Source organism: Acinetobacter chinensis, from assembly GCF_002165375.2.
Lineage (GTDB): Bacteria > Pseudomonadota > Gammaproteobacteria > Pseudomonadales > Moraxellaceae > Acinetobacter > Acinetobacter chinensis.
Genome location: NZ_CP032134.1, coordinates 2073825 through 2131495, shown reverse-complemented (window position 1 = coordinate 2131495; position 57671 = coordinate 2073825). Strand labels below are relative to the sequence as shown.

The 57671-nt window shown below is 41.0% G+C and carries 55 protein-coding genes (2 of these 55 cut by a window edge); 35 read left to right on the top strand and 20 right to left on the bottom strand.

Annotated features, from left to right (window positions below; all coding sequences use genetic code 11):
- Together CDG60_RS11130 and CDG60_RS11125 are read right to left on the bottom strand one after the other, a co-directional pair.
- On the bottom strand, window positions 1-605 hold the 5' portion of the coding sequence (locus tag CDG60_RS11130) for an AraC family transcriptional regulator (RefSeq protein WP_087513856.1). The gene continues 436 nt to the left of window position 1, outside the view; only the first 605 of its 1041 coding nucleotides appear in the window; the start codon lies at window positions 603-605; its stop codon lies off the left edge, out of view.
- A 369-nt stretch (window positions 606-974) separates the two neighbouring features.
- On the bottom strand, window positions 975-1973 hold the full coding sequence (locus tag CDG60_RS11125) for an oxygenase MpaB family protein (RefSeq protein ID WP_087513857.1): 999 nt from the start codon (window positions 1971-1973) through the stop codon (window positions 975-977).
- A 254-nt stretch (window positions 1974-2227) separates the two neighbouring features.
- Between CDG60_RS11125 and CDG60_RS11120 the strand changes: the two genes are divergently transcribed.
- Window positions 2228-2647, top strand: coding sequence for a DUF4259 domain-containing protein (locus CDG60_RS11120; protein WP_087513858.1), 420 nt, complete (start codon window positions 2228-2230; stop codon window positions 2645-2647).
- A gap of 8 nt (window positions 2648-2655) precedes the next feature.
- A complete protein-coding gene (locus CDG60_RS11115; RefSeq protein WP_319922617.1) occupies window positions 2656-3306 on the top strand; it encodes a hypothetical protein in 651 nt (216 codons plus the stop codon).
- A 67-nt stretch (window positions 3307-3373) separates the two neighbouring features.
- Here CDG60_RS11115 and dnaB read toward each other — a convergent pair whose 3' ends face one another.
- The 4 genes from dnaB to rpsF all read right to left on the bottom strand — a co-directional run bounded on the left by dnaB (window position 3374) and on the right by rpsF (window position 6104).
- The gene (gene dnaB / locus CDG60_RS11110) at window positions 3374-4819 is read right to left on the bottom strand and encodes a replicative DNA helicase (RefSeq protein WP_087513860.1); all 1446 of its coding nucleotides are present in this window, start codon (window positions 4817-4819) and stop codon (window positions 3374-3376) included.
- Between the two features lie 203 nt (window positions 4820-5022).
- Window positions 5023-5469, bottom strand: coding sequence for a 50S ribosomal protein L9 (rplI, locus tag CDG60_RS11105; RefSeq protein WP_087513861.1), 447 nt, complete (start codon window positions 5467-5469; stop codon window positions 5023-5025).
- 9 nt (window positions 5470-5478) lie between these two features.
- Window positions 5479-5706, bottom strand: a complete 228-nt coding sequence (gene rpsR, locus CDG60_RS11100; RefSeq protein ID WP_087513862.1) for a 30S ribosomal protein S18 — start codon at window positions 5704-5706, stop codon at window positions 5479-5481.
- An 11-nt stretch (window positions 5707-5717) separates the two neighbouring features.
- Complete coding sequence (rpsF, locus tag CDG60_RS11095) at window positions 5718-6104, bottom strand: 30S ribosomal protein S6 (protein ID WP_087513863.1); 387 nt, start codon at window positions 6102-6104, stop codon at window positions 5718-5720.
- A gap of 1038 nt (window positions 6105-7142) precedes the next feature.
- Here rpsF and CDG60_RS11090 point away from each other — a divergent pair.
- From CDG60_RS11090 to CDG60_RS11075, 4 genes are all read left to right on the top strand, one after another.
- Entirely contained in the window at window positions 7143-7376 is a 234-nt protein-coding gene (locus CDG60_RS11090) for a hypothetical protein (protein ID WP_087513864.1), read from the top strand.
- Between the two features lie 343 nt (window positions 7377-7719).
- On the top strand, window positions 7720-9042 hold the full coding sequence (locus CDG60_RS11085; RefSeq protein WP_087513865.1) for an NCS2 family permease: 1323 nt from the start codon (window positions 7720-7722) through the stop codon (window positions 9040-9042).
- 92 nt (window positions 9043-9134) lie between these two features.
- A complete protein-coding gene (locus tag CDG60_RS11080; protein ID WP_087513866.1) occupies window positions 9135-10136 on the top strand; it encodes an adenosine deaminase in 1002 nt (333 codons plus the stop codon).
- A 73-nt stretch (window positions 10137-10209) separates the two neighbouring features.
- Window positions 10210-10563 (top strand): hypothetical protein, encoded by a 354-nt coding sequence (locus CDG60_RS11075; RefSeq protein ID WP_087513867.1) that lies wholly within the window; start codon window positions 10210-10212, stop codon window positions 10561-10563.
- A gap of 122 nt (window positions 10564-10685) precedes the next feature.
- Here CDG60_RS11075 and CDG60_RS11070 read toward each other — a convergent pair whose 3' ends face one another.
- Window positions 10686-11240: a cytochrome b gene (locus CDG60_RS11070; RefSeq protein WP_087513868.1), complete on the bottom strand. Its 555-nt coding sequence runs from the start codon at window positions 11238-11240 to the stop codon at window positions 10686-10688.
- A 242-nt stretch (window positions 11241-11482) separates the two neighbouring features.
- On the opposite strand from CDG60_RS11070, the gene CDG60_RS11065 reads away from it, so the two are divergent.
- Window positions 11483-11827: a hypothetical protein gene (locus CDG60_RS11065; protein WP_087513893.1), complete on the top strand. Its 345-nt coding sequence runs from the start codon at window positions 11483-11485 to the stop codon at window positions 11825-11827.
- Between the two features lie 62 nt (window positions 11828-11889).
- Window positions 11890-12459 carry a ribonuclease HII gene (rnhB, locus tag CDG60_RS11060; protein WP_087513869.1) on the top strand — a complete coding sequence of 190 codons (570 nt, stop codon included), beginning with the start codon at window positions 11890-11892 and terminating at the stop codon, window positions 12457-12459.
- A 57-nt stretch (window positions 12460-12516) separates the two neighbouring features.
- Here rnhB and csrA read toward each other — a convergent pair whose 3' ends face one another.
- From csrA to alaS, 3 genes are all read right to left on the bottom strand, one after another.
- Complete coding sequence (gene csrA / locus CDG60_RS11055; protein WP_004989721.1) at window positions 12517-12771, bottom strand: carbon storage regulator CsrA; 255 nt, start codon at window positions 12769-12771, stop codon at window positions 12517-12519.
- Between the two features lie 251 nt (window positions 12772-13022).
- The gene (locus tag CDG60_RS11050) at window positions 13023-14303 is read right to left on the bottom strand and encodes an aspartate kinase (RefSeq protein WP_087513870.1); all 1281 of its coding nucleotides are present in this window, start codon (window positions 14301-14303) and stop codon (window positions 13023-13025) included.
- 64 nt (window positions 14304-14367) lie between these two features.
- Window positions 14368-17061 carry an alanine--tRNA ligase gene (gene alaS, locus CDG60_RS11045; RefSeq protein WP_171405452.1) on the bottom strand — a complete coding sequence of 898 codons (2694 nt, stop codon included), beginning with the start codon at window positions 17059-17061 and terminating at the stop codon, window positions 14368-14370.
- Window positions 17062-17504: 443 nt separating this feature from the next.
- On the opposite strand from alaS, the gene fadI reads away from it, so the two are divergent.
- Window positions 17505-18809 carry an acetyl-CoA C-acyltransferase FadI gene (fadI, locus tag CDG60_RS11040; protein WP_087513872.1) on the top strand — a complete coding sequence of 435 codons (1305 nt, stop codon included), beginning with the start codon at window positions 17505-17507 and terminating at the stop codon, window positions 18807-18809.
- Window positions 18810-19163: 354 nt separating this feature from the next.
- Here the strand turns inward: fadI and CDG60_RS11035 are convergent, their stop codons facing one another.
- Window positions 19164-19970 carry a hypothetical protein gene (locus tag CDG60_RS11035; RefSeq protein ID WP_087513873.1) on the bottom strand — a complete coding sequence of 269 codons (807 nt, stop codon included), beginning with the start codon at window positions 19968-19970 and terminating at the stop codon, window positions 19164-19166.
- A gap of 146 nt (window positions 19971-20116) precedes the next feature.
- Here CDG60_RS11035 and gap point away from each other — a divergent pair, with 146 nt between their 5' ends.
- From gap to CDG60_RS11005, 6 genes are all read left to right on the top strand, one after another.
- Window positions 20117-21139 (top strand): type I glyceraldehyde-3-phosphate dehydrogenase, encoded by a 1023-nt coding sequence (gap, locus tag CDG60_RS11030; protein WP_087513874.1) that lies wholly within the window; start codon window positions 20117-20119, stop codon window positions 21137-21139.
- A 134-nt stretch (window positions 21140-21273) separates the two neighbouring features.
- Window positions 21274-21573, top strand: coding sequence for a hypothetical protein (locus CDG60_RS11025; RefSeq protein WP_087513875.1), 300 nt, complete (start codon window positions 21274-21276; stop codon window positions 21571-21573).
- 335 nt (window positions 21574-21908) lie between these two features.
- Window positions 21909-22544 (top strand): paraquat-inducible protein A, encoded by a 636-nt coding sequence (locus tag CDG60_RS11020; RefSeq protein ID WP_087513876.1) that lies wholly within the window; start codon window positions 21909-21911, stop codon window positions 22542-22544.
- On the top strand, window positions 22541-23353 hold the full coding sequence (locus tag CDG60_RS11015) for a paraquat-inducible protein A (protein WP_087513877.1): 813 nt from the start codon (window positions 22541-22543) through the stop codon (window positions 23351-23353). The genes CDG60_RS11020 and CDG60_RS11015 overlap by 4 nt, the downstream gene beginning before the upstream one ends.
- A 2-nt stretch (window positions 23354-23355) precedes the next feature.
- A complete protein-coding gene (locus tag CDG60_RS11010; RefSeq protein WP_087513878.1) occupies window positions 23356-25020 on the top strand; it encodes a PqiB family protein in 1665 nt (554 codons plus the stop codon).
- The gene (locus tag CDG60_RS11005) at window positions 25010-25750 is read left to right on the top strand and encodes a PqiC family protein (protein WP_087513879.1); all 741 of its coding nucleotides are present in this window, start codon (window positions 25010-25012) and stop codon (window positions 25748-25750) included. Before CDG60_RS11010 ends, CDG60_RS11005 begins: the two co-directional genes overlap by 11 nt.
- 134 nt (window positions 25751-25884) lie before the next feature.
- Here CDG60_RS11005 and CDG60_RS11000 read toward each other — a convergent pair whose 3' ends face one another.
- Together CDG60_RS11000 and CDG60_RS10995 are read right to left on the bottom strand one after the other, a co-directional pair.
- A complete protein-coding gene (locus CDG60_RS11000; RefSeq protein WP_087513880.1) occupies window positions 25885-26184 on the bottom strand; it encodes a branched-chain amino acid transport AzlD family protein in 300 nt (99 codons plus the stop codon).
- Complete coding sequence (locus CDG60_RS10995; protein ID WP_087513881.1) at window positions 26181-26924, bottom strand: AzlC family ABC transporter permease; 744 nt, start codon at window positions 26922-26924, stop codon at window positions 26181-26183. The genes CDG60_RS11000 and CDG60_RS10995 overlap by 4 nt, the downstream gene beginning before the upstream one ends.
- A 159-nt stretch (window positions 26925-27083) precedes the next feature.
- Between CDG60_RS10995 and CDG60_RS10990 the strand changes: the two genes are divergently transcribed.
- The 6 genes from CDG60_RS10990 to CDG60_RS10965 all read left to right on the top strand — a co-directional run bounded on the left by CDG60_RS10990 (window position 27084) and on the right by CDG60_RS10965 (window position 32678).
- On the top strand, window positions 27084-27539 hold the full coding sequence (locus CDG60_RS10990) for an Lrp/AsnC family transcriptional regulator (protein ID WP_087513882.1): 456 nt from the start codon (window positions 27084-27086) through the stop codon (window positions 27537-27539).
- Window positions 27540-27760: 221 nt separating this feature from the next.
- Complete coding sequence (locus CDG60_RS10985) at window positions 27761-28927, top strand: ATP phosphoribosyltransferase regulatory subunit (protein WP_087513883.1); 1167 nt, start codon at window positions 27761-27763, stop codon at window positions 28925-28927.
- Between the two features lie 71 nt (window positions 28928-28998).
- The gene (locus CDG60_RS10980) at window positions 28999-30318 is read left to right on the top strand and encodes an adenylosuccinate synthase (RefSeq protein ID WP_087513884.1); all 1320 of its coding nucleotides are present in this window, start codon (window positions 28999-29001) and stop codon (window positions 30316-30318) included.
- Window positions 30319-30479: 161 nt separating this feature from the next.
- A complete protein-coding gene (locus CDG60_RS10975; RefSeq protein WP_087513885.1) occupies window positions 30480-31322 on the top strand; it encodes a M48 family metallopeptidase in 843 nt (280 codons plus the stop codon).
- A gap of 158 nt (window positions 31323-31480) precedes the next feature.
- On the top strand, window positions 31481-31786 hold the full coding sequence (locus CDG60_RS10970; protein ID WP_087513886.1) for a hypothetical protein: 306 nt from the start codon (window positions 31481-31483) through the stop codon (window positions 31784-31786).
- Between the two features lie 112 nt (window positions 31787-31898).
- Window positions 31899-32678: a M48 family metallopeptidase gene (locus CDG60_RS10965; RefSeq protein WP_087513887.1), complete on the top strand. Its 780-nt coding sequence runs from the start codon at window positions 31899-31901 to the stop codon at window positions 32676-32678.
- Between the two features lie 107 nt (window positions 32679-32785).
- Here the strand turns inward: CDG60_RS10965 and CDG60_RS10960 are convergent, their stop codons facing one another.
- From CDG60_RS10960 to CDG60_RS10950, 3 genes are all read right to left on the bottom strand, one after another.
- Window positions 32786-33835, bottom strand: a complete 1050-nt coding sequence (locus CDG60_RS10960) for an NADP(H)-dependent aldo-keto reductase (protein WP_087513888.1) — start codon at window positions 33833-33835, stop codon at window positions 32786-32788.
- A gap of 161 nt (window positions 33836-33996) precedes the next feature.
- Complete coding sequence (crp, locus tag CDG60_RS10955) at window positions 33997-34704, bottom strand: cAMP-activated global transcriptional regulator CRP (protein ID WP_087513889.1); 708 nt, start codon at window positions 34702-34704, stop codon at window positions 33997-33999.
- Window positions 34705-34910: 206 nt separating this feature from the next.
- A protein-coding gene (locus tag CDG60_RS10950) for an IS3-like element ISAba14 family transposase (RefSeq protein ID WP_223155595.1) occupies window positions 34911-36043 on the bottom strand; the annotation gives its coding sequence in 2 pieces (ribosomal slippage) (window positions 34911-35791 and window positions 35791-36043; 1134 coding nt in all).
- 94 nt (window positions 36044-36137) lie between these two features.
- Here CDG60_RS10950 and CDG60_RS10945 point away from each other — a divergent pair.
- Entirely contained in the window at window positions 36138-36557 is a 420-nt protein-coding gene (locus CDG60_RS10945) for an OsmC family protein (RefSeq protein ID WP_087512401.1), read from the top strand.
- A 148-nt stretch (window positions 36558-36705) separates the two neighbouring features.
- Here the strand turns inward: CDG60_RS10945 and CDG60_RS10940 are convergent, their stop codons facing one another.
- From CDG60_RS10940 to CDG60_RS10930, 3 genes are all read right to left on the bottom strand, one after another.
- The gene (locus CDG60_RS10940) at window positions 36706-38652 is read right to left on the bottom strand and encodes a family 2A encapsulin nanocompartment cargo protein cysteine desulfurase (protein ID WP_087512400.1); all 1947 of its coding nucleotides are present in this window, start codon (window positions 38650-38652) and stop codon (window positions 36706-36708) included.
- Window positions 38627-39559 carry a family 2A encapsulin nanocompartment shell protein gene (locus CDG60_RS10935; protein WP_068974224.1) on the bottom strand — a complete coding sequence of 311 codons (933 nt, stop codon included), beginning with the start codon at window positions 39557-39559 and terminating at the stop codon, window positions 38627-38629. Before CDG60_RS10935 ends, CDG60_RS10940 begins: the two co-directional genes overlap by 26 nt.
- Window positions 39560-39737: 178 nt before the next feature.
- Window positions 39738-40226, bottom strand: a complete 489-nt coding sequence (locus CDG60_RS10930; RefSeq protein WP_087512399.1) for a rhodanese-like domain-containing protein — start codon at window positions 40224-40226, stop codon at window positions 39738-39740.
- A 371-nt stretch (window positions 40227-40597) separates the two neighbouring features.
- Between CDG60_RS10930 and epsC the strand changes: the two genes are divergently transcribed.
- The 4 genes from epsC to CDG60_RS10910 all read left to right on the top strand — a co-directional run bounded on the left by epsC (window position 40598) and on the right by CDG60_RS10910 (window position 46589).
- Window positions 40598-41506, top strand: a complete 909-nt coding sequence (gene epsC, locus CDG60_RS10925) for a serine O-acetyltransferase EpsC (protein WP_087512398.1) — start codon at window positions 40598-40600, stop codon at window positions 41504-41506.
- Between the two features lie 355 nt (window positions 41507-41861).
- The gene (gene clpB / locus CDG60_RS10920; RefSeq protein WP_087512397.1) at window positions 41862-44441 is read left to right on the top strand and encodes an ATP-dependent chaperone ClpB; all 2580 of its coding nucleotides are present in this window, start codon (window positions 41862-41864) and stop codon (window positions 44439-44441) included.
- A 205-nt stretch (window positions 44442-44646) separates the two neighbouring features.
- On the top strand, window positions 44647-45936 hold the full coding sequence (locus CDG60_RS10915; protein ID WP_087512396.1) for a DUF945 family protein: 1290 nt from the start codon (window positions 44647-44649) through the stop codon (window positions 45934-45936).
- Window positions 45937-46100: 164 nt separating this feature from the next.
- Window positions 46101-46589, top strand: a complete 489-nt coding sequence (locus tag CDG60_RS10910; RefSeq protein ID WP_147387785.1) for a hypothetical protein — start codon at window positions 46101-46103, stop codon at window positions 46587-46589.
- Between the two features lie 20 nt (window positions 46590-46609).
- On the opposite strand, the gene rlmKL is transcribed toward CDG60_RS10910, so the two are convergent.
- Entirely contained in the window at window positions 46610-48814 is a 2205-nt protein-coding gene (gene rlmKL, locus CDG60_RS10905; RefSeq protein WP_087512394.1) for a bifunctional 23S rRNA (guanine(2069)-N(7))-methyltransferase RlmK/23S rRNA (guanine(2445)-N(2))-methyltransferase RlmL, read from the bottom strand.
- 188 nt (window positions 48815-49002) lie between these two features.
- Between rlmKL and CDG60_RS10900 the strand changes: the two genes are divergently transcribed.
- The 9 genes from CDG60_RS10900 to CDG60_RS10860 form a co-directional block, all read left to right on the top strand.
- A complete protein-coding gene (locus CDG60_RS10900) occupies window positions 49003-49650 on the top strand; it encodes a LysE family translocator (RefSeq protein WP_087512393.1) in 648 nt (215 codons plus the stop codon).
- A 243-nt stretch (window positions 49651-49893) separates the two neighbouring features.
- Window positions 49894-50256 (top strand): hypothetical protein, encoded by a 363-nt coding sequence (locus CDG60_RS10895; protein ID WP_227542868.1) that lies wholly within the window; start codon window positions 49894-49896, stop codon window positions 50254-50256.
- A gap of 220 nt (window positions 50257-50476) precedes the next feature.
- On the top strand, window positions 50477-51493 hold the full coding sequence (locus CDG60_RS10890) for an aspartate carbamoyltransferase catalytic subunit (protein ID WP_087512391.1): 1017 nt from the start codon (window positions 50477-50479) through the stop codon (window positions 51491-51493).
- Window positions 51494-51508: 15 nt separating this feature from the next.
- Complete coding sequence (locus CDG60_RS10885; RefSeq protein WP_087512390.1) at window positions 51509-52753, top strand: dihydroorotase; 1245 nt, start codon at window positions 51509-51511, stop codon at window positions 52751-52753.
- Between the two features lie 164 nt (window positions 52754-52917).
- Window positions 52918-54402 (top strand): OmpA family protein, encoded by a 1485-nt coding sequence (locus CDG60_RS10880; protein WP_087512389.1) that lies wholly within the window; start codon window positions 52918-52920, stop codon window positions 54400-54402.
- A 123-nt stretch (window positions 54403-54525) separates the two neighbouring features.
- A complete protein-coding gene (locus CDG60_RS10875; RefSeq protein WP_171405501.1) occupies window positions 54526-55560 on the top strand; it encodes a DUF1311 domain-containing protein in 1035 nt (344 codons plus the stop codon).
- A gap of 96 nt (window positions 55561-55656) precedes the next feature.
- A complete protein-coding gene (locus CDG60_RS10870) occupies window positions 55657-56436 on the top strand; it encodes a Rossmann-like and DUF2520 domain-containing protein (RefSeq protein WP_087512418.1) in 780 nt (259 codons plus the stop codon).
- A gap of 167 nt (window positions 56437-56603) precedes the next feature.
- Window positions 56604-57026: a chlorhexidine efflux PACE transporter AceI gene (aceI, locus tag CDG60_RS10865; protein WP_087512387.1), complete on the top strand. Its 423-nt coding sequence runs from the start codon at window positions 56604-56606 to the stop codon at window positions 57024-57026.
- Between the two features lie 522 nt (window positions 57027-57548).
- Window positions 57549-57671 carry the beginning of an OmpW/AlkL family protein gene (locus tag CDG60_RS10860; protein WP_227542867.1) on the top strand. Its footprint extends 981 nt past the window's final position, so the window shows 123 of its 1104 coding nt (coding positions 1-123); its start codon is at window positions 57549-57551; its stop codon lies beyond the right edge, outside the window.

Here is a 57671-nt window from a genome sequence, read left to right as displayed (position 1 = left end):
AAAATGATTGCGCCGACTTTGCATTGAAAATGGATGTCGCAGTTAAAGAATGATTCATAAATCGCTACATTTTTAGGCAACGCACCAGGTAATTCAATATATTGTGGTTTTAGCGTTTTATCATCAGGGTTCAGTTGCCACAGCATTTGCATAAAACAACTGATGCCTAACTCATATCCGATGCGGATGGTATTCATCATATCTTCATTATTCACAAATGCTTCTAGCTGAGGCACATTCCACTGAACTTTAAGTGTTTGATCATCTTCAATAATATCAACTGCGAAACCATCCCACATCAGGGCATAATATTTTTTAAACTGTAAAATGGCTTGTTCAAGATCACGACTATGTAAAATTAAATAGCCCAACACGCCTGAATACGAGGGTTGAAAATGTTGCGCGATTTTTAAACCCAAAGCATCGCTCGGATGCAGTTGGGAAATATAGTGCAGAATAAAACCCAATTCAGTGAGTTGAACGCGATGATCAGGTTGCCATGATTGCATGTGGCGAAGTAATTCTGCATTTTGAATATTTTGTTCCGTTAAAAAATCACGGAACATACCTGCAATAGCGCCATTCACTGTTGCTTTTTGATTCATATCATTTGCTAAGTTTTATTTTAAATATAACGAAATCATAGCAAACGACGCTCTGAATTGAATCCTGTTGTTGTAATAAATTTGGAAATAATACCATTCTATTAAAGTTTGATAATATAAATTAAAGGTTTGCACAGACTCGACTTACATTGACAAGTTTAAATTACTTTGCGTAGTCGATGCCTCACTTTTGAAGGATGAGGAATGTATTCCGCAAGGTGACAAAAATCCTTTGTTAGACTGAGGGTAAGTCCCTTTACCCCAGTCTAACGGGCGACATCCATGTCGCCAAGCGCGATAGCACCACTGAATGTGAAATCTTTAAAGCTTTAGCTTTTATATTAAGTTAATTTCAAAGATTGGTATAAATTAAGCAATTTTCTGCAATTTTTCAGTATGGCGCATCTTTTTAGGATGATTCATCGCTTGATGCATCAGTTGATAACCTTGCGCACCAATTTCCTCATGAAATATTTTCAGAACAGCAGGCGTTTGCATCGCTTTGACCAATGCCTTGCCTGATTGAATTGCTACTCGATCTTTCATTGCAGAACGTGGCAGTCCCGCAAGTTTGCAAATTTCTTTTGGCGTTAATGCAACCACGATGGTTTTCAGCACGGGATAAAATTTCAAAATCATTTGCATCATCTGATCATCAGTTTCAACGCCTGATGGATCAAGTAAGGTATTGATAATATCCCGTGTTTGTTGTGTGATCGCCGCCTTGCTATTGGTCAGTTGAATATAAGTACGAAATTCTTCTCGAGTTTGTGGAAGATCAGTCAAATCATTGATTCTTTCCATTGGATAGCCATGTTTACGGGCACTTTCCTTAACGGTTTCAATACTTAAATCAGGATAAACTTCCTGTAAAGAAATCAGATACTGCACACTTTCTTTAAAAAATTGTGCTTCTTCTTCAGCAGGTAACTTTCCAACAAGCTTTTCATAGGCATAATAAACCGAATGCCATGTGATCAAATGCGTACCGACGACCAATAGCGGATCAAGGGCACTGTATTGTTGTCCTGTCAGTGGAATATTGCCTTTGATGTGTGAATGTAGCTTAAACAAACGCTGATTGGCTTTACTCGCAGTTTCTGTATCAGCAAAAATCACAGTCAGGAAATAGGTCATGGTGCGACTTAAACGCCCAATCGGGTCTGATTTATAGGTTGCACGATCCGACAGTGCCGCAGCTGCATCGATACTTGCCAAAACTTCGATATAAAATGATCGTGTCAGCCCGATAAATGCAGCAGGGTGTGACCATACTTTCCAACTGATCGAATCAGGGCCAAATAATCCATGATCTTTGAAATTGTTATTGGCAGTATCTAAATGAAAATGTATTGAAGATTCAGTCATGGCATTCCCTGATGTTGTTATTTTACGGATTGAAAAATATAAATATCAGGATGATGCTAAATAAGAAAACTCTGAAAATATTGATTATAAATTTGCAAATTTGATTTTAAATACAATTTTATTCATTTAAGCATAGTAGACAGTGAAAATGATAAAAGGAGTCATTCATATCTGTTTACAGATTTAATGATTTTAAGGCTATTGTATCCTCTAAAATGATTTTTCAAATAATAGTAAATCATGAGGAATAAAAAATGGGTGCATGGTCACACGAACCATTTGGCAATGATACCGCTTGTGATTGGGCGGCTGAATTAGAAGAAAGCACGGGCTTTGTGGTGATAGAGCAGGCTTTAGATCAGGTCATTGCAGATAAAAATGAAGATTTTATTGATGCGGACGATGGCAGTATTGCCCATGCTGCCGCGGAAGTACTGGCTCAAATCACAGGTCAGGGTACACAGGATCTGGACTTTCTGGATGGTGTGAGTCAGTGGGTCGATCAACTGGATGCACGACCTTCTACTGCGTTGATTCAAAAAGCCATCATCGTTATTGATATTTTGACACAGGAAAATTCTGAACTGGATGAATTGTGGCAAGACTCTGATGACTATGATGCTTGGGCGCAAAATTTAAATGAACTGAAAGAAATTTTGAAAAATGCATCTTAAGTTTGAATATGATCAATAAATTGACGATACGAGTTTTTCATCCTATCGGACTATGTACATTATTTTTTACGCAGTCAGTTTTGGCATGTATGCCACACTCAGCGGAAGATGTCTTTATTGCACGTTTTCAAAGTTCGAAAGAAATGAAAAGTGATAGCGCAAATTTTGAAATTAAGCTCAGTTCAGATCAATTTATTCTCCGTTCATTGCTGGATGGATTTAAATATGCAAAACCGATGCAATGGAACAGTACATTTTCAAGCCAAAATATTGCGAAAGACAGTTTAATTATTGGTTTAGCCTATGCACCTGATGGCGGAAAACCTGAGCAATATCAGATTGCTTCATTTGCAGAACTGAGTTGTGAGAATAATCAGTTGAGTATTTCTAAACCAATAGCACCATTTTTAGCCTGGAATAAACAAACTTCGAATTGTGCTTTTGGGGATCGGAAAGACACAGGAATTCTGGATGGTTTTTTAGAACATGATCAAGCTTATTATCTGGCAAAACTGCAACAGGAATATCCGACCTGTCAGCGGTTAAATAAGGCATTTCCACCACTTGAAATGAATGATAATTCTACACATTCACAAGCAACGGCGAGTTGGAAATTGTGGTGGGGAAGGCTGATAAAATTTATTAAATCATGGTTTTGAGCATATCAGCCTGAACATAAAACGATAAACTAAAGAACACCTAAGAAATAAAAGAGCAAGAAATCCCTTACTCTTCATCTTCATATTGAGCATAGTATTCAGGGGATAAATTACTGAAACGGGTATATTGACCTTCAAAGGCTAAACGCACCGTACCAATTGGACCGTTACGCTGTTTACCAATAATAATTTCTGCTGTACCTGCTTCTTTCGATTCTTTGTTATAAACCTCATCACGGTAAATAAACATAATCAAATCGGCATCCTGCTCGATCGCACCAGATTCACGTAAGTCTGACATAACAGGACGTTTATTTGGACGGTTCTCCAAAGAACGGTTGAGCTGAGACAGTGCAATGACAGGGCACTGCATTTCTTTAGCCAGCGCCTTTAAGCTTCGTGAAATTTCACCAATCTCACCGACACGGTTATCACCCATGCCAGGAACTTTCATGAGCTGTAAGTAATCGACCATGATACAGCCCAACTTACCGCCATGCTGTTTGGCAACACGCCGTGCACGTGCACGTAATTCAGTTGGTGGCAGGGCAGATGAGTCATCAATATAAAGATGCTTTTCCTGTAACTGCAGAATCGTACCCGTCACTTTGGACCATTCATCACCATCGAGTTTACCCGAACGTAAATGACCCTGATGGACTTTACCGTAGGCTGAAATCAAACGCATGGCGATTGAGTCAGCAGGCATTTCCATAGAGAAAACGAGTGCTGGCAGGTTACAGTTGAACAGGACACTTTCCACCAGGTTCATGGCAAATGTGGTTTTACCCATGGATGGACGGGCTGCAACGATGATCATATCACCGGCTTGCATGCCTGATGTTTTATTGTCCAGTTCGGTGAAACCAGTGGTCAGACCGGTAATGTTGCCATCGAGCTGAGAAAGTTCATTCAACTTATCAAAAACATCAGCCACAACGGTATTGATCGCTTTTGGGCCAGCATCTTTTTTATTGTTGTTGTGCTGTTCCGCAATCTGGAAAATATTGGTTTCTGCCAGGTCTAGAATTTCACTGACAGAACGACCTTTCGTGTCATAGGCATTCTGGAGAATTTCTGTGCTGACCTTAATCATATTTCTTAAGGTTGAAAATTCTTTAATTTTAGAAGCATAGGTTTCAAGGTTATAAAAACTGGATGGAGAATCTGCCATCAGTTGCATCAGGTATTCTTCACCACCTACAGCCTCAAGCTGATTCTGTTTGATCAGCCAGTCATTGACCAGTACGGCATCATAAGGTGAGTTTTCTTTTGCCAGTTTATCTATGGCACGGAAAATATATTTATGACGGGTCGCATAGAAATCATTTTCCTGGAGTATGTCGCTGACCTGCTCATAGGATTCAGCAACCGTCATCAGTGCAGCCAGTACTGCCTGTTCTATAGCCAGATTATGTGGAGGCGTACGAAATTCCTTCAACTGAGCATTATCAGATGGCTTTGCATCATTTTTAAATGTATTTGCTGTAGCTGTGGCAGTAGCCTGAGACATATAAGACCTTGATTTTTAAATAAAACAGAAAAGTAAGTCTGTGGAGACCTATCATAATCCAAAAATGAACTTCTTGCACGGGGTGAAAGTTGAATAAGCTGATTTAAGCAAAACAGGGTAAATTAACAATCTGAAAAGATTAAAAATAAAAACTGGAAATAAAAAAAGAGCATGCGAAAGCATGCTCTTTTTTTTGCAGAAAATTACTCAGATACGATAGTAACGAGAACTTCAGCAGCAACATCATGGTGCAATTGAATTGCGATGTTGAATTCGCCAGTGTGACGAAGTGCACCGTTCGGTAAACGAACTTCAGCACGGTCAACAACAAGACCAGCATTTGTTAATGCTTCAGCGATATCGCGAGTACCGATAGAACCGAACAGTTTACCTTCGTCACCAGCTTTAGCAGTGATTACGATGTTAACTTCGTTCAGTTGGTCAGCACGTGCCTGAGCAGTAGCTAAAACTTCAGCTTCAGCTTTCTCGAGTTCAGCACGGCGAGCTTCAAAAGCTGCAGTGTTAGACTCAGTAGCAGCAACTGCTTTACCTTGAGGGATAAGGAAGTTACGGCCGTAACCAGCTTTAACTGAAACTTTATCGCCTAATTTACCAAGGTTTTTAATGCGTTGTAATAAGATAATATCCACGGCTCAACCTCACTTATGATTGTCAGTGTAAGGAATCAGCGCAAGGAAGCGAGCTTGTTTGATAGCAAGTGCTAACTGACGCTGGTAACGAGCTTTAGTACCTGTAATACGGCTAGGAACAATCTTGCCGTTTTCAGTGATGTACTGTTTTAAAGTGTCGATATCTTTGTAGTCGATGTACGTAACGTTCTCAGCTGTAAAGCGGCAGAACTTGCGACGACGGTAAAAACGTGCCATTGATGTTCTCCTTATGCTTCAACAGAATCTTGAGCTTGTTGTGCTTCTTCACGCTGAGCTTTACGCGCGCGTTTTTCTTCAGCACTCTTAGCCAGTAAAGACTCTTCAGTGATTGCGTGTTCACGACGGATGATAACATTACGAAGAATCGCGTCGTTATAACGGAACAGTTCTTCAAGTTCATCAAGCGTAGTCTGACCACATTCGATGTTCATCAGAATGTAGTGAGCTTTGTGAATTTTGTTGATTGGGTAAGCCAGTTGGCGACGACCCCAGTCTTCAAGACGGTGAATTTGACCTTCAGCATCTTTGATGTGAGAAATGTAGCGTTCTACCATTCCCACAACTTGATCGCTTTGGTCTGGGTGTACCAGAATTACGATTTCGTAGTGACGCATTGTCAGCTCCTTACGGTTTATACAGCCCCATTCAAAAATGAACGAAGCAAGGAGTCACAATCTGAAGTCAGCTGTAAAACAGCCAACAGATTGAGCCGCAAAAATTGCGAGGGCTCATTATAGGCAAATACTGCTCTAAAAACAAATAAATATTTTCGTAGCTTCAGGTCGGAGGTCTGGTTTTCAATTCTTCATTGATAAAATCTTAACCGGTTGTTTATAAGCGTGAACTGAACCTGAAAACTGTCAGATGTGAGAAAAACTGAATCGGGCGCAGCGAGAATACAACCCACAGCTTGGAATAGCCTCTTTTCTCATACTGTTTCTTTATACAGGAAAGAATGAAATCTCGTACCGGCTATGTCAGAAGGTTTCAGGAACATTTCGATCTTTGTATCAAAACTGATTTTCTGATGTGATTCAGGCTGATGATATACAGGATAATTTGAAAGAATTGGGTGCAATTTAAAGGTACTGAAAAAATAAATAATACTGTTTTTCTATTTATTGATTTTGAACGAAGTAAGATTTTTTGAGGTATTTATAATTAAAAATTCAGTTTTTAAGACTTAAAAGCTATCAGTTGAAGATAAATTAAATCACAAATACTTGCAATAATGCGACTTGTGTCACATTATTGGTTCATGAAGAGTAAAAACTCTTTTGAGCACTGCGGTTATTCCCCAATAACCGTCTTAATAATCCTATAATTTTCCCCAAAATTATAGGATTTTTTTTATTCTTTGTATTTTAAATTGTGGTTAATTCATGCATCGCAGTTTAACTATTTATGTTTTATCCTGACTTGATAAATTACCAATACTCACATTTGTGAGAATCATGATACTGACCGGTATAGATTCAATATATTCAATAGGCGGATTGCGAAATTCAGTTGAGTGATTCATTACAGATTGATGACTGATTTAAATTAGCAATAAAAGGAACAGATGTATTGATAAAATAAATGTGACTTACATCGCATAAATGGTTGGATTTTTGTTATATTGCATTTAATTTATTCATAAGCTGTCAACCATGAGCAAGGCCTTAACGATAAGTTTTATTGCTGCTGTTGGTCTGGTCGGGTATATCGCCTATCAACAGTCAGTCATTAAACAGCAAAAAGAAATGAATCAGGTCATCAGTGATGCAAAACAGTCATTGCAGAAGATTGAATCCAATCCTAATCGTAAAATTATTCAGATTGACTCAACTCAGCAAAGTAACGTAACGAATGGAACATTGATGGGTGAGGCTAAAAAACTCTGAGTTTCCTTCTGTCTGTTTGCGGTCAGTCCGATGATTAATTTCTGAAAATAAAAAAAACAGTATGATATAATTTGCCAATCAAATAATAGGTCGGCCTCTGGTCTGGAGATCCTGATTTATTTTATGGACTGAAGCTGCATAAAAGGTTATGCAGCTTTTTTGTTTATATCTGAATATACACGACTGTTTATATGCTCTTGATCACTCAGGATTTTAAACAGGGTTTTATGATGCTGTGGCAAATTTTTTTGCCTTCACATTGCCTATCTATTTGTGAATTACTGGAATGCATTTTGTATTTTTCAGTATTTTCAACAGGAAATTCATTAACAGGGGCTAGGTCATGACGACTCCTAATCCAACATCCACTGGTTTGCTTGAACGTTTATTCAAGCTAAGTGAAAACAAGACCACGTTCAGAACTGAAGTTCTTGCAGGTTTAACAACCTTTCTGACGATGTGCTACATCATCATTGTAAACCCCTTGATTCTTTCTGAAACAGGAATGGATCATGGCGCAGTTTTTGTAGCAACCTGTCTTGCTGCTGCGATCGGATGTTTCGTCATGGGTATTGTGGCAAATTATCCGATTGCACTTGCACCCGGTATGGGGCTGAATGCTTATTTTACCTATTCTGTGTGTATGGGAATGGGCGTGGAATGGCAGGTTGCACTGGCAGCAGTTTTTGTTTCAGGACTGGTATTTATTGCCATCAGTATGTTTAAGATCCGTGAAGCAATTGTCAATGCCATCCCGATGTCACTTAAATTTGCTATTGGCGGTGGGATTGGTCTATTTCTGGCACTGGTTGCGCTGAAAAATGCAGGAATTATTGTAGATAATCCTGCAACACTGGTCGGACTGGGTGATCTGAAAGATCCTAAGGTGATCCTGGCTTTACTTGGATTCTTTATGGTCGTGGTAATGCATCACTACAAAATCCGTGGTGCCATTATTATCAGTATTCTGGCCATTACAGCGGTTTCAACATTGCTTGGAATCAATGAGTTCAAAGGCGTGGTTGGGGAAATTCCTTCAATTGCACCAACTTTTATGCAGATGGATTTCACAGGACTGTTTGAGGCAAGTCTGATCGGTGTGATCTTTGTATTTTTCCTGGTGGATCTGTTTGACTCTACAGGGACACTGGTTGGTGTTTCGCATCGTGCGGGTTTACTGAAAGATGGTAAATTGCCACGTCTGAAAAAGGCATTGTTTGCAGATTCATCTGCAATTGTTGCAGGTGCGGCTTTAGGTACATCTTCAACAACACCTTATATTGAATCTTCTGCAGGTGTTGCAGCAGGTGGTCGTACAGGTTTAACTGCTGTTGTTGTCGGTATTCTGTTTATTGCCTGTCTGTTTCTGGCACCACTTGCTCAGTCTGTACCGGGTTTTGCAACTGCACCCGCACTTTTATTTGTGGGTGTGCTGATGCTGCAAGGGATCACCAATATTGAGTGGGATGATATCACTGAAGCAGTCCCAGCATTTATGACGATTGTATTCATGCCATTTACTTACTCTATTGCAGATGGTATTGCGATGGGCTTTATCAGCTATGCACTGGTTAAACTCTTAACAGGTAAGGCTGCAACTGTGCCATATATGGTCTGGATTATTGCGGTACTCTGGGTGATTAAGTTTGCTGCTTTTGGTGGCTGATTATCTGTATCTGGAAAAGGGTGTAAACTCAGTTTACGCCCTTTTTTATTTTAAAATATTTGAAAACTGAAGTGAAATTTGAGGATAGAAACATGAATAGATCAGAGCTTATCCGTGCCTTGCCTAAGGCTGAACTGCATGTACATATTGAAGGCACGTTTGAGCCGGAACTCATGTTTGCCATTGCTCAACGCAATCAGATCGATATTCCATACAAGTCTGTGGAAGAAGTAAAACAGGCCTATAATTTTCATAATTTACAGTCTTTTCTGGATATTTATTATGCAGGGGCGGCTGTACTCATTCATGAACAGGATTTTTATGATCTGGCCTGGGCATATTTTGAAAAATGTGCAGAAGATAAGGTCGTTCATACTGAAATGTTCTTCGATCCTCAGACACATACTGACCGTGGTGTGACATTTGCAACGGTAATCAATGGTTTGCAGCGTGCCTGTGATGATGCTCTGGCTAAATTAGGTATCAGTTCACATCTGATTATGTGCTTCCTGCGCCATTTGAGTGAAGAGGCTGCTTTTGCAACCTTAGAACAAGCTTTGCCTTATAAAGACCAGATTATTGCTGTGGGGTTGGACTCAAGTGAAGTGGGACATCCACCGTCTAAATTTGAACGTGTATTTACCAAAGCGCGTGAAGAAGGTTTCCTGATTGTGGCGCATGCAGGCGAAGAAGGTCCTGCTGAATATGTGTGGGAAGCTTTGGATTTACTGAAAGTGAACCGTATTGATCATGGTGTGCGTTCTGAAGAAGATCCAGCGTTGATGGAGCGCCTAATTGCTGAAAAAATGCCTTTAACGGTGTGTCCACTCAGTAATTTAAAGTTATGTGTTGTGAATGATATGGCACAACATAATATTCAGCGCTTATTGCAGAAAGGCGTGCATGTGACGGTAAATTCTGATGATCCATCGTATTTTGGCGGTTATATGAATGATAACTTCATTGCGATTGCAGAAGCTTTGGATCTTACACACGATGACTTAAAGAAGCTGGCGAAGAATTCATTTGATGCTTCATTTATTGCTGATACAGAAAAGCAAAAATGGAACAATCAGATTGATGCTCTGGCTTAAATCAATCCAGATTTACCCTGAACAGTTTTAAAAAAGCAGTGTTTTCAGCACTGCTTTTTTTGAGGAAAGATGTGTGAAATTTTTAACAGCTTTGACTTTACTGACAATCGTTCCAATCACCGTGGCGTGTGCAGAAACAGATTCTCACACAATACGCCAGAAAATGTTGAAACCATTGATCGAACAACAATGTCAAAGTGAGTTGAAATCTTCGAAAATATGGAAAGCAGCATCTATATTCTGGAATGATTCTGAGCAGAAGCATGCACAGCAAAAAATCTGTGGCTGTGTTGGTGAAAATGCATTGAAAGATGTGTCAAATAAAGACCTGGTCATGGCTTCAGTGAATGAAGAAACTAAAAATAAAGTCATTCGTCAGGCGGTGGTAAGCAGTTTAAAAGGATGTGCGCAGGAAGTTTTAAAATAGTTTTTGTTCAGGATTAACAATTAGCCGTTTATAAAATATTGGTTTTTGAAATTTAAGCCAATAAAAAGCACATCATTTGATGTGCTTAAAATCATGGTTTAATGGATGGTATCAAACAAAACTTAGTCTTTCTGGCGCATCATGCTTCTTAAAACATTGTCTTTATCAATAAAGTGATGTTTCAATGCCGCACCGATATGACCGATTAACAGTAAACCTGCTGCCCATGCGATATATGCATGTAATGGTTTTACTATTGCTGTTAAATCAGGATTGTCCTGTACCAGTTTTGGTATTTCAAATAAGTATAGAACAGGTACTGGATGCCCAGCACTCCAGCTGAATAAACAACCTGTGATCGGCAATGCAAGCAAGACCAGATATAAAGCTAAATGCCCAAAATGTGCCAGTTTTTTCATGGTTGGAGACATGGTTTCAGGCAGCTCAGGAGCAGGGTGGGTATAACGCCAGAAAATTCGGATCACAACCAGGAAAATTAAAACTGATGCGATATTTTTATGTAATGTAATGACATTACCTTTAAAACTGCCATCGGATTCATAACTTAAAAAGTTACCGCTATAAAAACCAATCACATAGGCAACAATGAAAATAATTGCCATTAACCAGTGAAGCCATTGTGCTGTTCTTGTGTAGTACTTGGATGTATTGTTCATAATAAATGAAATGATAGCAGAATTGGGTTCATATTAAGGGTTAGACTGGCAGCTTAAAATGGTGTGAATAGAACAATATGTTGAATATTTGCAACGCTGAGAAATGTTGTTTTTTGTTCATATAGCTGATATTGGTCAATTTCATATTTCTAAATTTTACTTCTTTGGGCAGAATACGCCTACATGTTTATAAAAAGGAAGAAACAGTGAATAAATTAGCTCTATTACTTGTACCAGCTGCAATGTTCTTGACTGCGTGTGCATCAACAGGTACTACTGGTACAGATGCAGCAGCTACTCCGACTCAGCAGCTGGGAACAGTTGCTTTGAAAATTGCGATTAATGCCAAGTGTACAACTGAGCTGAACAATTTACCTGCATGGAAAACGGCAACAAAGTTGATGACAGAGACTCAGAAAACTGATGTACAGTCGGAAATCTGTGGCTGTGTCAGCGATAAAGCACCTCAAAGTGTGACTGCTGTAGATCTGGCAACTGCGGCACTTGATCCTCAGGCTCGTGCGACTATTGTCAGTCATGCCGTGACTAAAACGATCAATGCATGTGTTGCTGAAGCTGTTCAGTAATTCTGTATTATAAAAATTTTAGACAGACTGACAGTTTCAGTCTGTTTTTTTTGGGAAATGAAATGAAAATTGGTGGTGTCGATGAGGCAGGGCGTGGTCCATTGGTCGGTTCAGTTGTTGCAGCTGCAGTGATACTTGATCCGAATAATCCAATTGAAGGATTAAACGATTCAAAGAAGCTGACCGAAAAAAAACGTGAAAAGTTATTTATTGAAATTCAGGAAAAAGCACTGGCCTGGGCAATTGCAGAAGCAACCCATACAGAAATTGATGAAATCAATATTTTACAGGCATCTCTGCTTGCGATGCGTCGTGCGGTTGAGGCACTGAAAATTCAGCCTGATCATGTACTTGTCGATGGAAATAAAGTCCCACAGGGCTTACAGATGAGCTGTGATGCTGTGGTTGGTGGTGATGCAATTCATGCAGAAATTTCAGCAGCAAGTATTCTTGCAAAAGTGACCCGTGACCGTGAAATGGTTGCGCTGGATCAGAAATACCCACAGTTTGGGTTTGCAAAGCACAAAGGTTATCCGACTAAAGTACACTTTGAAGCTATAGCAGAGCATGGTGTTATTGATGAACACCGACGCAGTTATGCGCCTGTGAAAAAAATTCTGGGATTGATCTGATTGCGGAAAAATTTAAAGCGGCCTTAGGGCCGCTTTAATATGAAGAACAGTTAATGTTTAACGATTAAAGTTATTCTGTGAGAAATTATCATCTTCAAAGGAAGGCTGATAATCCTGATCGAGGTGTTGTAAATGTTCGTGCATAGCGCGTTCATGTTGAATTCGTTGGTAGATTTCTTCACGATGAACTGATACTTCTTTAGGAGCATTGACACCAATACGAACCTGATTACCTTTGACACCAAGCACAGTAACACTGACTTGATCCCCTATCATTAATGTTTCTCCGACACGTCGGGTCAGAATCAGCATGTTTATCTCCTTGCAAAATGCTAAACGTGCAGTTGATCTAAATTAAAAAACACACACAACCTTTGGCATCAAAGAAATTCTAGCATAAAGTGTGATAAATATCACATAAATATCGATGCTATAAATTTCAAAAAACCTCAGAAGCTAATATAGCAGAGCCACTATAGAAAAAACTATAGTGGCTCTGTATTTTTGTAGTCTTTTGCAAAAATTGTCTGACAATGATAATTTTTGTCTATTTGCAACAAAAATTATGCACGAACGCTTGATTCACCATGTTCACGGTCTAAACCGAAAGCAGTGTGAAGTGTACGAACTGCAAGTTCTAAGTAGTTTTCTTCAATAATCACTGAGATTTTGATTTCAGAAGTTGAAATCATCAGGATATTGATGCCTTCATCAGCAAGAGCAGTAAACATTTTACTTGCAACGCCTGCATGTGAACGCATACCTACACCCACGATTGATACTTTAACGATATCGTCACGTGTAGCAACTTCACGAGCGCCGATCGCTGTTGCAGTTGTTTCTAAAATAGTTTTCGCTTTTTTCAGCTCGCTACGGTTAACCGTAAACGTGAAGTCAGTTGTACCATCTTCTTCAACGTTCTGGATAATCATATCCACTTCAACATTTGCAGCACCAATCGGTGACAAAATTTTAGAGGCAATACCTGGTTCATCAGGAACACCTAAAATAGTTAATTTTGCTTCGTCACGGTTAAATGCGATACCTGAAATAATAGGATTTTCCATGTTGTCTTCCGCTTCAGTGGTGATTAGTGTTCCGACGTTTTTCTTAAATTCTTCGTCGAATGCGCCATCATCGTCATTATCAAAACTTGATAATACGCGTAAAGGCACCTGGTATTTTCCTGCAAATTCTACAGAACGAATCTGAAGGACTTTTGAACCAAGCGATGCCATTTCAAGCATTTCTTCAAATGAAATGCGATCAACTTTTTTAGCTTTTGGTGCAACACGAGGGTCAGTGGTATAAACACCGTCCACATCGGTATAAATCTGACATTCATCCGCTTTCAGTGCAGCAGCAAGGGCAACGCCTGAAGTATCTGAACCACCACGACCTAAAGTTGTGGTGTTTCCTTCAGCATCAAAGCCCTGGAAACCAGCAACAACAATCACACGACCTGCATCTAAGTGCCCAGTCATTACATCTGTGTCGATTGATTCAATACGCGCTTTGGTGTATGAATTGTCAGTTTTAATCCCAACCTGGCGACCTGTAAGTGACTTCGCTGCAACACCAATTGAATTGAGTGCCATTGCTAACATTGAAATCGTTACCTGTTCACCCGTAGACACCATTTGGTCCAGTTCACGAGGATCAGGGGTTTCGGTAATGGCTTTCGCTAAAGCCAATAAGCGGTTGGTTTCACCACTCATTGCTGATACAACCACGACAACTTTGTGTCCGTGATCATGCCAACGCTTTACACGACGAGCAACATTTAAAATGCGCTCAGGAGTACCCATAGAGGTACCGCCATATTTTTGAACGATTAATGCCATAGTTGTTCCATATAAGCAGTGACTCTAATTGGCATTAGAGTCATTTACACAAAAGGTGAAGTTATTATTTTTGAGCAAGCCAGGCAGTAAGATCTGCCATAACTGGTTCAAACTTCTCGTTTAGTGGCGCGCCACCTTGTGCTAAGTCAGGTTTACCACCACCTTTACCACCCAGCTCAGTCGCTAAGTGTTTGATGATGTCACCCGCTTTTAGATTTGCAGTGAAATCTTTCGCCACAGATGCAATCAGACTGACTTTGTCAGCGTCAACACCTGCAAGTACGATGACTGCATTATCCAATTTAGATTTGACACTGTCATGAAGATGACGAACTGATTTCGCATCCTGACCATGAACAGTGGCAATAAGTGTTTGACGACCAGCGATATCCTGAACCTGACCCATCAGTTCAGATGCTTGGAAATTCGCCAGTTTTTGATTCAATTGCTCAATTTGTTTTTGCAATTGATGTGCAGATTCAACAGTTGCTTCAACTTTTTCAACGGTCTGATCTTTTTGCGCTTTTAACAAATCATTGATGTGAACAATGTCAGCATCAACTTTCTGTACAGTTTCAAGTGCTTTAGTCCCTGTAACCGCTTCGATACGACGTACACCCGCAGCAACACCACCTTCTGAGGTGATCTTGAATAAACCGATATCACCTGTACGTTTTACATGGATACCACCACACAATTCGATAGAGAAGTTTTTCTCATCTTTTGTTGTACCCATAGAAAGAACACGTACTTCATCGCCATACTTTTCACCGAACAGCATCATTGCGCCTTTTTCTTTGGCAGCGTCGATGTCTAAAAGTTCAGTTGAAACAGCAGTATTGGCAATCACTTCAGCATTGACAATACGTTCAATCTGTTGAATTTGAGCAAATGTCACAGGTTGGTCATTGGCAAAGTCAAAACGTAAAATGTCAGATGCAACCAAAGAACCTTTTTGTTGTACGTGTTCGCCCAAAACTTGACGTAATGCAGCATGTAAAAGGTGAGTTGCAGAGTGGTTACGTGCAGTTGCTTCACGGATATCGGCTTTTACAATCGCTTCAACCGCTTGAGTTGCTTTTAAGCTACCCATTGTCACGATACCTTGATGGACAAATGCACCGCCCGATTTTTTAGTATCTTGTACTTCGAAAATACCCGTATCGTTTTTGAAAATACCTGTATCACCGATCTGACCACCGCTTTCTGCATAGAAAGGCGTCTGGTTCAATACGATGAGGGCTTCATCACCTTCAAAGACTTCATCAACTTGTTCGCCATCTTTGTAGATCGCAACAATTTGACCTTGACCATTGGTTGAGTCATAACCATCAAACTGAGTTTCGCCATCGACTTTGACAATAGAGTTGTAATCAACAGCAAACTTACCTGCATCACGGGCACGTTGACGTTGAGCAGCCATTTCAACTTCGAAACCAGCTTCGTCAATGGTTAAATCACGTTCACGTGCAATATCAGCGGTTAAATCTGTAGGGAAACCATAAGTATCATAAAGTTTAAATACTGTTTCGCCGGCAATCACATTGCCTTTTAAGTTCGCCAATTCACCTTCAAGCAATTTCAAACCTTGCTCTAAAGTTTTTGCAAATTGTTCTTCTTCACGGATTAACGCAGTTTCGATCACCTGACGACGTTCAGCAAGCTCAGGATAAGCTTCGCCCATCACTTCGATTAAAGGCTGCAACATTTTGTAGAAGAATGTACCAGTCGCGCCCATTTTATTACCATGACGTACAGCACGACGGATAATACGACGCAGTACATAACCACGACCTTCATTCGACGGATTTACACCATCCGCAATCAGGAAGCAGCAAGAACGTGCATGGTCAGCAACCACTTTAAGTGAAGCAGGGTATTCAACAGGACTGTTGTTTGCTTGTGCAGTTGCAACAGCTTGTGTGGTATCTACACCGATAATTTCAGCAGCAGATTTTAACAAGTGCTGGAACAGATCAGTTTCGTAGTTTGAATTTACATGTTGTAAAACCGCAGAAATACGCTCTAAGCCCATACCTGTATCAACAGAAGGGGCAGGAAGATTATGCAATACACCATCCGCAGTACGGTTGAACTGCATGAATACGTTGTTCCAGATTTCAATGAAACGGTCGCCATCTTCTTCAGGTGAGCCAGGTAAGCCACCCCAGATGTGATCACCGTGGTCAAAGAAAATTTCAGAACAAGGACCACAAGGACCTGTATCACCCATTGCCCAGAAGTTATCTGATGCGTATTTTTCGCCTTTGTTATCGCCAATACGGATGATACGGCTTGCATCCAGACCAATCTCTTTGTTCCAGATGTCAAACGCTTCATCATCGGTATGATAAACAGTGGCATAGAGTTTATCTTTTGGTAATGCTAACCATTCTTCGCCAGTCAAAAAGTCCCAGGCAAAACGGATTGCATCATGTTTGAAATAATCACCAAAAGAAAAGTTACCCAACATTTCAAAGAATGTATGGTGACGTGCGGTATAACCAACGTTATCTAAGTCGTTGTGTTTACCGCCTGCGCGGACACACTTCTGTGAAGTCGTTGCACGAATATAGTCACGTTTTTCAAGACCTAAGAAACAGTCTTTGAATTGGTTCATCCCTGCATTGGTGAACAGCAGAGTAGGGTCGTTGGCGGGTACAAGTGAACTCGACGCGACACGTGTATGTCCTTGCGATTCAAAGTAACGCAAAAATGCTTCACGTATTTCGGCAGTTGTCATAAAACGAGTACTCACAACCAAGTCACTCCATAATTTTCTATTGGCTAAAAGTGCGTGGCTAAGTCTGATTTTTATGCTTAGTCAGCACACGGGCTTAATTTTTAAAAACGCCAAAGTATAACGGAAAAACCGCGCTCCACCAATGATTTTAAGGTGAATTGGAGGTTTTTATATAGATGATGTTTAATTTTTTAAATCCTCTCGATTTGTTGAAATCGTGATGCATCAAATTAATATTACTGAGCATCGTATTTAGGATGAATTCACAATCACCTCGAGTATGTCAGGAGAGTTGATTTTTTCATTCATAGCCAAGGGTGGGGGCAGCACATTTTATTTGTAACAACTAAGCACATAAATATCAGTCAGGATTGTCAGTCCAGCCATTGTTGAATAAACACACAGCGCTTTACTCTCGGTTATTGTCATTTTGATTAAAATAATTTTAAGGAACGAAAGTGAACAGCAAAGTAGATTTATCCAATAAGCATGGACGTATTGCCATTGTGGATGCGGTTCGTACTCCATTTGCCCGTATTGCAACACATTATAAAGATTTGAATGCGATTGATTTAGGCGTAATGGTGGTCAATGAACTGATCAAACGCAATAATTTAAATAAAGATGACATCGACCAATTGGTTTTTGGCATGACCGTGATGATTCCAGAAGCGCCATTTATTGCCCGTGAGATTGCTTTACAGGCAGGGCTGGAAAATGTTGATGCATATAGTATTACTCGGGCATGTGCGACCAGTTTTCAAACTATTAGCAGTGCAGCTGAAACTATATTGGCGGGTAATGCGGACATTATTATTGCAGGTGGAACAGATTCGACTAGCAGTGTACGTTTACCAATGTCGGCAAAATTTTCTTCGACATTGCGTGATGTCAATTTTGCCAAAACACTCAAAGATCGTTTGAAACTGCTCTCTGCTTTACGTCCGACTGATATTTTGCCGCAACAACCTTCAATTACAGAATATTCTACCCATGAAACTATGGGGCAAAGCTGTGAGAAAATGGTGAAAAAATGGGGCATTGGTCGTAGCGAGCAAGATGACCTTGCCTTTAAATCACACTTCAATGCGGACAATGCGTGGAAACAAGGTTATTTAGATCAACAGGTACTGACAGCGACATTAAGTTCAGGCAAAACTTTAAAAGAAGACAACCTTGTCCGTCAAAATCCGAAGCGTGAAGCTTATGACAAATTAAAACCTGTATTTGACCTTTTGGGCAAAGGTACGGTGACAGCAGGTAATGCAAGTCCTTTGACAGATGGTGCATCGGCTGTTTTGCTGATGAGTGAAGAAAAAGCCAAAGCTCTAGGTTTTGAACCGATTGGCTATATTCGTTCTTATGCTTTTGCCGCGAAAACGCCAAAAGAAGATTTGTTAATGGGACCTGTGTTGGCAGCACCAATTGCCTTGGAGCGTGCAGGGATTCCACTTGCAGAAATGACACTGATTGATATGCATGAGGCTTTTGCAGGTCAGGTTTTGTGTAATATTAAAGGTTTAGCCTCAGACAGTTATGCCAAAACGGTATTGAACCGTTCTCAAGCTGTAGGTGAGGTGAATTTTGATATTCTCAATGTGAATGGTGGTTCAGTCGCTTATGGTCATCCATTTGGGGCAACGGGCGGGCGAGTGATCGGTCAGACTGTGCATGAGCTGAAACGCCGTGGCGGTGGTGTGGCTTTGACGACGGCATGTGCTGCGGGTGGTATCGGTGCTGCGATGGTGTTGGAAGTCGATTAATACTTCAGATTTAACTTACATTGAGCATTGAATTTACGCAGGTTTTTGACAATAGATCTCTTGCATAAGTCAGAAAATATTCAAATTTTAGATTCAAAACATATCCAAAAGAATATTGGAGTTCCTTCTCCCTCTAGGATGAGGAGGTAACTCCGCAAGAGGATGAGGGCTTTAAAATAGAAAACCTCTCCCTCTTGCGAAACGATGTTTCTCATCCTGAAAGGAGAGGGGGACATCCAATATTGATAAGATCTTGCTGAAATTAACTTTCGCAAGAAGTCTAATAGAACAGGTGCTGATCTGTACTCTTGTCCTAATAGGAAAATTTAAGCCACAAATTTTCTGTTCATAGTTTTATTCATCTTTTAAATCATCCGAATACAACAATTGTGTTCTGTCGATTTGATAAGACTGACCATTAAATTTTAAAAGTTGTTGTTGCGTTTTATTCACTTTGGTTGTTTTACATTCTTCATCGGTATCTACTGATTTTTTAGTTTGTTTGAGTAAAATATCTTGCAATTGATTATTCTGAGTATTTCGCAGAATAAAAATGCTTTTTATGTCATCATTGGTACTTTCATCACAGCCATACATAGGTCGCCAATTCGATTGGATTTGAGTGTTTATATTTCTTAAAACCGATTGAACTTTATTGTTTTTAGCAGTCGGAGAGCTGTAAATAATACGGAATAAATTGAACTTATCTAAATTATAGCTGTGTTCACCTATACTGTAGAGGTGTGTTTTTAATCCAATTACATGTTGTTCAGCTAAGTTTGAGTATGGGGCACGATCAAATTTAATTGATGAGAATCGACCATTCGCTTCTGAAAAAAATTGAGGATGTTGATAGCGCATTAATAATTTTTGTTTATTCATATCAATTAAATCAAGATTGATCTGATAATTACCTTGGTTCATTTCGATCATATTGGCTGTTGCAATCAATATTTGTGAATCATTGAGTTGGATACAATCGAAACGATTTTCAATTTCCTCATGTTTAAGTGTTAAATCTGACAATAATTTAAACTTTTGAATCAGTTGTATAGTTTGTTGTGTATTGCATGAAGCATAAATTGGCTTTGCATGAAGTACAGGGCTTGAGAAGATGCAAGAGGCGATGAAAATGTATAAGCATTGATCTAAATTCGCCATTTTAAAATTCTCAGTTTTATCAAAAGTTGTTTTAATGTTTTAGGTTTGAATTTTTCTACAGCATTTTGACAAATATTCTCCATAAAGCAAAGAAATCCGATAACATATTCAGCTGAAATGTGTGGTTTCAATTCTAAGGATAAGTAATGCAACGTGTGGCGATTAATGGATTTGGGCGGATAGGGCGCAATGTTCTACGTGCCTGGTTTGAAAATCCTAAAGACTTTCATTTTGAAATTGTCGCTGTCAATGATGTTGCCGATGTTGAAACACTTGCCCATCTGTTTCGATATGACAGTACCCATGGACGCTTTAAAGGCAAGGTCAGTATTGAGACAGAGGACGGACATTCTTTTCTGAATATCAGTGCGGGGCTTGCCGGTCTGCGGGTGGAAGTTTTTGCTGAAGCTGATCCTGAGAAACTGCCGTGGCATCAACTGAATGTGGATGTTGTACTGGAATGTACAGGTCTGTTCCGTTCACATGAAGCCGCGACGAAGCATATTACCGCAGGTGCAAAACGTGTCATTATTGGTGCTGCACCGTTTGATACGGTAGATGCAGCCATTGTCTATGGGGTCAACCATCACGAAGTTAAGACAACTGACCGGATCATTTCGGGGGTTTCCTGTACGACTCAGGCACTGGTACCTCTGGTCAAAATTATTGATGATGCTTTTGGTATTGAAAGTGCGCTGATGACTGAGATTCATGCCGTAACAGCTGATCAGGCTGTACTGGATCATGCACATCGTGATTTAAGACGGGCACGGGCTTCTGGGCAGAATATTATTCCTACCACATCTTCTGCACTGGGAGCTTTAAAGCGGGTGATGCCGAAAATGGAAGGGCGTATAGATGGTTATTCCATACGTGTTCCAACTATCAATGTCGCAGCAGTTGATCTGACTTTTGTCTCGCGTTCACCTCTTGATACGCATACGATCAATCAGGTGCTGAGGGAATCAGCAGAGCGTGATTACTCAGAAATTATGGATATTACAGAAGAGCCGCTGGTTTCCAGTGACTTTAATCACTCGCCGTATTCTTTAATTGTTGATCTGACTCAGACTATGGTTGCAGGGCACCAGGCGAAAGTTTTTGCCTGGTATGATAATGAATGGGGATACGCAAACCGCTTACTCGATTTGTGTGAGTCCTTTACCTGAACTGAGTATGTAGCTGTCAGGACTTTAAAAAGCTTTTGATTGAATAAAGAAAAGTATCTTTGATACATCAGTTCACATAAGATGTGATTTTATATATCAATAAAGAATGAACTTTGAATTAAGTGGGAAATGCGATGCTGATTTTGATCTGGGGATTTATTCTGCTGCTGGTTTGTGCGGTAGGCTTTCTGTTCTGGTTGTATTTTAGAAATCAGGATGATTCTGTGCATTCTGATACACAGATTATGCAGACAGAAGACAAAGTTCTGCATCTGGAAGAAAATCTGAAAAAGACCCTGGAAATAATGCAGGGACTGGCAAAGAAAATGCAGGTTCAGCAGGAAGTGCTGGATAAAACCACGACCCGTCTGAATCAGCTTGAACTTCAAAATGCAGAACTGGTGAGTCTTCTGGCTAAACTGAAAAACCTGTAATTTGAGCAGTATAAATAGTTTCAGAATCACACTCCTGGGCGTCCGGAACTGGTCATGCGTTTAACAGACTTAAAGGAATGCTAAACTTATATTTGTTATTTAATCTTTTGAAAATGAATTCAATTTTAGAATAAACCTTAGTCTGATTAATGGTTCTGAACATGGTTGCCCCATCGGATACTTGTCTGGTGGGGCAATTTCTTTGGGTTTATCAAACTGATCTGTCAGTAAACAATTCACTTATAAAAATAAACATAAAAACGCCTGGTTTGAGTTAATTTAATTATTAAAGACAAAAAACTCTATAACGATATTAAAAAAGGTATGTGCGCAGCATGCAACTGAGAAATCATACTGACCTTATTGGTTGTGAAGAATGTGATGCGGTTTTCCAAAGAGTGCCACTTGCAACAGGCGAGTATGCTTATTGCAGTTGCTGTGGTGCAGAGTTATACAGAAAAATAAATAACTTCAATACATTGCTTGCAATGATTGTCACGGCACTTATCGTTTTTATTATTGCGAACAGCTTTTCCATTATTAAAGTTGAGCTTCAGGGGAATTATTCAGAAACAACACTGCTGGGTGCAGCGTGGATCATGTTTCAGACTGATCGGGCTTTCGTAGGTGCATTACTGATGCTGACCACTTTTATTGTTCCTCTGTTGTACATCCTGTTAATGACTTATGTTCTGACGGTCATTATGGGTATCAGGCGGGAGGTGTTCAGAAACTCCCGCAAAACCATTCGGGTGGTACTGAGAACACTTTATTTCTTACGGACCTGGGGAATGGTGGAGGTTTTCCTGATCGGGATACTGGTGACCCTGGTGAAACTGGTTGGTATGGTGGTTGTAATCCCTGGGATTGCACTCTGGGCGATTGCAATATTAAGTGTGCTGCTGGTATATATTGGCTCCATAAAAATTAAAGATTTATGGGATGCGATTGATGTGTATGTACCATTATGAAGCATTCTGAAAATAATACCGATGTTGCGGTTCTGCAACCAGCCTCCCGTGTGGATGTAAAAAAAGATCTGCATACTGAAGCAGTGCCATTAAGAGCGATTGATCTGTCTCTGGTGCTTTGTCATTGCTGTGGATTGCTGAACCCACAGCAGGAGACAGATGCTGTTGATCATACCGTTGATGAGAATCAGCGTTGCAGCCGATGTAACAGCCCTGTACACCTGCGCAAGCCTGTAAGTCTGCAAAGGACGTTTGCCTTTCTGGCAGCGGCAATCATTCTTTATATTCCTGCCAATATTTTGCCTATGACGGTGACTGAATCATTGCTCGGGCGACAGCAGGACACGATTATGAGTGGTGTGATCTATTTCTGGAAAAGTGGAGATTATCTGGTATCCAGTGTGATTTTTATGGCGAGTATTTTTATTCCGATGCTGAAGCTGATCATTCTGGCTGTACTGTTGGTTGCGGTATATCTTCAGTCATCAAAAAGCGTGACTTTTTCTCCGGCGCATTGCGCTACGATGTACCGTATTGTGGAGTTTATCGGTCGATGGTCCATGATCGATGTATTTGTAGTGGCATTGCTGGCAGCACTCATTCAGATTCAGTCACTGGCAACAATTCTTGCAGGACCGGGTGCTGTAGCTTTTGGTGCGGTTGTTGTACTGACCATGCTGGCTTCACAGAGTTTTGACCCGCGAATGATCTGGGACAATTATAGTCTTGAACAGCGTAAGAAAATGAATAAGCATGTGAGTGTCCATGTGACCAATGCTGATTTTAACTCATCAAAAAAAGAAATATGAGTATGACGAACGATAATTCAGACAATGAAAAAGCAGAATTGCATGCTCAGGTAAATGTTCCGGGTAATATATCTGAACTGCCTGAACCTGTTAAAAAGCGCAGCAAATTAAAACCATCTCTGATCTGGTTAATACCACTGATTGCATTGCTGATTGCTCTGTCACTGGCAATAAAAGCATTTTTAAATACAGGACCGACAGTCGAGGTCAGCTTCAGGACGGCCGAAGGACTGGAAGCTGGAAAAACGGTTATCCGTTATAAGCATGTCAATATTGGTCTGGTTCGGGAGCTTGAGCTGTCAGAAGATCGTTCTCATGTTGTTGCTAAAATTGAATTACGCCGTGATGCCAGTAATTTTGCGGTGAAAGACAGCCGTTTCTGGGTGGTGCGTCCCCGTGTTGGTTCAGGTGGAGTGTCGGGTCTGGATACACTGTTGTCAGGTGCTTATATAGAAGTCGATGGTGGACGTTCTGATCAGAAACAGAAAGAGTTTCAGGGGCTGGAAACGCCACCGGTTATTGCTTCAGATGTTCCTGGTAAAGTTTTCTTTTTAAAAGCAGAGGATCTGGGATCACTGGATTATGGTTCACCCATTTATTATCGGAGAATCAATGTCGGGCAGGTTACTGCTTATCAGCTGGCAAAGGATGGTAGAAGTGTGGAGTTGCAGACTTTTATCCGCTCCCCATACGATAAATTTGTGACGAGTGATGCCCGATTCTGGCAGGCAAGTGGAGTGGATGTCAGCCTGAATGCATCGGGTTTCAGCCTGAATACACAGTCTCTGGCAAGTATTGTTTCGGGCGGTATTGCTTTTGGGTATCCTGAAAAATCCAGTGCAGGCTTAGCACCTGACCGCAGCCGTTTTGAACTGTTTGATAGCGAAAAACTGGCACTCAAAGCACCGGATATCAATCCGCGACGTGTCATTATGTATTTTACCGAGTCACTTCGAGGCTTGTCAGTGGGTGCACCTATTGATTTTATGGGGGTGGATATTGGAAATGTGAAAGCAATCAATACCGAATTTCATCATAATTACACTCAAATCCGTATGCGGGTGGAAGCAGAGGTGTATCCGTCCCGTATCGCAGATGGTCGTGAACTCGATCCTCATGGGGTTATTTTTAAGAATTTTGTAGAACGTGGCTGGCGTGCACAGATGCGTACAGGGAACTTGCTGACCGGTCAGAACTATATCGCTTTTGATGTATTTCCTAAGGCAAAGTTTGCCACAACGGTACAGTATTCGAATGGTTCAGTTGAAATACCAACCACTGCAACTGAACTGAAAGGCTTGCAGGCTCAGGTTGCTCAGATTGCAGATAATGTTACGAAGTTCCCGCTGGTGGAAATAGGTCAGGATGTCCGTACAACTTTAGCAACGCTGAATACAACTGTCCTTTCAACGAGAAAGCTGATTGAGCAGCTGGATGGTAAAGTTGCTCCGAATCTACAGGCAACACTGGACGATGTACGTAAAACGGTACAGTCCACCGAAACAGTTCTGGCAAGTGATGCACCTGTACAGCAGGATTTACGCAAAGCCTTGCAACAGATCACTCGGGCTGCGGCTTCACTGCAGTTGATGTCAGACCAGATTGAACAACATCCTGAATCATTGATTCGAGGTAAAACAGCGGAGCCTAAGAAAAATGACAATTGATCATAAGATTAAAATTAAGTTTTACCGCAAAAGTGTTTTATTGCATGTCATCGTGGGCTTATTTGGTGGAGTGCTTACAGCGTGCTCGACTTCTGCTCCACCGAATTATTACTCACTTAATGGCAAAATTCCTGTTGCGACGCCTCTCCATCAAACAAATCAATTGATGATGATTGAAGTATTGCCGGTAGGGTTAGCAGACCGTTTAAACCGCATTCCTATCGTCATTTTTGAAGCAAATGGAAAATCAAAAGTTTTAAATGAAAATCGCTGGACATCTACTTTGGCGGCAGAATTACGTGATGGACTTTCTTCGGGGTTACAGCAAAAATTAGGAGCGATAGATCGTTATAATAGTGGAATGAGCGGTGGCAAAACGACTTATCGGATTGCGACAGATTTTTCCAGATTTGATTTTATTGATAATCAAGGTACAGCAAATGTTAATAATAAGAATGAGATTGCTGTCGCTGTAAACTGGACAATTAAACTGGATCAGGTGAATCATCCATTGACGACAGCTAAAAATGAGACAAAGCCTGTGCAAAGCAATACATTCAGTTGTCGGATGGTATTTACACAGCCTGTAGCGAAGCATCAGGGCGGTATAGTGGATTTAGTGAATTCTTCAAAAGACGCTTTAGATCAGGTTGTTGATGGAGTAGCAAGCTCCATCTTGAATATTGAAGATCGGCGAAAAAATTTGAAAAGCGGAGTTCTATGTAATTGATATCAGCTGATTGTGAATTTGATTTTATACAATTGATTTTTTTTAAATAAATTTTTGGTTTAAATACACATGATTGGATTCAATACTGGATTGAACATCATGTGTATTTTGACCTAAGTCGAATTTGAGCTACCTTAGCTGATAAAGTATCTCAAAAAACCTGTCGCAACGATACTGATCAAAACTGTTGGTAAAAGTGATAAATAGCATGCTGCGAACAAGGTAATAACAATTGCAATTAAATTGGCAGGATTGTCTGAAACAAAATAGGGCGCAATGACTGAAACCAATACACAGCCGGGAATGACCTGTAAAATCTGTGTGGTTCTTTTACTGAGTTTTTTATTTTTAAGCAATAAATAGCCTAAAACCCGTGTGGAATATGTGGTTAAAGCAACACAAATAATGGCAATGAGCGTTGGTATGTGGATCATTTTTCATCTCCCACAAACAGTATGGCAGTAATAATGCCAGTTACTGAACCGACTAAAACATACCAGCCTTTGGGTAAATAAAGATAAGCTAAAGCCGCAGCAATCAGACTGATCAGCCAGGGCAAAGCAGGCTTGAATCCTTTCCACATACCGCGCAATAAAACCAGAAACACGGCAGGAAATGCCATATCAAAACCGAACTTCGATACATCGCCTAAGAATGCGCCGAGGCCAACACCTAAAGTGGTAAAAACCACCCACATAACATACAGTGCAAAGCATAGACCAATATAAAAATACACACTAAAACCAACATACGGATTTCGTGGATTGTTTTTATGCGCATCGGTGATACTTAACGCCCAGCTTTCATCACACATAAAGAACAGTAAAGGTAAAGCTTTACGATTGGGTAAATGGCGAATGTACGGTGCTAAACTTGCGCCCATTAAAATATGACGACTGTTGACCAGGAACGTAATTAAAAGCAGGAACATCAACTGCGGTGGTTGAGTCCAGACTTCAATAATGGCAAATTCGGAACCACCTGCAAAATTAAGCCCGGTAAGTAATGGAACTTCAATTGCAGAGAAACCTTTTTGCGCGGCTTGTGTACCTAAAACCAAAGCAAAAGGAATAATCCCGAGTAGCATTGGAATCGAAATTTTCACACCACGTAAAAACTCCAGATATTCAACTGAAGCGTCGAGGTCTTTGGCGGAGTTTTTAAACTGGAACATAGTGCTCACTCGATGATGTTGAAATCATTTGGGAGGATTATTTTATGCCTTTATTTGCGCTATATTTTGTTTAAATTGCTTTTATAAAAATTAAAATTGATATTTTATTGCTTATTTTGTAATTTAAATGAAATTAAATGTCTTGTGGTGGGTGGCTGTATGGATCAGATGGATAAAAATATTCTACAGGCATTACAGCATGATGGAAAATTACAGAATAATGAACTTGCGGAAAGAATAGGTTTATCCCCATCACCATGTCTGAGACGGGTGAAACAGCTTGAAGATTCTGGAATCATTGATCGCTATGTGGCATTGGTCAATCCACAAAAGGTCAATTTAGGGCTGACTGTTTTTGCTCGAATCTGGTTAAAAAGTCAGGATGAGAAAACGGTCAATCATTTCATTGATGCGATTATGGATATTGCTGAAATTGTTGAATGTCAGCTCATGGCGGGGGATTGTGATTTTTTCTTGAGAATTGTGGTTGCGGATCTGGAAGCATATCGTAAATTCCAGATTCATCATTTAAATAAAATATCAGGGATTCAGAATGTGAAAACTGAGATTCCTTTGCAGAAAATTAAACAGACAACGGTTTTACCCTTAACTTAGAAAATATAAATTTCCTTGAGTCATTAAATTGTTTAAACAGTTGTAAAACAGTGATGGAAATGAATAGAGACTAAAAATCATTGAATTGTTCCTGAAACACATCTTTTCTGCAAAAGTCTGATGCACAGCAACAATGATCGTGCTAAAATAAGAGAAATCGGGTGTGTTCCCGATTTTTTTATGCGGATTACTTCCGCGCTGACAGGATTTAGGTTTACAACATGCCCATTTCAGAGACATGGTTATTACCTGATGGTGTAGCTGATGTATTACCGGAACAGGCGCAAGTTATTGAAAAGTTGCGCCGTACTGCGTTGGATTTTCTTGCATCCCGTGGTTATCAGTTGGTGTACACGCCGTTTATTGAATACATTGAATCTCTTTCTTCTCTTTCAGAATCGAACCAGGATTTAGACTTAGCCACTTTTAAAGTGATTGACCAGCTTTCCGGTCGTCTGCTTGGTGTGCGTGCCGATATGACACCACAAGTGGCTCGTATTGATGCGCATGTACATCCTGTAAATGGCGTAGCACGTTATTGCTATGCAGGTACAGTACTTCATACTAAACCTCAGGGTTTCAATACCACACGTGCACCGTTACAGCTGGGTGCAGAGTTATTTGGTTCAGACAGTATTGATGCAGATGTCGAGTTGATTGATGTCATGCTGAATCTGATTGAGACAGCAGGTCTGGTGGATGGTGTCCATCTGGATCTGGGGCATGTAGGATTGTTCCGCAGTCTGGTGAAACATGCAGGTCTGAACAAAGTGACAGAAAGTCATCTTTCTGACCTGTATCAGCGTAAAGCATTGCCAGAACTTGCAGAGTTCACAAAAGAATTAAAATCTGGTTCAGATTTTTATGCACTGGGTCGTTATGCGAGCGATCTTGATGCACTGCAGACAAATTTAAGCGCTGAAATTCTTGCAGATGTATCTTTTAAGGATGCACTCAGCACACTGACTGAAACGCTGCGTGAAATTCAGTTGCGCTGGCCTGCGCTTGATATTGGTGTGGATGTGGTTGAACTGCGTTCTTATCATTATCATACAGGTCTGATGTACGCTGTTTATGCACCGAACCGTGCTGCTCCACTCGCACAGGGTGGTCGTTATGACGGTATTGGCGAACATTTTGGTCGTGCCCGTCCAGCAACCGGTTTCTCATGTGATCTTTATTCTCTGTGTGCTGGTCAGTACAGCCAGGCTGAAAAAGTGGTTGCACCGAAAGGGACTGAACAGCAGTTACAGAATGCAATTGCAACTGCACGAAAGCAGGGCTTGAGCGTAATACAGTTACTGGGTAATGATGAACTGAACTCTGTACCGAATGCGACACACAAAATGGTCAGTGTTGCAGGTGAATGGGTCATTCAGAAGATTTAACGGCAAAGCACTGACAGTCTGTTGTCAGTGTCTGGTTTTCAATTTTAACAGCATGATGTGAAGAGGCTATTATGGGCAAAAGTGTTGTGGTACTCGGTACCCAATGGGGCGACGAAGGTAAAGGTAAAATCGTTGACCTGCTCACAGACCAGGCGGCAGCGGTTGTTCGCTATCAGGGCGGACACAATGCAGGCCACACTTTGGTCGTTGGTGGTAAGAAAACAGTTCTTCATCTCATTCCATCGGGTATTTTACGTGAAAACGTACTGTGTCTGATCGGTAATGGTGTTGTACTTTCACCAGAAGCTTTGATTAAAGAAATGGGTATTCTTGAAAGTGAAGGCGTGCCTGTACGTGAACGTCTGCGTATTTCTCCAAACTGCCCACTGATTTTACCTCATCACATTGCTCTGGATCAGGCACGTGAGAAAAAACGCGGTAATGCAAAAATCGGTACAACAGGTCGCGGTATCGGTCCTGCGTATGAAGATAAAGTTGCGCGCCGTGCAATCCGTGTTGCAGACCTTGTACGTGGCGGTGAGCATCTTAAAGCACAGCTTGAAGAACTGCTTGAATACCATAACTTCCAGCTGACTCAGTTCTTTGGTGTTGAAGCTGTCAAAGTTGAAGATGTACTTGCATTGTGTGACCAGTGGCGTGAAGTGATCAAACCACTTGTGATTGATGTCATTACAGAACTGCATAACTACCGCAAAAATGGTGAAAACATCATGTTTGAAGGTGCGCAGGGTTCTTTACTGGACGTTGACCACGGTACATATCCGTATGTAACATCTTCAAATACTACTGCTGGTGGCGTAAGCTCAGGTTCAGGTCTTGGTCCACTGCACCTTGACTATGTACTGGGTATTACTAAAGCGTATACAACCCGTGTAGGTGCTGGTCCGTTCCCAACTGAACTGGTTTACGATGCTGCTAACGATGTTGGTGATGCGATTGGTAAACACTTAGGTACTGTTGGCTCTGAGTTTGGTGCTTCTACTGGTCGTCAGCGCCGTTGTGGCTGGTTTGATGCTGAAATTCTACGTCGTTCAGTAGACGTAAACTCACTTTCAGGTATCTGCTTAACTAAACTTGACGTTTTAGATGGTTTAGAAGAAGTGAAAATCTGTGTAGGTTATGAAGCTGCTGATTCTGGTTGCGTAGGTTCATCAGATGCACTTGCATTTGAAACTTTGAAACCGATCTATGAAACAATGCCAGGCTGGACAGAATCTACCTTTGGTGCTAAATCACTGGATCAGTTGCCACAGGCAGCAATCAACTATGTAAAACGTCTTGAGCAATTGATTGAATGTCCAATTGACATCATTTCAACTGGTCCGGATCGTGACGAAACAATCGTAATGCGTCATCCTTTTGATGCATAATTCATGCTCCTGAAAGAGTATTGAATGATTAAAAAGCTCCTTCGGGAGCTTTTTTTGTTGTAATTGAATTTAAAACAATCTATTTTTGTGAGCTGATTCATGTTTTGAATCGTTCACATGAACTTTAAATTATTTTAAAAATTATATTTTTTGGTGAAATAATGATTAAGAAAAAAATCCTGGCTGGAATCAGCGCAGCAGTTTTATTGTCCGGATGTTCCACAATTGCTGAATTTACGGGCAATGATTCTGCAACACTGAATCTGAATGCCGCAGAAGATTATAAAGCCCTGATCGCGGATGCGAAGACTCAGAAGGCACTCGATACATCATCATCAACTTATAAACGTGTAAATGCTGTTTATCAGCGTATGTTGCCTTTTGCAGATGAAGCCAATAAAACGGGTCAGAAATTTGACTGGCAGCTGGCTGTAATAAAATCGAATGAGGTTAATGCTTTTGTTGTTCCAGGTGGGAAGGTGGTTGTTTTCACAGGAATTGTCAATAATCTGAAACTGACAGATGCAGAAATTGCGGCAGTAATGGGACATGAAATTACCCATGCCCTGGAGGAACATGCAAAGAGTAAAATTGGTGCCCAGGCTCTGACTAAACTTGCAGTGGATGCAGGTAAAACCTACGCAGGAGATAAACTTGGATCAATGGGCTCCCAGGCGGTCGATTTTGGCAGTAAATATGGTGTGGGGCTGCCTTATTCACGGAGTCTTGAATCCAGGGCTGACCGTGGTGGTCTAATGCTGATGGCAAAAGCAGGTTATGATCCTGAAGCTGCAGTATCTGTATGGAAAAAAATGAATCAGCTCGATTCAAGCAGTAATAATGGAGTGGCACGTTTCACCTCGACACATCCATCCAACAATGCCCGTATTGAAGATCTGAACAAGAGTATGGCAGAAGCTAAAGTTTTATATGCGAGCAGCAATAAAGCCACGGTTACCGGAACAAAAACAAAGACTGTAAAAAAGGCGAAAAAGTCTAAATAATATTTCAGTCAAAGACCTCAGAACTGGAATAAAGATCTGCCTGTGGGTGGATTTTTTTGTGATAAGCTAAGTTTTCGACTAAAGTTCCATGCAGTATTGCTGTGATGAGCGTAGTGGCATTGCTAGAATGCAGTTTTGAATCCCTATGGAAAGCACGGATGCATAAAAATATTTCAGGAACTATCTTTTATTCACTGCTGTTTGCAATGGGTGGAGCACCAACGATTGCCATGCTGACGATTCAGGCACAGGCACATAATCCCGAAATTGTATATCAGGCATTTATTGGACTATCTGTCATATATGCCTGCATCCTGGTTCCTGTAATACTGGCACAGAATGCTTTTTTATGGTTTAAACGTAAAAATGAAAAACTTGATTTAAAAATTGAACCTTTATGTCATGCATATCTTGTGCTGAATATTGCATGCCTGGTGTACTGGCTTTGCTATCAGTTTTTATAATGTGATTACATAAATAATATTAATGTGTGTTGATTAATAATAGGAAGCTACATTTCTATCACCTATAATCCGCCTATCATGAGTATGCTTCTGAAATGTGGAGATTATTATAATGAAGAACAGACTGTTATTCAGTTTATGTGCAGTTGCAGTGGTTACGGTTTCGGGTTGTGCGACCGTAGCTGATATGGCAGGAGCAGATTCTGCTACTTTAAATGCGGCGGCAGCCCAGAACTATTCTCAGACTATCAGTACGGCTCGCAGTAAAGGCGTGCTTGATACAAGTTCAAATACTTACAAACGTATTAATTCAGTGTACAACCGTTTACGCCCGTATGCTGATCAGATGAACCAGACGGGACAGCCATTCCAGTGGCAGGTTTCTGTAATCAAATCCAATGAACTGAACGCTTCGGTTATGCCGGGTGGCAAGGTTGTGTTTTATACCGGAATTGTAGAGCGTTTAAATCTTACGGATGCTGAGATTGCTGCAATTATGGGGCATGAAATGATCCATGCGCTGGAAGAGCATTCGAAAAGCAAATTAGGTGCTCAGGCACTGACTGACCTTGCTTTAGGAATTGGTTTAAGTAGTGCAGGTGTGGGTGAGGGTGGTGCAGCTATTGCACAGATCGGTTCTCAGCTGGGAGTAGGCTTGCCGTATTCACGTAACCTGGAAAGCCGTGCTGATCAGGGTGGTTTAATGCTGATGGCGAGGGCGGGTTATAATCCACAATCTGCGATTACGCTTTGGGAGAAGATGGCAAAAGCAAGTAATGGTGGTAATGCATCATTCCTGTCAACACACCCATCTAACACTCAGCGTATTGAGGCAATGAGGAAAAATTTACCTGCGGCGATGACAGTCTATAATGCTCGTGGCGGTAAATAACACTTTAAAAAAATTGAACTGATCAACCTGGTCAGTAAAAAAGGATGCAGATGCATCCTTTTTTAATCAGGAAGAAAGTATTTTCAGAAATATCTCAGAAGTATACTTCAGGGAGCAGGGTTAGGCTGCTGACGGTGAATGGCATTGATGCTCTCTAAGATTTCATCTGAAAGATCAGTATCAAATGCATCAATATTTTCTTTAAGTTGTTCCATGGTTGTTGCGCCAATAATGGTACTTGTGACAAAAAACTGCTGCTTGATAAATGCAAGTGCAAGCTGTGTCAGAGTCAGTCCATGCTGTTCGGCAAGTTGCGCATATTGTTCAGTTGCCCATTCACTTTCGGGATTACTGTAACGACTGAAACGTGAAAAAAGAGTAATCCGTCCATTTGCAGGTCGTACGCCATGGCGGTATTTTCCTGTCAGATAGCCAAAAGCCAGAGGTGAATACGCCAATAGTCCGACATCTTCAAAACGGGCAATTTCTGACATGCCACTTTCATAGGTTCGATTCAGCAGACTGTAAGCATTCTGTACGCTGACCACTTTCTCCATTCCCAGTTTCTCTGCGAGCTGCAGGAACTTCATGGTTCCCCATGGTGTTTCATTGGATAGGCCAATAAAGCGGATACGTCCCCGTTTGACTTCATCATTCAGTGCAGAAAGCGTTTCCTCGAGAGGCGTAATATCCTGCTGCGCAGTTGCTTCTGCGTTTCCGTAGCTCAGCTTGCCGAAAATCGGGCTTGGACGCTGAGGCCAGTGCAACTGATAGAGATCAATGTAATCGGTCTGTAATCGTTTTAGAGAGCCATCCAGTGCAGAGCTGATATCTGTTGCTGTGAAACGTGTCTGTCCATCACGAATGTGAGATCCACCCTGAGATGGGCCAGCAATTTTTGACGCCAGGAAAAGTTTGTCCCGTTGTCCATTTTCTGTAATCCAGTTGCCTATCATCTGCTCGGTGGAACCCTGAGTTTCAGGCTTGGGAGGAACGGGATACATCTCTGCTGTATCCCAGAAATTCAGACCACGCTCAAGTGCATAATTCAGTTGTTTAAAAGCATCATCCTGTGAATTCTGTTCTCCAAATGTCATGGTGCCCAGGCAAATTTCAGGTAACAGAATTCCGGTTCTGGCGAGTGGTTTAAACTGCATGGTACATCCTTGTTGATATGTGCATGTTTCATTCTTTGAATACATTATCCTAAGAGTCACAGGCTGTAAAATGATAAAAAGAGGGACAGAAATCAAAAAAGAATATATGAGGCATAAAAAAAGCAAATCCGGAGATTTGCTTTTTTGATTGAATCAGAAGATTAATCTTCTTCATCAAATTCATCTTCAGAAACTTCATTCTGTTCTAAAGAGACATCAAAAATCAGGATAGCTTTACCATCAGTTTCAATCATTCCCTGTTCTTCCAGGGTCTTGAGAACGCGGCCAACCATTTCACGGGAACACCCAACAATACGGCCAATTTCCTGACGGGTAATACGGATCTGACGACCGTTAGGGAGAATCATTGCTTCTGGTTGAGAAGACAGATCAATCAGACAGCGTGCAATACGACCGGATACGTCAATAAATGCAAGGTCTGTTACTTTGCGTGTGGTGTTTTTTAAACGACGCACAAGCTGAGCAAACACAGCGTAGCTTAAGTCAGGATATTGCTTGCTGAGTTCGTGAAAATTTTCATAGGTAATTTCAGCAATTTCACAAACGTCACGAGTGCGGACTTCAGCAGTACGTTGTGGATTCGCTTCGAAAAGACCCATTTCCCCAAAAAAATCACCCGGATTCAAATATGCAACAACGATTTCACGTTCATCATCTTCACGCAGAATAATAGATACTGAACCTTTAAGGATCAGATACAGCGATTTGGATTCTGAACCTGCATCAACAATTGTTGTACGTTTTGGATAACGGTTGATATAAGCACGTTTTAATAATGCTTTAACTGACTCTGGCAGCTGTCCTGGAGACAGCGCATCAGTGCTTAGTTGTGAAAAGTTTGAAGTCATGCTAACGGTTCCGAATTTGGATAAGTAATAGATCGCACAAGACCTAAAATGAACTTGTCACACAGAAGAGATGAAATTCCTTATCAACTCAAATTATGTTAGTGTACAGGTACCTTGTAAATTTATAGCTTTTTTTAGGTAGTTGAGAGGTGGTCCCACTTGTTTGAACAACTAAAAGCGTATTTATAAGTGATATTCCGCTCTAGTTAAGCCACCTTGTTTTGTTGGGGTAGCTGATCATAGTAAAACTCATTTGGTGTCATTTTGTCTAGACTCGAATGAGGTCGTTTCAAATTATAAAACTCAAAATATGCACTTAATTGCTTTTTCGCATCTGTGACACTGCTATAAGCTTTGAGATACACCTCTTCATATTTAACGCTCCGCCATAATCGTTCAACCATCACATTATCTACCCATCGACCTTTACCATCCATACTGATTTGAATGCCATTTGATTTCAATACATCAATAAATGCATCACTGGTAAACTGGCTGCCTTGGTCTGTATTAAATATTTCAGGTCGACCATATTTTTCAATCGCTTCATTTAAAGCCGAAATACAAAAATCCACCTCCATACTAATCGATACCCTATGCGCAAGTACCTTGCGGCTATGCCAATCAATCACAGCACATAAATAAACAAAGCCTTTTGCCATAGGGATATACGTTATATCCGTAGACCACACTTGATTACTGCGCTGAATAGCCAACCCTTTGAGCAGATATGGATATTTACGGTGAGCTTGATTAGCCTGGCTTAAATTTGGTTTGCAATATAACGCCTGAATACCCATTTTCTTCATTAAAGTACGTGTATGACGTCGTCCTATATGATGTCCTTGACGATTCAACAAATCACGCATCATACGACTGCCTGCAAAAGGATATTGCATATGTAATTCATCAATACATCGCATCAGCTTCAGATCTGATGCACTCACAGGTTTTGGGCGATAGTAATAACAACCACGGGAGACTTTCAGCAGCTTAGCTTGCTTAGATACTGAAATCTGAAGTGAGTCGTCGATTAACTTTTGTGGTTGAAGCGGCCCAGTTTCTTCAACACACCTTCTAAAAAATCAATTTCTAATGCCTGCTCACCGATTTTTGCATGTAGTTTTTTTAGATCGATGGGTGGTTCTGTTGGAGCTTTTGATTGATCGAAAGCTTGCGAGGAAGCTGAGATCAATTGATTTTTCCAGTCAATAATTTGGTTTTGATGAACATCAAACTCAGCACTCAATTCAGCAAGTGTTTTTTCTGCTTTAATCGCAGCAAGTGCTACCTTAGCTTTAAAATCATTTGAATGATTTCTTCTTGGTCTACGTGCCATAAAATACTCCATATATTGATGTTTATAACATCATTTGAGGAGCAGAATATCACTTATAGGAGTTGTTCAAATTTACGGATCCATCTCTGTTGCAATGCAAACTAGTGTTCATTGGCTTAAGAATGTTGCTTTTGAAGCAAAATCTGAAAGTGGTCATAGTGTAGTGATGGATGGGGCCTCTGCGTATGGAGGGGAAAACCGTGGACCACGTCCCATGGAGCTCATACTTATGGGACTTGGTGGGTGTGCTTCATTTGACATTGTGACTATTCTTAAGAAATCACGTCAGGATGTGACAGATGTTGTATGTGAGCTTAAAGCTGAACGCGCAGACGCCATTCCAGCAGTGTTCACAAAAATACACTTGCATTTTGTGGTGAAAGGCACAGCAGTCAAGGAAAAGCAGGTTGCTAAAGCTGTAGAGCTGTCCGCAGAAAAGTACTGTTCTGCCAGTAAAATGCTGTCTGACGGTGGTGTTGAAATTACACACGATTTTGAAATTATTGAAATATAAAATAAGTGACTGTAAAGTTATGTAACGGATTGTTTATTTAACAGTCTTTTCTTTTTTAAGAAAGAATAAACATAGATTTTATTTTTATTTTGCATAAAAAAGAACCGCCTTTCGAAAAAGGCGGTTCTTTTATGAGTAAACCGTTCAATCAGGTTCTGAGTGAACGGTTACGTCTTAGCTGGTGAAGCACAGAAACCAGCAGATCAATCTCCTCAGTGGTGTTATAAAACGCTAAAGAAGGGCGTACAGTGCGTTCTACACCAAAACGGCGCAAGATCGGTTGGGCACAATGATGACCTGTACGCACTGCAATACCATACTGATTCAGCACTTTGCCTACTTCTTCCGTTTCATAACCTGCGAGGGTAAAAGACATCACACTCGCTTTATTCAGCGCAGTGCCGATCAGACGCAAGCCTGAAACACTTTGTAGCGCATGTTGTCCGTACTCAAGCAGGTCATGTTCATAACGTGCAATATTGTGAATACCAATACTTTCCACATATTCCAGTGCAGCACCTAGACCGACTGCATCTGCAATATTTCCTGTACCTGCTTCAAATTTATTGGGTGCAGGCTGGTAAATCACATTTTCAAAAGTCACGTCCTGAATCATGTTACCGCCACCTTCCCAGACCGGCATGCTGTCGAGCAATTCGGATTTGGCATAGACTGCGCCGATGCCTGTAGGACCAAAGACTTTATGCCCTGAAAAGACAAAGAAGTCTGCATCAAGTGCGGTGACATTGGTTGGCATGTGTGACACGGACTGCGCACCATCAATCAATACACGTACACCTGCTGCATGTGCCAAGGCAATGATTTCCTGCGTTGGTGTTACAGTTCCCAAGGCATTGGAGACTTGGGTAATGGCAACCAGTTTGGTTTTCGGATTGAGCAGTTTAATAAACTCATCAATTCGAATCTGCCCCGTATCATCCACAGGAATGACTCGTAGTTTCGCCCCAGTTTCTTTGGTGAGTTGGAACCACGGCACAATATTGGCATGGTGCTCAAGGTTGGACACGATGATTTCATCACCTGCACCAATATTTTGCTTGCCCCAAGATTTTGCAATCAGGTTAATACCTTCTGTCGTACCACGGACAAAAACAATGTTTTGTGCAGAGGGCGCACCGATAAAACGAGCCACCACATCACGAGCATGTTCATAAGCATCGCTTGCACGTGCCGCAAGTTCATGCGCTGCACGATGAATGTTGGAATTTTCATGTTCATAAAAATATGAAATTCGATCTATCACAGCTTTAGGTTTATGTGTGGTTGCTGCATTATCCAACCAAATTAATGGTTTACCATTCACACGTTCTTGCAAAATCGGAAAATCACGACGGATCTGCAAAATATCAATCGGTTGATGATTTTGTGCAGTGGTCGGGATTTGCAAATTTTGCTCACGCTGAAACTGTGATTGCTCAACACTTGGCGCAGAAGCAAAATAATAGCCCGATTCAGTAGTCGCAGGTTTGTCATTACGATCTTTGAGCAAGCCTTTGAGTTGATGATCATCCACAACATGATAGTCATCAAAAGCAAAAGGATTACGCAATACATCACTTGGCGCTGTTGCTTGTAGCGCATCAGGCTTTGGAATGTCTAAAAAGTAATAAGCAGATTGTCCCTGCGCCGTATTTTGTTGCGATATTGCAGATGCACTTGGTGTTTCTGTTGTAGCAGAAGGCAAATGAATCCGATTCGATAACGCAGACGGATCAGGAGTGTGCGCACCGCCAATCACAGGCGCTGAAGATAAAATTCGACGCTCAGGATGATCTGCGGTTGGATCAGCGAATCGTTGTGTCGCACTTGGATTCAGGCTGCTTTGTTGCACTACAGCAGGCACACGACCACTCAATGCCGCAATTGGATCTTTCGGTTGCGGTGGATGGCTGATGCCATTGCCTGTAGCCTGTTCAGGTAAATCCAAGTTTAAACCCTGCGCATTTTGTTTGGGCAAAGCAGAGAAAAACTCTGCTGCCAATTGTGCAAGCACAGATTCACTGATCGGTGCATCGGCTTGTGCAGATGCCGTATCAGTCGGCAATGAATTACTTGTAAGTACTTGGATAGTCATGGTATTTATCAACCTCCACATCTTCAAGTACAGCCAAAGCATCTTCAGTCAGTACCGCCAAAGAGCAATATAATGAGATCAGATAAGATGCAATCGCATTGCGGTTAATCCCCATGAAGCGTACAGATAGACCAGGCGCTTGTTCACCTGCAAGACCCGGTTGGAATAATCCGACTACACCTTGACGCTTTTCGCCAACACGTAACAGGATGATTTTGGTTTTACCATCTTCCACAGGGATTTTATTCGATGGAATCAATGGAACACCACGCCATGTGATGAACTGAGAACCGAATAAGCTAACAGTTGGTGGTGGCACGCCACGACGGGTACATTCACGACCAAATGCTGCAATTGCATCAGGATGGGCAAGGAAGAAGCCTGGTTCTTTCCATACTTTACGCAGGAGATCATCAAAATCGTCAGGCGTTGGTGCACCTGTCAAGGTTGAAAGACGCTGACTATCAGCAACACTTGCCAATAAACCGTATTCAGGGTTATTGATCAGTTCGCTTTCCTGACGCTCTTTAATGGTTTCAATGGTTAAACGTAATTGTTCTTTGATCTGATCATGCGGGCTACTGTACAAATCTGAGACACGGGTATGGATGTCTAAAACCGTTGAAACGCCATTGAGAAAATATTCACGTGGGTTAAGTTCATAGTCCACAAAAGTCTGTGGCAATGTCGCTTCGTCACGTTGTGTACACGCCACCTGAATATCATCGGTATTGCTGACTTGATTGACACGATAAATACCCGCTTCTACAGGTGTCCATTGCAATAAATGTGTTAACCAGCGAGGTGTAATGGTTGAAAGCTGAGGTACTGTTTTTGTTGCATTGGCAAGCTGACGGGCAGCCTGATCACTTAACGATTGGCGGGCTACTTCTTGGTTTTTAGCCATTTTTATACATCCTAAAATTCTAAAGAAAACATTTCAAAAATGAAGCATTACAGTTGGTTTAAGTTTTTTTAGGCAAAAATGATCCTCTCCCAGGCAATTGAAGTTTTAGTAAAAAATGGAGAATGGAATTAAAATGGAGCGTCAGTTTCAGGGCGAACTTATAGTTCGCCCGAGTTATTTATTCTTGACGCCAAGGCAGGTGATGAAAACGCCATCCATTGAATGAACCTCGATGATTGTCTTCATCCAGATCACCTTCAAAACCTTGTTCGATGTTGTAAATATTTTCAAAGCCTGCATTAAAGGCGACATTTGCCGCAGCCGCAGAACGTTTACCACTACGGCATAGAAGTAGAATGGTTTTGTCTTTACCCACTTTAGATTCCAGTTCTTTGGCAAAGCGGGGATTGCGGTTTAATGCAGTTCCTGTTGCCCAGGGAATATGAATGGTGTCTTCGACATAGCCGACGAATTTACGTTCTTCATTGGTACGTACATCCACAATCACGGCATGACCTGCCTGAAATAAAGCCCATGCTTCATGCGGTAAAACAGTACCTGTAAATTCAAGATAATGATCTTCAACCCGTTGTTTTGCATCGGCAAAGATTTGCTGAATCTTGTTGTCATCCAATTCTGGAAGTTCAATTTTAGTCGTACTATTCATGTTACACACCTGAATCAAATCCTGAATAAAGCAGTTTTTAAGCTAAGCTACGCAGAATTTGAAATAATCTATTAGAGAAGTTGATATTAAATATAATGATTTTTTATATTCTGAAAATGAATAAAAGTTGAATTGCTTATTCTTATTTTGGGAAAAGAGATTTTTATTATCTGGATCATTTATTGCTAAGCATTCAAACATGGCATCGACTTCAACTGTGGCTAAATGCAAAATTTTGATAAAGATATATCAACAATGTTTATCTAAAAGGTAGCAAATAAAATAATATTCTTCATAAGAATTGAATAAAGAATATTGAACCGAATACTTTATTCATATAATGAAAAAAGAAATCTCATGCAGGCAATCCCATGACGCAATGGAACATTCAAAATATTGTCACTGAATTACAGCAAGCGCGTAATGAATGGCGTACACAACAGAAAAGTCTGAAAGATTTTGGTGGGCGAGAGTTGCCCTCTAAAGAAGAAATTAAAAAAATCATGAATGATCTGTGTGGCATCTTATTTCCAATGCGTCTGGGGCCACACGATCTACGTCAGCAGAGTGAAAATTTCTACATTGCACATACACTTGAAAAAACACTTTATGCATTGCGGGAACAGGTCAAACTCAATTTGACCTATGACTATAAATATAAAAAGCATAATGAAAATGCGGAAGTGATTGATGTGCTTGCACAAAGTATTGTGAGTGAATTTGCACAAAAACTTCCCGAATTGCGCCGTATTCTGGATACTGATGTGATTGCGGCTTATGAGGGTGATCCTGCGGCACGTAGTGTTGATGAGGTTCTGTTGTGCTATCCAGGCATACTCGCCATTATTTACCATCGTATTGCTCATGAGTTTTATAAAAAAGATTTGTCTTTACTGGCACGTCTGATTGCTGAAATTTCTCATTCTAAAACAGGTATTGATATCCATCCAGGTGCTCAGATTGACCAAGGATTCTTTATTGATCATGGGACAGGTGTGGTGATTGGTGAAACCTGTATTATTGGTAAAAATGTCCGTATTTATCAGGCTGTGACACTTGGCGCGAAGCGTTTTGAAGTCGATGATGCAGGGCGTTTACAGAAAGAATATGCGCGTCATCCGATTGTGGAAGATAATGTGGTGATCTATGCAGGAGCAACGATTCTTGGACGTATTACCATTGGGCAGGGTGCGGTGATTGGTGGAAATGTGTGGATTACCCAAAGTGTGCCTGCCAATAGCGCTGTATCGCAAAGTTCAGCAACCAAGTCACAGGTTTAGTTGTATATAAATTTAAGATGAATGAGTGAGGCTGATCAAATTGCAATATTTGTTCAGCCTTTTATACATTCACGTTTAATGAATATTAACATTTTTCAGATTCTAAAATTTTCCAATACAGCTTAGTCTAAATGGTAAGTTGATCAATAATATAAGGACATTTAAAACATATATTTTTCTAAAGTACTGACTTGAAAAAAGTTGAATCAGCACAGATATTAATACTGAAATCTATTCTGATTAAAATAGTAAGTTTTTGAAAAATATATAAAATAATTTAATTTGTCTATTGAAATCCGACCAAGCGTTCCCATTTATTATTCAAGTACAAAATTTGTTGTGAGGAATAACAAGAATGCGATTTGAAAAATTTACCAACCGCCTGCAGCAAGCCTTATCTGATGCCCAGTCTTTAGCGATGGGGAATGACAATACTGCGATTGAGGGTATTCACATTCTTTCAGCTTTACTGGAAGAGCCATCGAACCTGAGTTTATTGCAACAGTCAGGTGCAAATCTTCCTGAGCTGAAAACGAAGCTGCAAAAGGCAATTAACGATGCACCGAAAATCGGTACGCCAACAGGTGATATTAATTTAAATCCTGAAGCGGTTCGCGCGCTGAATCTGGCAGACAGTTTCGCCCAAAAAGCAGGCGATGAGTTTTTATCAACTGATTGGGTGATTCTGGCACTTGCTGAAACTGGTGCAACCAAAACATTATTCACAAGCGTGGGTGTGACGACAGACAAACTGCGCAAAGCGATTGAAAATATACGAGGTGGTGAGCAAGTTATGGCAAATAACCATGAAGATCAACGTGATTCATTAAATAAATATACCGTTGACCTGACTGAACGTGCTTTGTCAGGCAAGCTTGATCCTGTGATTGGTCGTGATGAAGAAATTCGCCGTACCATTCAGGTTTTGTCACGCCGTACCAAAAACAATCCCGTGTTGATTGGTGAACCAGGTGTGGGTAAAACTGCGATTGTTGAAGGTTTAGCACAGCGTATCGTCAATGGTGAAGTCCCTGAAAGTTTGAAAGGAAAACGTGTTCTTTCACTTGATTTAGGTTCTTTACTTGCAGGTGCAAAATATCGTGGTGAGTTCGAGGAACGTCTAAAAGCAGTTCTGAAAGACTTAGCCAAATACGATGGTGAAATCATCCTGTTCATTGACGAGTTGCATACACTTGTCGGTGCAGGTAAAGGCGATGGCGCGATGGATGCGGGCAATATGCTTAAACCTGCATTGGCACGTGGTGAATTGCGCTGTGTCGGTGCGACCACTTTAGATGAATATCGTCAGTTCATTGAAAAAGATGCGGCACTTGAGCGTCGTTTCCAGAAAGTTCTGGTCGATGAACCAAGTGTTGAAGACACGATTGCGATTTTGCGTGGTTTAAAAGACAAATATGCGACCCATCATGGTGTGCAGATTCTCGACTCAGCGATTATTGCTGCGGCGAAAATGTCACATCGTTACATCACAGATCGCCAGTTGCCCGATAAAGCCATTGACTTGATTGATGAGGCTGCATCACGGATCAAAATGGAAATTGACTCGAAACCTGAGCCATTAGACCGTTTGGATCGTCGCTTAATCCAGTTGAAAATGCAGCTGGAAGCAGTGAAAAAAGATGCGGATTCTGTGTCGAAAGCTGAAGTTGAACATCTCGAAAAACAAATCGAAGAAGTTCAAAAAGAATATAGCGATCTTGAAGAAGTGTGGATTGCGGAAAAACGCTTAGTCGATGGTACAAACCAAGCGCAAGTGGAGTTAGACAAAGCACGTACTGCATTTGAAAAAGCGCAACGTGAAGGTGATTTGGCAGAAGCAAGCCGTTTGCAATATGGCGTAATTCCTGAGTTGCAAAAACGCTTGAATGAAGAAGAAGTTGCGGAAACCAATGAAGAACCGAAACTGATTCGTACCAAAGTCACTGAAAATGAAATTGCGGAAGTAGTCAGTGCTGCAACAGGGATTCCTGTCTCGAAAATGCTGCAAGGCGAACGTGAGAAACTTCTTCACATGGAAGAATTCTTACATAACCGTGTGGTTGGACAGGATGAAGCTGTGGTTGCAGTATCCAACGCAGTGCGCCGTTCACGTGCAGGATTATCTGATCCGAACCGTCCAAGTGGTTCATTCTTATTCCTTGGACCAACAGGTGTGGGTAAAACTGAATTGACCAAAGCCTTGGGTAATTTCTTATTTGACAGTGATGATGCGATTATTCGTATCGACATGTCTGAATTTATGGAAAAACACTCAGTCAGTCGTTTGGTCGGTGCGCCTCCAGGCTATGTCGGCTATGAAGAAGGCGGTGTGTTGACTGAAGCAGTCCGTCGTAAACCATACAGTATTGTACTGTTTGACGAAGTTGAAAAAGCACATCCAGACGTATTCAACATACTTTTACAGGTGTTGGATGATGGGCGATTAACGGATTCACAAGGTCGCTTGATTGACTTTAAAAATACCGTGATCGTGATGACATCGAACTTAGGTTCAAGTGATGTACGTGAGCTTGGCGATGGTGCTACGGATGAAGAAGTTCGTGCGGTGGTGATGGGTGCGGTATTGCAACATTTCCGTCCTGAATTTATCAACCGTATTGATGAACTGGTGGTATTCCATTCATTGAAAAAATCGCAGATTCGTGGCATTGCCGATATTCAACTGGATCGTTTACGCGCTCGTTTAGCTGAACGTGACATTGGATTGAAAGTGGATGATCAGGCTTTCGATATCCTGATTGATGCTGGTTTTGATCCTGTATATGGTGCACGTCCATTGAAACGTGCGATCCAGCAACAGGTTGAAAATACTTTGGCGCAACGTATCCTGGCAGGTGATTTTACTGCGGGCGATACTGTTTTAATCAGTGCTGAAGATGGTCATCTTGATTTTGGGAAACTGAAATTGAGTTAATTTGAACTGACTTAAAACTAAGTGTTGAAATAAAAAAACCTGGCTTCGGTCAGGTTTTTTTATTGCCTATGGATTTTCATCCATGAAGCAGTTGAATGAATGTCTGGAATTTATGGATTTAAACATCAGGTTGGAATAAAAAGTTTTTTAATTTCAGTTGTTTTGGCTATAATCAATCGCATAAAAAGATCAAAATGAGATATAGATGTCAAAAATAAAATGGGGTATAGGGGGGATTGTGTTTCTGGGGGCTGTTGCAGTCGGTGGAAACATATATGCAGATAAAGTGCTTCAGGCATTTTATGAGCAAAAACCTGATGTATCGGCAGATGCAAATATTAAAATGCAATATTCGGATTTTCAGATGGGGCTCATGACGGGGTCTGCCAGCTGGACGATGACGTTTATACCTGACCCATGTATACCCGCTGAGTTTGTTATTTTAAAAGGCAAGGATCAGATCAGAAGAACATTGACTGGTTATGCTGTGAATTCTGATTCTAAAGTGCACCAGGGTAAACCCGAAGCCATTAAATATCTGAAAGGGGGAGTCAAAGCCGATACAACAATCAACTGGCTTGGGCAGTCCCGAACACATTTTAAGTTGCCGGCAATCACAGAAAATGTAAATGGGATGAGTGTCAGAATGGATGCCCTGAATGCTGAAATACGCACGCAGTCCTACCCAGGTCAGGATACCCGCCTTTCGGCTGTAAAACTTTCCATACCTGTGATCAATATGACTGAAAAGGATACTCATTTACTGGCTCAGGATATTATGCTTGAAACCAGCCAGGGGCTGAATAAAGGGACTTTAAAGGATGGATATTCCATTTTAAGTATATCTTCCATGAGTCGTAATGAAGGTGCTGGCAAGTCTGCGGGCAGTATCAAAAATATGCATCTTGAAAGTACAACAAAAGTACATGAGCAGACTGTAGATATCGCTACACAGTTCAACATTGGCAAAATGACTATGCCGGCAGCGGGTTCATTTGACGAATTTTCCATGAATATGAATCTGAAAGATCTTAAGCTGAAAAAAGTTCAGAGCTTTTTTGACACACTTGAAAATTTTAATCAGACCTGTACGTCATCAGATGCAGAAACTCAGGTACTGCTGGATTCTTTGCTTGCCGTTATAGGGGATGGTTTTAACTTTGAGTCGAAAGACAATATGATTAAAGCATCCGGTGGTGAGGCGAAAGCAAGTCTGACAGGAAAGCTGATGCCTGGTCATCATGGTTCAATTACAGGTTTTGTTCAGATGGTTCCAAGCCTGCTGGATTTCAGTGCGGATATTCAGTTTGATAAAGCACTTCTGAAAGCAATGATGAATAATTATCTGCAGAATGCTGGTCGGAGCATGTCGGATCAGGAAGTGGAAAATATGATTCAGGCAATGCAGCAGCAAGGTCAGGTTCAGCGTGATGGGAATAACATGATCATGCGGCTTGATTATAAATATGGGCAGCAGTCATACAGAAAAGAATAAGCTTGATTCATCATCAGAAACCACCTGCGGGTGGTTTTTTTATTATGTGATGAAATTTACAATAATCAGACATATGGAATTATTATGATAATCAAATAATTATGTGAAAATAAAAATGAATTTTCTGCTATATGTCGGCTTGTCCTGAACAGTCCTTGTTGTGTATGACTAAACTTGTTAGCGTAATTCTGCATAATAAAATGGAATACAGCATCATGATGATGAATAACAATAAAAGTCAGAAAAGTGTCATAAAAACAGGAATACTTGTTGTAATCTGCAGCAGCGTTCCGATTTTTGTTCAGGCAGCTGGAGTGGCTTTGTCCGATCAGTCTCTGGCGGATACAGCTGGTGAAAATGGTTATGTGAATTCTTCTGCATTACAGAAATTTAAATCGGATGAGGAAACTTCTAAAGCTGATCATCAGAAAGAGGCTCATCGACTGGTGAGTCAGAACAATCAGAATATTCAGGAAAAAAATCTTGAAGGTTCTGAAATGAGTGATTACCTGATTCAGAAGAAAAAAGCAGATGATAAGGCACGAATTTTACAGGATGAAAAAACTTTGCCTGTAAACAACATAGTTTACAAGCAAAGTTATGACAACATTACAGTGACTTATCCGAATGGAATCACCATTGAAATGCGATAGTCTGAGTTAAAAATTCAGCATCACACCGGTGGATGCTGAATTTTCCAGGCACGGTGGATTTTCTGATTACGTTTGAAATCCTGCCCGATGGTTTCGTTACTGATTTCAACCACATCGTACATTGCCTGAACTTCTTCATCCATCTCAAAACCACGGTAGTTGTTTGAGAAGTAAAGTGTGCCACCTGTTGTCAGACGGTTCATGGCACGTTTCAGCAGTGAATTGTGGTCTCGCTGAACATCAAAGGTTCCATAGAATTTTTTCGAGTTTGAAAACGTCGGTGGATCAATAAAGATCAGGTCATACTGTTCATGACCTTCTTTTAACCATTCAAAACAGTCACTTGAGAAGAACTGATGCTGTTCATCTGGATGATCAACCGTCAGACCGTTTAAAACAAAGTTTTCTTTGGACCAGTTCAGATAGGTATTGGACAGATCGACACTTGTGGTACTGGCCGCGCCACCTAAAGCTGCGTGTAAGCTGGCTGTGGAAGTGTAGCTGTACAGATTCAGGAAGTGTTTGCCTTTGGCTTCAGCAGCTATACGCAGACGCATCTGACGGTGATCCAGGAATAAACCTGTATCTAAGTAGTCAGTTAAATTGACCAGAATTTTTGCTTTGCCTTCCTGAACGATAAAGCGCTTGGAAGCAGTACTTTGCTTCTCATATTGAGTTTTACCTTCCTGGCGTGCACGGGTTTTAATGAAAATAGCATCACGACCAAGACCTGTCACTGCACGGATTGCAGCTAAAGCGAGGTTGAAACGTTTCTTCGCTTTTTCAGGGTCAATGGTTTTTGGTGGCGCATATTCCTGTACATGCAGGCGGTCACCATACAGATCTACCGCGACATTAAAATCAGGCAGGTCGGCATCGTATAGACGCAGACAGTAAATATTTTCTTTCACTGCCCATTTTTTTAGCGCTTGCATGTTTTTTTGCAGGCGGTTGGTAAAGTCTTCAGCACCTTCAATCGCTTCAAACTGCTGTGGTTGCCATTCAGCCAGGAACGGACGGCTCACGGTTGCAGGCTTAATATCACCAAAACGCACATAAATTGGTAATTTACCGTTCATCAGACGCAGAATCTGAGGATTATTGAATGCCAGCACATCGGCCTGTTCAACCGCAGCTGCAATCACTGCCGCATACTGATTTGGAAAATTCTTTTGCAGCAGCGCAGATAAGCCTAAGTACAGCGAACGGTTGGATGCTTTATCACCCAGGCGTTCACCGTATGGCGGGTTAGTCACAATAAAGGACTTTTTACCCTCAGCTTTGAAATCAGGCCAGTCTGCCAGTGTGCGTTCTTCCATTTTGATCTGATCAAGTACAGATTCAAAACCAGCTGCAATAATATTCTGTTTGGTTGCTTTGACTGCTTCCCAGTCAGCATCGAAAGCATAAAACTGTGGAAGTGGTTGAGCCAGAGCTGTTTTATGACGTTCAGCAGCTTCGCCTTTAATGGACATCCATAGTTCATGGTCATGACCGTTCCAGCCATTAAAACCGAAACGTCGTACCAGACCTGGTGCGCGATCCGTCAGAATCATTAAAGATTCAATAATAAACGTCCCTGAACCACACATTGGGTCCAGGATAATGTCAGGGTTGCGTTCTTTGAGTTTTGCTTTCTGCAGGATGGCAGCGGCAAGGTTTTCTTTAATCGGCGCATCTGTCATATAGTGACGGTAGCCACGCTTATGCAGGGAATCGCCTGATAAATCCAGGCAATAAGTATGTGCCGTTTTACCTGCAAGTACATACAGCGTGATTTCTGGCTGCTTGATGTCAATGCTTGGGCGTTTACCTACAGCTTCCATAAAGGAATCCACTACGCCATCTTTTACACGCAGGGTAGCAAACTGAGTGTTGACCTTAATATCACGCTCTACATGCAGACGGATTGCAAAAGTGCTCTGTGGGGCAAAAATCAGTGACCAGTCAAAATTGATGGCACCCTCATAAAGTTCTTCTGCGACATCACGGGCATCGTGCGTGAAGTCAAGCTCATGGACATGAATAGGGGTCAGTACACGTGAAGCCAGACGTGACCACATGCAGATACGGTACGCATCTTCAAGTTTGCCTTTGAAAACAAGGCGTCCTGGAAATTTTTCGATATTCTGAACGCCTAAACCTTCAATTTCTTCCTGTAGCAGGGTTTCAAGTCCATCTGCACAGGTGACCCAATATGTAGAAAGACGGGGTTTAGCATTCATGAATATTTCCAGCAGCAAAAAAGCAAACGAGTATTTTAGCTTATTTTCGTGACGAATACTTGTAGAGACACACGAAGTTTGATTTTTTTAGTGGGTCAGAGATAAGTTTGCAAAATAAAGATGAAAAAATAATTGAAATCGGTCAGTTCAACCAGATAAATAAGTGACTTAAAAAAGAAAATAAACCTATGCTGGCGCTCATCATTTCAATGATCAGTTTTTCATTATCCATGTCCATTTCACCTGGACCTGTCAACCTGACCATTCTCAGCAGCAGTATGAATTATGGTGTAAAGCCTGTGCTGGCTTTTATTTCGGGTGCAACGTTCGGTTTTACGCTGTTGCTGGCTTCTGTCTGCTTTGGACTGTATCAATTTATTATGATCTATCCAGTTTTACTGAATGTGATCAGCTTACTCGGGACAGCGTTACTGGTCTGGATCGGTTTTAATATTCTGATGGCAAAAGGCGAGCGGATTACTGGAGACATTTCTTCCACAGAACAATCTGTGTCATCTGAAAAAAGTATGACCGCTCAGGTTCCTGGTTTTATGCAGGGCGCACTCATGCAGTGGTTAAATCCTAAAGCATGGATCGCTGCTGTAGCGGGAACTGCTTTGTTTTCCGCATCTCAGAACCCGAACATTCTTGTACTTTTTATCCTGATTTATTTTGTGGTCTGTTATCTGTCATTATGGATATGGGGGGTGGCAGGTGAAATGCTGGCTGCATTTCTCAATACAGGTCACAGAGCACGTATCTTTAATATTGTAATGGGACTGGTGTTGATCGTAATTTCTCTGCATATGTGCTGGACGCATTTTTATGGTCAGTAACAGCCCATACAATTAATAGTAAAGTTCCTAAGACATAATGATATTCGCTTAATCAGTAGTCTGTCGTATTAATGTCTGAATTCCATCATTCTAAACCCCGTAAATTCAGATCATTTTTTCTTGAATAACTGTATGAGCTTGATGTTCTGTATCTGATTGTTTTTGCTCTGGTATAAATATTGCTAAACCATTGATCAGTTTCACCTGGTTTTCAGGTGGTTAATTGATTGAATGGGGGAATTTATGGATACTGGCTCAACTTTTCTGTCCCGTACAGATGTGTTTTCAATTGCAACGCTGATACTTGCCCGTCTGAGACGGGTATCAGGGCGAGTGATTGATGTCATGTATCTGGTGGAAAATCCTGCTTATGCTGAATATGTTGTGCAGCTTGCCTTTGCAGCTCAGGATGAAGAACTCAGCCGTCTGGGCATGAAACTTCAGCTGTTTGTAGATCAGGAAAAAACAAAGTCAGTTCCTGCTGATAAATCGGGTGAGACAGAAAAACTGCCCCGTGCATATCAGACAGAAAGTTCAGATGAGCTTAGCGCAGAAGAAATTTATAAGGCACAGGTTTCCCATCACTATATTGGGGCACTTCGTTAAAAAAGAGTGCAATACATGGCTGTAAAAAGCAGAGCAGTCTGTATTGCACTGATCAGAGGTGACTGGACTCTGTAGGTTCAAAAGGTGTGTTGAACGGGAATGGAGAATATTCAGTACATACTTGTCTGTTGAGTGAATCGTTGCAAATGCCCAAAACTTCAACTGCGAAAAGCAATGGAAATCTGTATAATGCGTTAACTTAACCTCTAAGGAATCTCTCATGCACTTGGCGGCATTGCATACACCGAGTCAGATTCAACTGAATAAAGATGGAAATCTCAAACATTTCATCACTATCGAGGGGCTTTCTAAAGCAACTCTGACAAAAATTCTCGATACAGCCCATTCTTTTATCAATGATCAAAATCAACTTGTAACGAATAACCTCTTAGAAGGTCGTACAGTGATGAACCTGTTCTTTGAAAACTCTACCCGTACCAGAACGACTTTTGAAGCCGCTGCAAAACGCTTATCTGCCAATGTTTTAAATATTGATATTGCCCGTTCAAGTACGTCCAAAGGTGAAACCCTGCGGGACACACTGTGGAATCTTGAAGCAATGGCTGCCGATATTTTTGTGGTACGTCACTCATCTTCTGGTGCAGCACATTTTATTGCCAAAGATATCTGCCCGAATGTGGCCATTATCAATGCCGGAGACGGGCGTCATGCGCATCCGACTCAGGCGATGCTGGATATGCTGACCATTCGCCGTGAAACTAAAAAGAATTTTGAAGATATCAGCCTGGCAATTATTGGCGACATCAAACATTCCCGTGTTGCCCGTTCTGATATTGCTGCATTACAGACTTTAGGCTGTAAAGATATTCGTGTGATTGCACCGAATACGCTTTTACCTCATGGTTTTAATGAATATGGTGAGGGTGTTCGCCTGTTCAATAAAATGAATGAAGGGATCAAAGACTGTGATGTGATCATTACCTTACGTATTCAGAATGAACGGATTGATTCGCCGGCACTGTCATCTCAGGCTGAATTCTACAAAATGTATGGTCTGAATCAGGAACGTCTTGCCCTGGCAAAACCAGACTGCATCGTGATGCATCCAGGTCCGATGAATCGTGGTGTGGAAATTGATTCGAGTATTGCTGACGGTGACCAGTCGGTGATTCTGCATCAGGTCACCAATGGGATCGCTGTGCGTATGGCAGTACTTGCACTGTCCATGCAGGGGCAGCTGGAAGAACAGGGTTTACTTGAAGCGATTGCAGGATAAGGGGGCAGAAACGTCATGACTATTGTAAAAATTGAAAATGTTCGTGTCCTGGACCCTGTAAAACAGACTGATCAGGTTCAGACGGTACATATTGAAAATGGTAAACTGCTGGATACCCGACCGGATCAGAGTCAGATTGCTGAAACCATTGATGGTCAGGGTAAATGGCTCATGCCAACCATGGTGGATCTTTGCGCACGTATGCGTGAACCAGGTCAGCAACAGCATGGGACTTTGAAGTCGGAAGGTAAGGCTGCCCGTGAAAACGGTATTCTGCATGTATTTACCCCACCGGATTCCAAACCGATTGTTCAGGATAATGGTGCATTGATTCATGGTCTGGTTGAAAAAGCGATGCTGGATGGTGGAATTTACCTACAGGTGATTGGCGCACAGACCCAGGGTTTAAATGGCAAACAGCCTGCAAATATGGCGGGTCTGAAAAAGGGTGGCTGTACTGCAGTGACCAATGCTAATGCTCCATTTGCAGATGATGATGTGGTCATCCGTACCCTGGAATATGCAGCAGGTCTGGACATGACTGTGGTCTTCTATGCAGAAGAACATCAGATTGCCAAAGATGGCTGTGTGCATGAAGGCTTCATTGCTTCGCGCCAGGGTTTACCGATGATTCCGGCTCTTGCTGAAACCATTGCGATTGCTAAATATCTGTTGATGGTTGAAGTCACAGGTGTTCATGCGCACTTCGGACTGCTGTCCTGTGCTGAGTCAGTGGAACTGATTAAAATTGCCAAAGCCAAAGGTCTGCCGGTGACTGCCGATGTTGCAATGCATCAGCTGCATTTAACCGATGCTTTGATTGATGGCTTTAACCCACTGGCACATGTACGTCCACCGTTACGTTCTGAACATGACAAACAGGTTCTGCGTAATGCGGTGAAAGAAGGTGTTATTGATGCAATCTGTACTCATCATGAACCTTTAAGCAGCTCTGCCAAAATGGCACCGTTTGCTGAAACAGAACCTGGTCTGACAGCATTTGACAGTTATGTGCCACTTGGTGTGCAGCTGATTAAAGAAGAACTGTTCACACCGTTACAATGGGTGGAAAAAGTGACACTTGCTCCTGCAAAAGTCGCGAACATGGCAGAACGCTGGGAAAATGAAGCAGGGCTTGTGTTGATTGATCCTGGACTGGAATGGACACTGGATAAAAAAAGTATTGTTTCACAGGGTAAAAATACACCTTTGATTGGACAGAAAGTGACAGGAAAAGCGATCCGCACATTTACAGCTTAAGACATTCGATTCAGTTTCTTTTAAAAAGTCAGCTTCGGCTGGCTTTTTTATGTGTTTTTATTCACAAATCAAACCTAAAAAAACAAATAATTAACAAAATATTAAAATACTCTCTATAAACTTTTATAGGTCAAAAGAAAAAACGAAAATAAGAGGAATTTTAAATGACAGATTTAATTGAACTACTCAAAAATAAAGTTACGGCAGCTGTACTTGATGGTGAAACAGGCTATTTACCTGAGAAAACACAAGCACTTGCATCTTTTTATCCCGTGCTTTTATCCATTTTAAAAGCTCATCCAGATCTGATTGGTGCTTTACAGAACCAGCTGAATCCTCGTTTTTCTGATCTTTTCAGAACAGGTACTGATCTGAAACTGCAGTTTTTAAGCCAGGTCAGTGGCGATGCGCCTTTGAATGAGACTGAAAATGTGCTCAGTAAAGCTATTGCACCAACTTTAGGTCTGCTTTCTGATGAAGCAGGCAGCAGTCATCCGCAGGATATTGTAAAACTGATTCAGAGCCAGATTGGCAGTATCAGCAGTAAAGTACCGGTATGGGCGGCTTCCATTCTTTCTGCATTTGGTATTGGCAGTATTGCTGCGGCAGCGACCACAGCAGCACCAAAAGTTGTGGCTCAACCGACTCTTTCTTCAACTCCTCCACAAAAAGAAGAAAAAAAATCCGGCTTTTTACTGCCTTTAATTGCATTACTGGTTTTACTTGGACTGATCGCATTCCTGTATAAATCCTGCAGTACCAAAAAAGATGTTGATGCAGGAACAGGTGCAGTCAGTTCACAGAGCGCTGATCTTAAAGCATCTTCGCTACAGTTGGTGACGGATCAGGCGGGTCAGCTGACACATTGTCAGATCAGTTCAGGCGATGCAGGTTTCCTTGAAAAACTGAAAACAGATATTAAATCACTGTTCAGCCAGGCCAATGACTGTACGGTGGAAACAAATGCTGAGCTTGCAAAAGAATTTGTAGATCAGGATGCTATTCCAGGCGTTCTACAGCTGTTGAAAGGTGTTCCAGGTATCAATCTGAACTGGACAGGCAATCAGTTGACTGTCCAGGCACCTGATCAGGCGGCAGCAGAAGCTTTAGTAGGAAAAATCCAGCCTTTACTGAAAAATGCAACAGTGTCTGTTGCTGCTCCACTGGATGAAAGTTCAGCTGTAAGTACCAGTATCAGCAGTGCAGAAAAAGCACTTTCTGAGCTGAATGCTGAACAGACGACAGCACAGGAACTGGCGGATGCACTGAATTTACAGATCATTAATTTTGCTACGGGTTCAAATGCGATTCCTGATGCAAACAAAGCCGTACTGAATAAAGCAGCGGATGTACTGAAAAATGCGAAATCAGTGCAGCTGGTTGTCGGTGGTCATACAGATGCTACGGGTAATCCTGATGCAAATAAAACACTGTCTCAGAAACGTGCTCAGGCTGTTGTTGATTACTTTGTACAGCAAGGCGTTGATGCTGCTCAGTTAAAAGCTGTAGGATTTGGTCAGGAAAAACCGGTTGCTGAAAATGAAACGCCTGAAGGCCGTTTCAAAAACCGTCGTATTGCTTTTGAAGTACTGAACACAGAAACAGGCAGTGTAAGTACAGTTGATGCAAACGGTGTACAGCAGCAATAAAGCCAATCTGTAAAAAAATCCCTGCAAATCTGTGGGGATTTTTATTTCGTACTCGTCAAACAGTCAGGTTTTTGATTTAATACGCGGCGCAGAACAAAACTTAACTTGGTTAATAATAAAATGATGAAAAAATCAATAATTTCCATCCTGGTCGTTTCAGCTACATTCATGTCAGGATGTGATTACTTCAAAAACAAGAAGGAAACAGCTGAAGAAAAAACCGAAGTGATGTCCGACTGGAGTTGTACTGATCAGGGTAATATCAATCAGGTGCAGGATTTCATGAAAGCTGAATATCTGAAAAAACTGGAGAAAGACCTTCGCCAGTCCAGTTATAGTGCAGATCAGGAACTGCTGGATAAAATCACTAAAAATCTTAAATTTGAAATAAAGGGTGTAACTACACTGACAGAAAATCCTGAGCAGGCAAAACAGCTCGACTGTTCGAGCCAGCTGATTGTACATTTTCCTAAAGGTTTACAGAAACGGGCTGAAAATGCTTATCTTGAACAGAACATCTGTGAGGACTGTGATGGTGAGGATGGCAACCAGAATTCCACACTGAGAGATTATCTGGAAGGCGGTGAATATGCACTGAGCCTTGGAGATGATCAGCTGAAAGGTGACTTCAGTTACAGCATTACAAAAACGGATAAAGAAGGTCTGAGCCTGAATGTACCAGGTCAGAGCAGTGTGATTGATGGTGTGGTTTTTGTGACCGTCAAAGCTGTTCAGTACGCTGCATATAAGAAGGAAAATGCAGAAATGGTGGAGTATTCTGAGAAAAACTCTCAGGAATACGTAGCACAGGCTGAACTTGCACAAAAAGCCATGAATATCCGTAAAAAAGAGTTCGATGCAGATAAAGTAAAAGCGGTTGAGCGTCTGAATCAGACCTGGGATCAGTTTACAGATGAACAGAAGCAGCAGTTACAGCAGGATCAGTCAGACTGGTTTGAAAAACGTGATGTAGACTGTAAAGTGCTGGCGCAGAAGTCTGTAAATCAACTGAATGAAAGTGATAAAGAGACTTATCAGAAGCACTCAGGTTATTGGGATGATGCGATGTATGCCCAGGATCAGGAAATGCAGTATACAAAATGTTTTATTCAGAAAACCAAGGAAAGAACAGTTTATCTGAACAATGTTTATAACTGATTTTTTATAAATTTCTTAAAATAAAAAAGGACGAATTGATTCGTCCTTTTTTTACGGGCATGCTTTCACCACAGGATAATGAAAGATGATGAGTTTATGAAAATCAGTATTATTGGCGCAGGACGTGTTGCATATCATCTGTTTCAGGTGCTGAAAGATCAGCATGAGATTATCCAGATATTCAGTCGTACGGGGAAGTTTCATGGGCTGTCAGCAGATCAGAACGCTCCACAGATCATTTCAGATCTGAACTTGCTCAGTTCTGAAACTGAGTTGTGCATGATTGCAGTCAGTGATCAGGCGATCAGCGACATCATTGTACCTATTCATCAGGTACTTCCTGATGCGCTGATTGTACATACTTCAGGCAGTACTCATATTTCCCGGCTGACAGCAGTGCACCAGCGGGCAGGTGTATTTTATCCATTACAGACATTCAGTATTGAAAGAACAGTGGACTGGAGCAGTACTCCGCTATTTGTTGAAGCAACATATCCTGAAGATCAGCAGTGCTTGACTGCACTTGCTGAAAGTTTAAGTCAGCGCGTCTATGCCTATACATCGGAACAGCGGCTCAGTCTGCATCTTGCTGCTGTGTTTGCCTGTAACTTCAGTAACTACTGTTATGACATGGCAAAACAGATTGTCGATGCCAGACAGGTCGATTTCAGTCTGCTTTATCCCTTAATTAACGAAACTGCGCAGAAAGCACAGCAGGCTGACCCACAGCTTATGCAGACAGGACCCGCTATGCGGGGTGATATGAATATTCTGGAGATGCATCAGCACATGCTTAATCAGTCTCAGCGTAAAGACTTATCTGATGTTTATCAGTTGTTAAGCGGTCAGATTAAAGAAAGGCATACGGTTTCATGATTTGTTTGTACGTTTTCTATGTCTGAAATGTTCTGAGGCATCAGAACAGGAATTCCTCAGGGGATGGTCTGAATAAAATTTAATCTATCAATTAAAATGAAAGTATCTGACTTTTTTAATCAGTTTATTGCAAATACAATGTCATTTTTAGTTGAAGAGTAGTGGTTATGTTGATTTCCAAAAGAAGGATTATTCATGCACTGAGCTATGAGATTATTCTGTTGGTCATCATTGCGGTTGCATTAAGTCTGATTTTTAAAGTTCCTCTGGACGTGACAGGTACGCTGGGGATTGCTATGGCTGTAACATCCGTTATATGGAATATGGTGTTCAATCATCATTTTGAAAAATTTGAAGCAAAACATAAACTGAAAAGAACAGTGAAAATCCGTTTACTCCATGCTGTTGGGTTTGAAGGTGGTTTAATGCTTGCCACGATTCCAATGGTGGCTTATGCCATGGAAATGAGTCTGTTACAGGCGATGATGCTGGATTTTGGACTGACGATGTGTATCCTGGTTTATACCTTTGTTTTTCAGTGGATCTACGACGCAGTTGAAGCCCGTATGGGTTACCAGGTTGTGCATTAATCAAAATCTGTCCGAAAAAGATGCTCTGCTGAGTATAATATGAGAATTATTAGTTAATATAATAATTCTCAATTCTCAATTCTCAATTCTCAATTCTCAATTCTCAATTCTCAATTCTCAATTCTCAATTCTCAATTCTCAATTCTCAATTCTCAATTCTCAATTCTCAATTCTCAATTCTTAATTCTCAATTCTCAATTCTCAATTCTCAATTCTCAATTCTCAATTCTCAATTCTCAATTCTCAATTCTTAATTTGTGATATATGTCACTATTTTCCAATTGGTTACATATATTCATTTTGTCTTAATCATTTAAAATTAATAAACAGTCTATTAAAAATAAATTGCTGTTTAAGAAAATCTTAAAAATATTTATCTATTATATTTTGATCATTTTTTATCGAATGTTTGGAAAGTTTAGACTACAGTTCATCCATTTTTTATTTATTATTCTTATTTTTTTTGTACTTTTTATATGCGAATTGTCATGTAAGACATCGTCATTTTTAGGGAAAAATAAAATGAATAAAAGTAAAGTGTTCAAAATCGGGGCAATGGCAGCATCATTGTTGGTATTTACAAATGTTGGTTATGCCGGTGAGTTTAAACGATTCTCTGTATCTGCTGGTTGGTTGCACGTCATG

Coding starts and splice junctions, on each gene's coding strand:
- CDG60_RS11115 (WP_319922617.1), top strand. CDS start 2,656: ATGATCAATAAATTGACGATACGAGTTTTTCATCCTATCGGACTATGT.
- gap (WP_087513874.1), top strand. CDS start 20,117: ATGCAACGTGTGGCGATTAATGGATTTGGGCGGATAGGGCGCAATGTT.
- clpB (WP_087512397.1), top strand. CDS start 41,862: ATGCGATTTGAAAAATTTACCAACCGCCTGCAGCAAGCCTTATCTGAT.
- CDG60_RS10995 (WP_087513881.1), bottom strand. CDS start 26,924: ATGTTCCAGTTTAAAAACTCCGCCAAAGACCTCGACGCTTCAGTTGAA.
- csrA (WP_004989721.1), bottom strand. CDS start 12,771: ATGCTGATTCTGACCCGACGTGTCGGAGAAACATTAATGATAGGGGAT.
- CDG60_RS10930 (WP_087512399.1), bottom strand. CDS start 40,226: ATGAATAGTACGACTAAAATTGAACTTCCAGAATTGGATGACAACAAG.
- CDG60_RS10910 (WP_147387785.1), top strand. CDS start 46,101: ATGACTAAACTTGTTAGCGTAATTCTGCATAATAAAATGGAATACAGC.
- dnaB (WP_087513860.1), bottom strand. CDS start 4,819: ATGTCTCAGGCTACTGCCACAGCTACAGCAAATACATTTAAAAATGAT.
- CDG60_RS11090 (WP_087513864.1), top strand. CDS start 7,143: ATGAGCAAGGCCTTAACGATAAGTTTTATTGCTGCTGTTGGTCTGGTC.
- CDG60_RS10895 (WP_227542868.1), top strand. CDS start 49,894: ATGGATACTGGCTCAACTTTTCTGTCCCGTACAGATGTGTTTTCAATT.
- CDG60_RS10900 (WP_087512393.1), top strand. CDS start 49,003: ATGCTGGCGCTCATCATTTCAATGATCAGTTTTTCATTATCCATGTCC.
- CDG60_RS11125 (WP_087513857.1), bottom strand. CDS start 1,973: ATGACTGAATCTTCAATACATTTTCATTTAGATACTGCCAATAACAAT.
- epsC (WP_087512398.1), top strand. CDS start 40,598: ATGACGCAATGGAACATTCAAAATATTGTCACTGAATTACAGCAAGCG.
- CDG60_RS10915 (WP_087512396.1), top strand. CDS start 44,647: ATGTCAAAAATAAAATGGGGTATAGGGGGGATTGTGTTTCTGGGGGCT.
- CDG60_RS11085 (WP_087513865.1), top strand. CDS start 7,720: ATGACGACTCCTAATCCAACATCCACTGGTTTGCTTGAACGTTTATTC.
- CDG60_RS10945 (WP_087512401.1), top strand. CDS start 36,138: ATGCAAACTAGTGTTCATTGGCTTAAGAATGTTGCTTTTGAAGCAAAA.
- aceI (WP_087512387.1), top strand. CDS start 56,604: ATGTTGATTTCCAAAAGAAGGATTATTCATGCACTGAGCTATGAGATT.
- CDG60_RS10875 (WP_171405501.1), top strand. CDS start 54,526: ATGAAAAAATCAATAATTTCCATCCTGGTCGTTTCAGCTACATTCATG.
- CDG60_RS11015 (WP_087513877.1), top strand. CDS start 22,541: ATGAAGCATTCTGAAAATAATACCGATGTTGCGGTTCTGCAACCAGCC.
- rpsR (WP_087513862.1), bottom strand. CDS start 5,706: ATGGCACGTTTTTACCGTCGTCGCAAGTTCTGCCGCTTTACAGCTGAG.
- CDG60_RS10890 (WP_087512391.1), top strand. CDS start 50,477: ATGCACTTGGCGGCATTGCATACACCGAGTCAGATTCAACTGAATAAA.
- CDG60_RS10885 (WP_087512390.1), top strand. CDS start 51,509: ATGACTATTGTAAAAATTGAAAATGTTCGTGTCCTGGACCCTGTAAAA.
- CDG60_RS11020 (WP_087513876.1), top strand. CDS start 21,909: ATGCAACTGAGAAATCATACTGACCTTATTGGTTGTGAAGAATGTGAT.
- CDG60_RS11010 (WP_087513878.1), top strand. CDS start 23,356: ATGACGAACGATAATTCAGACAATGAAAAAGCAGAATTGCATGCTCAG.
- CDG60_RS10935 (WP_068974224.1), bottom strand. CDS start 39,559: ATGGCTAAAAACCAAGAAGTAGCCCGCCAATCGTTAAGTGATCAGGCT.
- CDG60_RS10985 (WP_087513883.1), top strand. CDS start 27,761: ATGCCCATTTCAGAGACATGGTTATTACCTGATGGTGTAGCTGATGTA.
- CDG60_RS11035 (WP_087513873.1), bottom strand. CDS start 19,970: ATGGCGAATTTAGATCAATGCTTATACATTTTCATCGCCTCTTGCATC.
- rlmKL (WP_087512394.1), bottom strand. CDS start 48,814: ATGAATGCTAAACCCCGTCTTTCTACATATTGGGTCACCTGTGCAGAT.
- CDG60_RS11080 (WP_087513866.1), top strand. CDS start 9,135: ATGAATAGATCAGAGCTTATCCGTGCCTTGCCTAAGGCTGAACTGCAT.
- rpsF (WP_087513863.1), bottom strand. CDS start 6,104: ATGCGTCACTACGAAATCGTAATTCTGGTACACCCAGACCAAAGCGAT.
- CDG60_RS11005 (WP_087513879.1), top strand. CDS start 25,010: ATGACAATTGATCATAAGATTAAAATTAAGTTTTACCGCAAAAGTGTT.
- CDG60_RS11050 (WP_087513870.1), bottom strand. CDS start 14,303: ATGGCATTAATCGTTCAAAAATATGGCGGTACCTCTATGGGTACTCCT.
- crp (WP_087513889.1), bottom strand. CDS start 34,704: ATGACTTCAAACTTTTCACAACTAAGCACTGATGCGCTGTCTCCAGGA.
- CDG60_RS10990 (WP_087513882.1), top strand. CDS start 27,084: ATGGATCAGATGGATAAAAATATTCTACAGGCATTACAGCATGATGGA.
- CDG60_RS10970 (WP_087513886.1), top strand. CDS start 31,481: ATGCATAAAAATATTTCAGGAACTATCTTTTATTCACTGCTGTTTGCA.
- CDG60_RS10965 (WP_087513887.1), top strand. CDS start 31,899: ATGAAGAACAGACTGTTATTCAGTTTATGTGCAGTTGCAGTGGTTACG.
- CDG60_RS10940 (WP_087512400.1), bottom strand. CDS start 38,652: ATGACTATCCAAGTACTTACAAGTAATTCATTGCCGACTGATACGGCA.
- CDG60_RS11070 (WP_087513868.1), bottom strand. CDS start 11,240: ATGAACAATACATCCAAGTACTACACAAGAACAGCACAATGGCTTCAC.
- CDG60_RS10980 (WP_087513884.1), top strand. CDS start 28,999: ATGGGCAAAAGTGTTGTGGTACTCGGTACCCAATGGGGCGACGAAGGT.
- CDG60_RS10975 (WP_087513885.1), top strand. CDS start 30,480: ATGATTAAGAAAAAAATCCTGGCTGGAATCAGCGCAGCAGTTTTATTG.
- CDG60_RS10880 (WP_087512389.1), top strand. CDS start 52,918: ATGACAGATTTAATTGAACTACTCAAAAATAAAGTTACGGCAGCTGTA.
- CDG60_RS11000 (WP_087513880.1), bottom strand. CDS start 26,184: ATGATCCACATACCAACGCTCATTGCCATTATTTGTGTTGCTTTAACC.
- CDG60_RS11065 (WP_087513893.1), top strand. CDS start 11,483: ATGTTCTTGACTGCGTGTGCATCAACAGGTACTACTGGTACAGATGCA.
- CDG60_RS10870 (WP_087512418.1), top strand. CDS start 55,657: ATGAAAATCAGTATTATTGGCGCAGGACGTGTTGCATATCATCTGTTT.
- CDG60_RS10960 (WP_087513888.1), bottom strand. CDS start 33,835: ATGCAGTTTAAACCACTCGCCAGAACCGGAATTCTGTTACCTGAAATT.
- CDG60_RS11025 (WP_087513875.1), top strand. CDS start 21,274: ATGCTGATTTTGATCTGGGGATTTATTCTGCTGCTGGTTTGTGCGGTA.
- rnhB (WP_087513869.1), top strand. CDS start 11,890: ATGAAAATTGGTGGTGTCGATGAGGCAGGGCGTGGTCCATTGGTCGGT.
- CDG60_RS11120 (WP_087513858.1), top strand. CDS start 2,228: ATGGGTGCATGGTCACACGAACCATTTGGCAATGATACCGCTTGTGAT.